Source organism: Gammaproteobacteria bacterium, from assembly GCA_013214945.1.
Taxonomy (GTDB): domain Bacteria; phylum Pseudomonadota; class Gammaproteobacteria; order Enterobacterales; family Psychrobiaceae; genus Psychrobium.
The window spans coordinates 1-57,671 of the sequence record JABSRT010000007.1; the positions used below are offsets into that span (position 1 = coordinate 1).

Below are 57,671 nucleotides of genomic sequence, written 5' to 3' on the forward strand. Positions count from 1 at the left end.
GTGAAATAGTTTGAGTCATATACGCTCCCTTTACATAAGCCGCATTAGATCACAAAATTAACGGAATTGGTATTAGAATAAAGCCTCAGTCGAAAGACTGGGGCTTTTTTCGTATGCGTAGAATAAAAATATAGCAAGTCGATGGACCGTCGTCGCTAGCGGGTACAAAAGATAAGATTAATCGTCGACGACGTAGTCGTTGCAAGATCTAGCTCGCAGCAACGAACGGAACGGTTTAGCGCTAGAATAGAGTCGAAGGCACGGAAAGAGCGACTTAGTCATTGCCAATCACCTATTGAGAATAACGCCCCAGCAGAAATGCTGGGGCTTTTTCGTCTGCGCATTAAAAAACAATATGCGAGTCCATAGCCGTCATAGGCAGGGATCCGGACAAGGAAGATATTCAGAGTATTTCACTCATTGTTTGTAAAGCCTAGAATCCTGTCTAAAATTTAATGACACCATGGGATTGCTAATATATGACAAAAAAAATGATAGTTCCGATCTTTGCCGGCGGGGGAACCCGATTACCAGCTCATCTTGGGATTTTAGCGGCGTTAAATGATCTAGATTTTTCATTCGACCATATTGTGGGAGTGTCGGGAGGAAGTATTATTTCAAGCCTCTATGCTAGTGGTATGTCGGTTGCTCAAGTTAAAAATATCGCGATGACTACAGATTTTAACCAGTTTAAGGGGTTTTCCCTTTATTCGCTGATCCGGCATGGTGGACTCTGTAACGGTAATAAATTTGAGGCTTGGCTTGATAACTTACTAGAGGGAGCCACATTTAGCGATATTAATAAGGATCTACATATTGTAGCTACCGACGTTAAACGTAGCATGCCAGTAATTTTCGACCGCTATAATACACCTAATCTTAAGATCTCAAGAGCAGTGCGCTTCTCGATGTCGATTCCTTTACTCTTTAGCTTTAAATCGTATGGCAACAGTTTGATGGTTGATGGCAGTATTTTATCTGAAGAGGCTTTGCATCGTGACTGGGCTGGCGATGGTACCCCCGTTTTGTGCTTTCGGCTACGCGGGGAATATGATACTGATGATATTGAGCCTGGGGGCATATTCCCGATCAAAGACTATGTGACCCTACTAATTCGCACTTTTTTAACCACGATATCACGAGAATTTATTAACGAAAACTATTGGCATAGTACTATTGTGATTAATACTGGGCACAGCTCGCCGGTTCAATTTGAATTAACGGACGAGCAAAAAGAGCAATTGTTTGAAACAGGCTATCAGACCACTGTTGAGGTGGTTCCGCTTAAATTTGGTCAACTTATAACAGACCAATAGCAGTTTACTTAACGCTCGCAAAGAACAAGATTAATAATTGATTGCTGCCTGTTCCTACTTCGCTCATTTTTAAACAGCGATGACTAGAACAGGAGCGTGCTTGGTATTATAGGCTTGTTGACTATTTAGCTAACAGTCGTGCAAATTGGTGTCGATAACTCGGCAATAATTTGGTGCCACTGCGGTGATTGAGTTTTTCCTTCAGTACGACGGCCGAAGAAGGTTAATACGGTTTCACCTTGTTGGTTGAAAAACTCGACTGAGCTTACCATTACACCACCTTGATCTGTCGGTTTATTTACAACATAAGCCTCTGCTAACCCTTGTGTTTTAACGTGCAGGTTAAAGTCAGGATCTAATACGTTGTACCAACCTTCGATTGCTTTAAGATTGTCGACTAACCCTGAGAATATTTGCACTATGCCGCGGTTGCCCACAAAAGCCATCACTTGAGTTTCTTTTTCTTTAGCAAGCTCTAGTAATCTGCTTAGGCAATCGACGTCAACCGACTTCGCCCATTGGTCATCAATTAATCGCAATGCTTGACGGCGCCCAACATGATACTTTTTCAATAACGCCGGGAATTGATGCACGTCTGTCATTTCACTCCAGCCTTGAGTTAGAGCTGCTATTTCGACAGCCGTATCATCAAGCTCGTCACTAACCAGTGTTGGTTGCGGTGACACAGATAATTGAGTGTTTTGTTCAACATGACGATATTGAGTAATTAAATCATCATAGTTCTGACGTTTACTTTCGTCTTTGAGGTAGACTTTTTGAATCGCAGCACCGTGGCGATCAAAAAATTGAATGCTCGATAATTTTCCGCTCGTTACTGCGTAAGTACTATGCCAGTGCTCGAAGAAGAAACGTAGGTCAATACCGCCAGGGTTAATGGCAATACCACTAAGCTTACCGTCTTCATTACTGATATAGATTTTTTCATAACAGCCACTAATTTCACTTACCACAAACTCATTGCGCATTAGGGCCATGACTCGGCCGAGTTTTTTAAGTGACTTTATAATGCCACCAAGATCATCGTTGAGACGTATTGCACCCAGTTCATTAGTTTGGCCAACATGGGCAGCAATTAGCTCGCCTTCGCTCACCTTAAGCTCGTTAGCGGCGTCAATCATCCTGATTTTTGGTTGGCTTAGGGTTAACGCTTGGTAGTCATCGAGTAATTGAGTCATTATGTGCTCCATTATTTAGCCGCGACATGCGCCGCGGCCAGTCATTTTAAAATTCGTAAGTCAGTTGAGTTTTAACATTTCGGCCAACACCGTAATTACCAATACCGCCGCCGGTGCCTGCTACTACTTGGTATTCTTTATCGAATATATTATCGACGCTTAGCTGTAGTTTCAATGCATCGTTTAGTTGCCAGCTGGTGTGCAGGTTCGTTAACTGATATCCATCATGTTGACCGGCACTGTATGTCCGTGTAGCGCTATCGTAAACTTGCACGGTTCGTGAGCTAACTTTGCTCCACTGCATACCGACATAGACTGTCTTGTCGATAAAATTACGGCCAATATCCAGAGTTAATTTATCGGCAGGCAGCTTCCATAGTGGGGTATTTGTTTCGTCTTTACCGTCTATATTGCTATAGCTCATAGCCACTTGAACGTCGTTAGTTGCATAGTTAACTTCAAACTCAATGCCGTCACGCGAATTACCACCGGTATTAATATATCGCGCCTGTGGTGCTGCGGTTGATGTTACTGAGATTATTTCATCGTCGACATCGATATCAAAATGCATTAAACGAGCCGTTAAAACATCATTGCTGGTGATAATATTACGGACATCATAGGTGGCACCAAATTCATTGCTGCTGCTGTGCTCTATTGCTAGATTAGGGTTCGGGTTTCGTCCCTGGTAAGTATCATAAAGTTCATCAAGCAATGGCGCGCGAAAACCCTGTTGATAGTTATAAAATACACTGATGTTATCGTTGATTGCATAATTGGCAGAAATAGCGCCGCCGACATCATCATGCTCAGCATCTAAATTATCAAAAGTAGAATTTAGGTTAGCAGTGGCTTGTGAGCTATATTCTTCATAACGTAGCCCACCAATTAACGTTAGTTTATTGAAACTGATTTCATCTTGAATGAATATACCCAAACGTTGTTGCTGGCCAGCGGGTTGCGACGAAACTTCCCCTGTCACATTATTTGTTGTTTCGATACCGACGCGTTCTTTATCGGTGTACTCAATGCCATAGGTTAGCTGGTGTTTGCCTAATCGTGAAGTATTACTGATATCTAAAGTGTTAATATTGTATTCGTATTTACCATTTTGCGCCAAACGGGCAGCGTATGGTCCGACAGGATCTTTTTCATTAACCTGTGATTGGGTACGTCCGTATTTTACAGTTAAATCAATTAATGGGTTATCGCTCGGTTGAAATTGATAGCTAAGATTCAAAGCATTTTGAACAACTTCACGATAGATAGTGGCCCACGAACCTTGGTCGGTGGTGTTATACTCGGAGCGTTTACTGTCATCGGTTTGACTCAATGACGCACTTAGCGATTGGGCATCATCGATAAAATAATTGCCTTTAACTAAGAAAGCATCAGATTCAATGCTTGAGTTCTCTAACGTATTGCCGTCTGACAACTCAAAGTCATTACTTTCTTTTTTACTAACAGCGACTAAAAAGTCACTGTTTTCGGTCGGGGCACCGTAAGCAAACACCGAGCCATTGTTTTGATCGTTATTGCTGTGATGGCCTAGTTTTACTTTCGCGCCATATTGCTCGCCAGGTTTTAAGAAGTCAGCGGCGTCTTTTAATTCGAACTGCACTAAACCGCCAAGGGCGCCACCACCATGTAATACCGTGCTAGGGCCACGTTTTACGCTAATTTGTCGATAAAGGTCGACATCGCTAAAGAAACTGCCCATGCGATACTTTTCAAACGTTTGCACCGCGCCATCAATAGTAACAAGCACATCTTCAGCTTGATCAAAACCACGAATACTAAATTTTTGACCATTAGGAACCGGTCCGCCAGAGGCAATGACATTCGGAATTGAAGAAATAGCATCAAACGCATTAGTTGCTTGTGTTCGTTCGATTTCGGCATTACTAATTACATTAATCGCTTGAGCCGAGTCGAGCACGGTTTTTTCAGTACGAGTTGCGGTCACAGTTACCGCTTGTAGTTGAGTGGTCGGTTGCAGGTCTAGCTCGGTTATTTGATTAGCCGTGGCATTAGCAGCAAGTAAACTGGACACACTTAAAGCCAGCATAGATAAACGCATGATACTTCTCCGATGGTATGATTGAATTTAGATCCGAATGTGACGGGCATTATATACAACCAAATACAAATGTAAATCATTCTCATTTCTTTATTGGTGTTTAATGAGGATGTTTGCCAATTCAATGTTTAACTGGGAGAGTTTTGCTAATAGCGCGATGGTGTGTTCGCTTGGTAATTTGGCATCGATAGCCAATACCAACGCTTTGGGTTTGCTGCTTTCGAGTTGATTTAACAGTGGGGCTAGCTCGCTAAATTGTTGCTGCGCCAAACCATATTGAAGTTGGCCGTCTTGGATTCGTACCGAGAGAACAACAGGCTCTCGTTTTACAGCCACTTGCGCAGCGTCTTCACCGACTTGTGGTAAGGTCACCTCAAGCATATCCAAACGCACAGCGACGCTTAGCAATAAAAAAACCAACATAATAAACAACACATCCAGTAGCGCAGTTAAATCTGGCATTGCCACTGATAGGGCTGAAGTTTGCTTAGGTTTTAACATGCTTAACCTCAGGATGATTTAAGCTAAAGTTCAACTCATTAATTCGCAAAATAAACGCATCGACCAGTTGTTGATTAAAGCCATTAAAACATTGGGCGATAAATAGGGCTGGAATAGCCACGAACAAACCAGCCATGGTCGAGTACATCGCTTCCCACAAACCATCGGCTAGCAGTGCCGGTGTCACGGCGGCTTGCGTTTGCGCAATTTTTTGAAACATCAAGATAAGCCCCCAAACTGTGCCTAATAAACCCATTAATGGCGCCAATGATGCGACAACAGACAGCAAAGCCAAACGTTGCTGCAGCTTGTTTTGCCAGCAATTGAGCCATAACATCGCGCCATCGTCTCGCAGTTGTGGCGTTGCTAGATGATGCGATTGCAACCAAGTGTAAAGCGGACCATTACTTTTCTTTAGCTGGAAGTATTGATAGCTGGCTAAGCTGAAAACCCAAATTCGGTCAAAAACCAAGGTTAAACCCAGCACTGATAAAACGAGTAGCGGCCATGACATAATGCCGACGCTTAAAAACCATTGAGGCATCTAATGCTCCTAACTATTGAGAGTAAAATTAATCGGCACCGCAAACCTAACGGTTGTTGCGCTGCCTTGTTGATTTATCGGGTGAAACTGCCATTGCTTTGCGTTGTTAATTGCGGCTTTATCGAGTACTGAATAACCTGAACTCTTGATAAGTTTAATGGCAAGGATTGCACCGTCTGGCCCCAGCTCTATGCTCAGTTGAACTTGGCCCTGATAACCTCGGCGCTTGGCCAGTCGAGGGTAAATTAAAGTTGGGCGCGGTGCTTTAAACAGAGGAAGACGTTGTAACTGGGTCACCTGTTGCGCGCTTGAAGTTTTGTTGCGCTGCACGGTCGTGCTTGCTTGTACTTGCGCTTTTTGTTGCTTGTTTTTCGGCTGCGTCGGTTTTATTTTAGGTGGCGGCCGCTTATTTTTTGGTTGGACTTTAACCTTAGGATCAGGCTTATCCATCTTTTTAACTACTTTTTTTATTGGCTTTATGCGCTTAGGTTTAGCGGCTTTGCTAACCGGTGATTTAATCAGAACAGGTTGTTTTTTTTCAATTGCGAGATGTTTTTTACCGCTAAAGTTGGTTTCTAATGCCCGCTCTGGCGGCAGCAAGGGCAGTGGCGGTGTAGTGACATCGTGGGCTAGCTGCGATTGCTGTTGCGCTTGCATCGCTCCTTGAATCATTTTCAAACTCACCCGCGGGGCAGGCGCACCTTGAGTAAAGTTAATGTTATGCTGCTCAGGACTCGCCGCTAGCGCCCAAGCAGCCAATACTGTGGCAAGCAATGCACAAAAAAATATTCTAACCATTAACTTTAATCATTTGCTAAATCTTAATGTAAATTGTTATCATTAAGTTTAACTTAATCTTGATCGAGAATAAAGTCATGGCAGGAACAATGAATAGACTTTGTGGTATTTTTTCGAGCAGCGTTTTATTAAGCGCTGCATTTATTAGTTTTTCTTGCGCCGCACTTGCGCAAAATAATCAGCAAAAAGCGCAGCGGATCGTGGTTGCAGGCGGCTCAATTACCGAAATAATTTATCGTTTGGGTCAGCAAGATAAAATTGTCGGTGTTGATTCAACCAGCACTTTTCCTGCTAAAGCGAATGATAAGCCGCAAATTGGCTACGTGCGTAACCTTTCTGCGGAAGGGGTGTTGTCGCTCAACCCTGACTTGTTATTAGCTGAAGCCGATGCTGGACCGCATAAAATTCTGAACCAACTCAAGCAAACAAAACTGGCAGTGACCACGCTAGATCAACACGATAACTTGGCTGGGATCGAACAAAAAATTATCACTATCGCTAAAATAGTCGACAGCGAACCCCAAGGGCAGCTTTTGTCGCAATCGTTAAAAATTGATCGCCAAGCCTTAAGTCATTTACTGGCTCAAGTTAAGCGCCAACCGCGAGTCCTATTTGTATTGAGTTTGCGTAATGGCCAACCGCTGGTCTCTGGCCGTGGCACCTCTGCCCACGAGGTATTGCTCGCGGCTGGTGCGAAAAATGCGACTGGCGAGCTCACTGGTTGGAAGCCACTGTCAACGGAGGCGGCTTTGGCGATTAATCCCGATGTCATCATTACCATGGGACGTCATGGCCAAGATCAGTTGGCTAAGGTTGAACAGCTGCCACACTTTAAATTTAGTAATGCAGTTAAAAACAAACAGATTTTTACCATTGATGGCACTTATTTATTAGGGATGGGGCCGCGGAGCCCGCAGGCGGTGGTTGAGCTCGCTACTTGGTTACACCCAGATGCCAAGCTGCCTGAAAATTATCAATTTCGCTATGCACGCACCAGTTCGGGAGGTTAATCGATGTTGGCACTTAGCGAAACGGCATTTAATCGGGCACGTAGTCGCCAATTAATCCTGCCTGTTTTACTCATTAGCGTGATATTACTGTTCTTTTTGAACATTGGCATTGGCGGCGTAGCAATTGATTTATCGACCATTGTCAATGTGCTACTCGGCAATAGCCAGCAAGAAATGCAAAACGCGATTATTTGGCAGATCCGCTTACCTCGCTTGATCTTAGCCTTTGTGGTTGGTGCCGGACTAAGCATTTGCGGGGCTGCTATGCAGGCTATTTTTCGAAATCCGTTGGCAGATCCCGGCCTTATCGGTGTATCAAGTGGCGCGGTTCTTGGCGCGATAATGGTGATAGTGCTCGGTAATAGTTTATTGGCGGGCTTTGTCGATAAATTTGGTCTTTATGCCTTGCCGTTAGGTGCCTTTATCGGCTGCTTATTAATCTGCGCATTTATTTATCGGCTCAGTAGTGGTCAAGGCCAGTTGAGTGTTATCAGTCTCTTGCTTGCAGGCATTGCGGTTAATGCCATGGTCGGCTCGGTCACCGGAGTATTAACCTATATTAGTGACGACCAAGCGCTGCGTGACATGACGTTCTGGAGCATGGGATCGCTGGCGGGCAATAGCTGGTCGCTGCTTATGCCCTCGTTATGCGCGATTATTGTCTCAATTGTCGCCTTGTTACGTTTAGCCAAACCGCTTAATTTGTATTTATTAGGTGAAGCACAAGCCAAGCACCTTGGTGTTGGAGTCGATCAGCTAAAAAAGCAGGTGTTCTTCTTTACCGCGCTGTGTGTTGGCGCCAGCGTCGCGATTTGCGGGATGATTGGTTTTGTCGGCTTTATCGTGCCGCATCTGCTGCGGATGATTATTGGCCCTGACCATAGATACTTGTTCCCTGCGAGTATCTTGTTTGGCGGCAGTTTATTGGCCTTAGCCGACTTAATTGCTCGCACCATTATTATTCCCTCGGAGGTGCCAATTGGCTTAATTACTAGCGCGATTGGCGGCCCATTTTTTATGGCTGTATTGCTTAAATCTTACAAGAAGCTCAATTAATTATGCTAAAACTAACCGATGTTAATATTGATTTTTCTGGTTATCTAGCCTTACAGCATTGTGATTTAACCCTAAAGCGTGGTGAGTTTGTGAGCTTGCTTGGGCCTAATGGGGCGGGAAAGTCGACTGCGCTTAAGGTGTTAAGTGGCGATATTAACCCTAGCCGCGGTCAAGTGACGTTAGACAATCAGCCCCTGCATGAGATTAGCGCGATAAAGCTTGCTCGCTCACGTGCGGTGATGAGCCAAAGCTACGAATTAATGTTCGACTTCGAGGTTGAAGAAGTGGTCGCCATGGCCGGTTATGTACATCAAGAGTCACTAAGCGCCAAGCAGTTACGAGACTATGCCAAGCAGGCAATGGCGATGGTCGATGTGCTTGCTCTGCGTCGTAAAAACATCACTACGCTTTCGGGTGGCCAGCAACAACGGGTGCAATTGGCGCGGGTGATCAATCAACTGCTGCCAACCCTTGATGATCCTAACCAAGCAAAACCATTTTTGTTGATTGATGAACCGACCTCGAGCCTTGATCTATTTCATCAATATCAAGTGATGAAAGTTGCTAAAGCCTTATGTCAGCGCGGGGTGGGGGTGTTAGCAGTGGTGCATGATTTAGCCTTGGCTGCGAGTTTTTCAGACCGTTGTTATCTATTGCAGCAGGGAACAATAATGGCTCAAGGTGATTGCAGTGAGGTGTTAAGTCAAACTCGGATTGAGCAGGTTTATGGCATTAATGCCTGTCTTAGCAACGCTGATGGTGTTTATCCGCACCTAGAAATTGCGCGGTAATTAGGGCTGTGCTGGGCGCTATTTTCAGGGACGAAAATAGCAGTACCAGCAAACCTATCCTAACCTAAAGGAATTAACCTTCTTCCTCTTCTATTTGAGCGTCAGGCTTTTTGGTGCGCACACCCGGCTTAACCATAATTTCTAAATAAAATGACTCTAACTGCTGCTGCTCAGCTTGATCGATTAATTTATTAAGGGTCGAAATGTGAACAACTTCAGCCGTTTCAGCGCTCTCGCCATATTTACAGTCAAAGTCCCAAAAATCGACAGACGCAGGCAGTTTTTTATTACGCTCACGTTTGATGTATTTTTTGACATCGTGTTTAATTGACTCTACCAGTCGAGCAAGATTAATTTTAGGGTGAGAAAGTGCAAATGTTTTTTTCATGGTATTCCTAGCGAGCAATGATTGATTAGCCAGTCGGTTGGGCTATTTGAGCGCATTATAACCAAGGAGTTATGGTGTGGCTATGATTAACCGTGTTGTTACTAAGAGATGCGATGAGTGACACGGATTTTTGACGTGATAAAAATAAAGGCGCTACGTTAGTGCAGCGCCTTTATTTTGTTGCATAGGGCTGTTAATCCATTAAATGCTCTAGCCCATAAACTAACTCATTATGTTTAACCACTTGCTTACAGGCTAATACTACGCCGGGCATAAACGATTCGCGGTGTTGCGAATTGTGTTCAATTTTTAGGGTTTCACTTAAACCACCAAAGAACACGGTTTGCTGGGCGATAACACCTGGCAAGCGAATAGAATGCAGCTTAACGCCACCAATGTCAGCGCCACGAGCGCCTTCAATTAGCTCTTTATCACTGGTTTTGATCGCAGCAGCGGCATTGCGCGCATCGTTAATCATTTCAGCGGTGCGAATGCCTGTACCAGATGGGCTTTCTTCTTTTTGTGGACTGTGAGCTTCAATGATTTCAACATCAGGCAGATACTTAGCGGCCTCGGCGGCAAACTTCATCATTAATACCGCGCCAACGGAGAAATTAGGCGCGATTAAGCCGCCTAAGCTTTTCTCTTTAGCCAGTTGCTGTAATTGCGCGACTTGATCTTCAACAAAACCACTAGTGCCAATCACCGGGCGGGCACCGGCGTTTAAGATAATTTGAGTATTGGCAAAACCGGCTGATGCAGCGGTAAAGTCGACTACAACATCGGGTTTAAATTCATTAATCTTTGCGGTTAAATCATCTTGATAATCAATTTCACCAACCAAGGTCAGCTCACTATCGTTGTTGATCGCTTTAACCGCTTCTTGTCCCATGCGCCCACGGGCGCCATTTACTAATACTTTTGTCATGTTAGATTCAATTCTTTTATTTTAAGGCCGATTTTAGTGCCGCTAAACATAATGCTACGTTTTCACTGCGGGCGGCATAACCCATTAAGCCAATGCGCCATGCTTTGCCAGCGAATACGCCAAGTCCGGCACCGATTTCGAGGTTAAATTCAGTTAACAGTCTTGTTCTTACCGCGGCATCATCAACACCCGCTGGAATAAGCACGGTATTAAGTTGCGGCAAACGATAAGCCTCATCGACAATAAATTCAATACCCAATTCACGCAAGCCGTCTTTTAATGCTAAATGTTGCTTGGCATGACGAGCCCAAGCATTTTCTAGCCCTTCTTGCTGCAACATTAGCAGTGATTCGTGCAAGGCATACAATGAGTTAACTGGAGCCGTATGGTGATAGCTACGCTTGCCTTTGCCGCTCCAATAACCCATTACTAAGGTTTGGTCGAGGAACCAGCTTTGAACCTTGCTTTGGCGCTGCTCTAGCTTAGCAACCGCGCGCGGGCTAAAACTAACCGGTGAAAGACCCGGTACACATGACAAACATTTTTGGCTGCCAGCATAAATCGCATCAATGCCCCAATCGTCAACGCGCAATTCAACGCCGCCTAGTGAGGTCACTGCATCAACAATCGACAATGCGTCATGATCGCGGGCAATTTGACACAAGGTTTTCGCATCAGATAAAGCGCCAGTTGACGTCTCGGCATGAACAAAAGCTAAAAACTTAGCGTCTGGGTTGGCTTTAAACGCCGCGATTACTTTGTCACAATCTACTGGTTTTCCCCAGTCATCGCTGACCACAACGGCTGTTGCGCCTAAGCGTTCAACGTTTTCAACCATCCGGCTGCCAAACACGCCATTAACACAAACAATTACTTTTTCGCCGGGCTCAACCAAGTTAACAAAACACGTTTCCATCCCGGCTGAACCAGGGGCTGAAACGGCAATGGTAAATTCATTTTCGGTTTGAAAGGCGTATTTAAGTAATGACTTTACTTCATCCATCATGCCGACAAATTCAGGATCTAAGTGGCCAATTGTTGGCCGGCTTAGTGCTTCTAAAACGCGTGGCGATACATCACTAGGGCCAGGGCCCATTAGGGTGCGTGGAGTAGGGTGAAATGAAGTAATGGTCATTATATTTCCTAAAAGTTAAAAAATTATTTGCGATTTATGACTTTAAAAAATTCTGATAAACAGGATTTTCAGTCTCGTCTTTGTATTGGTAGCCTAATTGCTCTAAATGACTAGTGAAGTCATTTAGCTGCTCGTCGGGTAGCTCAAACGCGGCTAAAACTCGGCCAAATGCTGCGCCGTGGTTACGGTAATGGAATAAGCTAATATTCCAATTTTCGCCCATCGTGGTTAAAAAGTTCATCAGTGCACCAGGGCACTCAGGAAATTCAAAACTAAATAAGCGTTCGGTCAGTGGCTGGCATGGACGGCCACCCACCATATAACGGACATGCAGTTTAGCTAATTCGTTATTCGACAAATCTTGCGCCGCATAACCTTGCTGGCTTAAGTTGTCGATCATTGAGTTGAGTTCTGTTTCGCCGTTGGCCAGTTTTAAGCCGACAAAAATATTGGCACTACTACTATTGGCATAGCGATAGTTAAACTCGGTAATGGCACGGCCACCTAAGATTTGGCAAAACTTGCGGAAGCTGCCTTTTTCCTCAGGGATAGTAACCGCCATGATCCCTTCTTTTTTCTCGCCTAATTCACAGCGCTCTGAAACATAACGCAGGCCGTGGAAATTGACATTGGCGCCTGACAATATTGCCACTAAGTGCTGATCTTCTAGCTGATGTTGCTGCTGATATTTCTTTAATCCGGCTAAGGCTAATGCGCCAGAGGGTTCGGCAATTGCGCGGGTGTCTTCGAAAATATCTTTAACCGCGGCGCAAATTTCATCGCTAGACACATTAACCATTTCATCGACATATTGCTGGGCCAATCGAAATGGTTCTTCACCAATGCGTTTAACCGCAACGCCATCGGCAAATAAACCAACGCGTTCTAAATCTACAGGTTCACCAGCGGCTAATGCCGCAGTTAAACAGGCTGAATCAGTTGGTTCAACCCCGACAATTTTAATGTCTGGGCGTAACATTTTTAGGTACACCGAAATCCCGGCAATTAAGCCGCCACCGCCAACGGGCACAAACACGGTATTGATTTGGCGATGTTGCTGCAACAACTCCATCGCGACCGTGCCTTGACCAGCAATGACATCGCAATCATCAAAAGGTGGAATTAAGATCATGCCTTGAGTTTCGGCGAGCATTTTTGCATGTTGATTGGCTTGATCGAAACTATCGCCATGCAGTACGACTTTACCGCCAAAACTTCTGACCGCATCTACTTTGATATCAGGCGTAGTACGAGGCATCACGATAGTCGCCTTGGTACCGCGTGTTTTCGCTGACAGTGCCACGCCTTGGGCGTGATTACCGGCTGAGGCCGCAACTACGCCACAGGCTAATTGCGCTGAATCTAGCTGAGCTATTCTGTTGTATGCACCGCGCAGTTTAAAGCTGTATACCGGTTGCTTGTCCTCACGTTTGAGCAAGACATTATTGCCCAAGCGCGTTGACAATTTCTTTAGCGAGTCAAGCGGTGTCACACAAGCGACATCGTAAACCTGAGCTTGGAGAATTTTCTTTAAATAATCGTGGCCGCTAAGTTGCTGGTCCGACATTGTTAATCTTCCTTATCAAACAAACTAAGATCACGGATTGCGCCGTGATCAGTATTAGTGCCGTGATTGTTGTTCGTTGCGCTGAGTTTAATCCAGCGCATATTTGAACAAACCAGACTAGATATTAATCTTCTGGCTCAAACAGGCTTGGATCGCGGATCGCGCCCATATCAGCGCTGGTGGCTAACATTGCGTAGGCTTGCAAGGCAATTGAGACCTTACGCTTACGATCAACTGGCTTCCACGCTTTGTTACCTCTAGCGTCCATCTCGCTGCGGCGACTGGCTAATTCTAGCGGGCTAATGCGAATGGCGATACTACGGTTAGGAATATCAATATCAATGATATCGTTTTCTTCAACTAAGCCGATGTCGCCACCTGATGCTGCTTCTGGAGAAACGTGACCAATCGACAAGCCAGAGGTGCCGCCAGAGAAGCGACCGTCGGTAATTAAGGCACATTTTTTGCCTAGTCCCATCGACTTTAGATAAGTGGTCGGGTAGAGCATTTCTTGCATGCCAGGGCCGCCACGTGGGCCTTCATAGCGAATAACAACGACGTCGCCAGCACCAACTTTACCGCTTAAAATTCCCTTAACTGCACTGTCTTGGCTTTCGAAAATTCGAGCCGGGCCAGAGAACGTTAAGTTATCGTCATCAACACCGGCCGTTTTCACGATACAGCCTTTGGTCGCCAAGTTACCCGCAAGCACCGCAAGGCCACCTTCTAAACTAAAAGCATGTTCAATGCTGCGGATACAACCATTGGCGCGATCGTCATCTAGGGTGTCCCAACGACAAGATTGGCTAAAAGCTTTCGTGGTACGAATGCCAGCAGGACCTGCGCGGTAAAAATCTTTAACCGCTTGATCGTCAGTGATGGTTATATCGTACTTCTCGATCACTTGGGCGAGTGACAAACCAAGCATGCTGCGAATTTCGGTATGTAATAAACCAGCACGGGCTAATTCACCTAAAATGGCGACAATGCCGCCGGCACGGTGAACATCTTCCATGTGATAATCGGGCGTTGATGGCGCAACTTTACATAGCTGTGGCACGACGCGAGATAAGCGGTCGATGTCGGCCATGGTGAAATCTATCTTGCCTTCTTGGGCTATCGCAATTAGATGCAAGACAGTATTGGTTGAACCACCCATCGCGATATCAAGGGTCATCGCATTTTCAAAAGCTTGTTTAGTCGCGATAGCACGTGGCAAGGCCAGCGGATCGTCATTTTTATAAAACGCTTCACATAGTTTCACGATGTGTTTACCGGCATTGATAAACAGCGCTTCACGATCGCTATGAGTTGCTAACATTGAACCGTTGCCGGGCTGGGCTAAACCTAGCGCTTCAGCTAAACAGTTCATTGAGTTGGCGGTGAACATGCCAGAACATGAACCACACGTAGGACAAGCAGAGCGTTCAACTTGATCGCTTTGCTCGTCACTAACATTTTTATCGGCACCCTGGATCATCGCATCAACTAAGTCGAGCTTGATGATTTGGTCTGAAAGCTTGGTTTTACCGGCTTCCATCGGGCCACCAGAAACAAAAATTACCGGAATGTTAAGGCGCATTGCTGCCATCATCATGCCCGGAGTAATTTTGTCACAGTTAGAGATACACACCATCGCATCGGCACAGTGGGCATTAACCATATATTCCACTGAGTCGGCAATCAGCTCACGCGAAGGCAGGCTGTACAACATACCCGCATGGCCCATTGCAATACCGTCATCAACGGCTATGGTATTAAACTCTTTGGCAACCGCGCCAGCGTCTTCAATCGCACGAGCGACGAGTTGGCCCATGTCTTTTAAGTGGACATGACCTGGGACAAATTGAGTGAAAGAGTTAACAACTGCAATGATTGGCTTACCAAAATCATTGTCTGTCATACCAGTTGCGCGCCAAAGGGCACGAGCGCCAGCCATATTACGGCCTTGAGTGGATGTTGCTGAGCGTAGTTTTGCCATGGGGATCTCTAGTTAGGGTTAGCTCGAAGGACTAACCCAAAGTTAAATTAAAAGTTAAATTAAAAGTATTATTCGATGTTTTCTAACCAACCATATTTGTCTTCGGTGGTGCCATTAAATAGGCCAAAGAATGCATCTTGCAGCTTGCGGGTGACGTCGCCCATTTTGCCTTCACCAACGGTAATGCCGTCAACTGAACGTACCGCGACGATTTCAGACGCCGTGCCACACATAAAGAACTCATCAGCTAAGTAAAGTGTCTCACGAGCAATCAGCTCTTCGCGTACTTCATAACCCATGTCTTTGGCTAAAATCATCACGGTATCGCGGGTTAAACCAGTAAGAATAGACGCACTTGCTGGTGGCGTGTAAATTACCCCTTTACGGACTAAAAATAAGTTTTGGCCTGCGCCTTCGCTGACGTAATTATTAATGTCTAGTGCGATGCCTTCGGTGTAACCGTGACGACGCGCTTCCATTGAAATAAGTTGCGATGACAGGTAGTTACCGCCCGCTTTAGCACCGGTAGGCATAGTATTTGGCGCTAAACGGTTCCATGAAGAAACGCCAACATCAACCCCTTGCTCACGCGCTTCATCGCCAAGGTAGGCACCCCAGAAGAATGCAGCAATCATTAGATCTGCTTCAGCATCTAGTGGTGGACGTAGGCCCATGCCGATATCGCCGTAAAAGGCTAGTGGGCGCAGGTAGGCATCTTCTAAGCCATTATTTTTAACCGCATCTTTACAGGCTTGAATCACTTCTTCCTTGGTATAAGGAATGGTCATTTGATAAATTTTTGCCGAGTTGAATAAACGATCGATATGTTCTTCAAGACGAAAAATGATGGTGCCTTTTGGCGTTTTATAAGCTCTGATCCCTTCAAAAACCGAAGAACCATAATGAAGCGCGTGACTCATGACGTGGACGGTAGCGTCTTTCCAAGGCATGAATTTACCGTTAAACCAAATCAGTTCCGGAGTATTCGCGTTCGACATATATATATTCCTTATTATTATTTATTGGCCAGCGTCGAGCATTAAAAATGCTAAACGCTAAGCACGTTTCTCTTGAGTAACTTCCGTCAGGTGGGTAACCTGAGTCACATCGATTAATTTCTCTAATTGATTTATCAGCAAATGAATCGGTCTGATACTCGACACCGAAAACTCCAAGGTCGCAGACTCACTTTGCCAATTGAGTAACTCTACCTTAAAGCCGCGATGACGTGCTACTCGCAAGACCCGTTCAAGCACCTCTGGACTGTTATTTAGGACAAGCTTTAAGGTGTTATTTTGTAAACTCATTTATACACTCTCCATCATATCAGCGTTAGAAGCGCCCGGTGGCACTAAGGGCCAAACATTGTCTGCTTCGTGAATACGTACGTGCAGCAAGTAAGCACCATCGCTATTAAGCATTTCATTCAGGGCTGACTGCACTTCACTTTGTTGGGTGATGCACTTGGCTTCAATATCGAAAGCTTTGGCTAAGGCAACAAAGTCTGGATTATCAGTTAATATTGTTTCACTGTAACGCTCTTCAAAAAATAGCTGCTGCCATTGACGCACCATACCTAAGCGTTGGTTGTCGATTAATACAATTTTGACATTAAGCTTCTCGCGTTTGATTGTGCCCAGTTCTTGAACATTCATCATAAACGAGCCATCGCCCGACACGACTACTACCGGATCATTCGGCCGCGCATGACGTGCGCCGATGCCAGCTGGCAAACCAAAACCCATCGTGCCTAAACCAGCACTCGACAAGTGGTTTTCAGGGCGAGTAAAGCGCATGTGCTGAGCCACCCACATTTGGTGCTGACCAACATCACAGGTAACAATGGCATTATTAGGCAGTTTGTCAGACAACTGGCGCAGTAATTGTGGCGCGTAAATGGTGACATAAGGAGCGTTATAACTGGTGCCAAATTCTTGCTTTAGATCCCAGCATTTACGCTGCCAGTCTTTTATTTCTAACGACACGGCCAATTGTGGCAATACTTTGACTAAGTCGGCGCAAATCGAAATATCACAGGCGCGAATTTTACCGATTTCAGCCGGATCGATATCTAAATGTAATACTTTAGCGCCTTGAGCGAAGGTCGCTACGTGACCCGTTACTCGGTCGTCAAAACGTGCACCAACTACCACCAATAAATCACAATCGTGAACCGACAAGTTAGCTGCTCGATTGCCGTGCATGCCCAACATGCCTAACGCGTAATGCGAAGTGGTTGGCACGGCGCCAATACCTTTAAGGGTTGTAACCGATGGTATGCCTGTTACTTCGATAAATTTTTGCAGTTGGTCCACCGCATTGGCCATGCCAACACCGCCACCAACATATAAAATGGGGCGCTGTGCTTGTTGCAGTAACTCAATTGCGGCGGTTAAATCAGCGGTTTCGGCAGGTTCAATCGCGTCAATTTGTGAAATTTCAAGCTCTGCTTCAATGTCAGCAAGTTGAATATCTTTAGGGATATCAATTAATACTGGGCCAGGGCGACCAGATTTCGCAATGGTGAAAGCTTGTTTTAGCACCCTGGCTAAATCTTCTTTGCGCGTTACCATAAAGCTGTGTTTAGTACATGACAGCGATAAACCTAAAACATCAATCTCTTGAAAAGCATCGGTACCAATAACCGCGGTGCTAACTTGGCCAGTAATCGCCACAATTGGCACCGAATCCATGTAGGCATCAGCCAGTGCGGTGACTAAATTGGTGGCGCCAGGGCCAGAGGTAGCAATACAGACACCAACTTTGTTGCTAGAGCGTGCGTAACCAACGGCTGAAAATGCAGCACCTTGCTCGTGTCGACATAAGACATGTTTAAGGCCTGCATCATAAAGGGCATCGTAAACCGGCATAATGGCACCGCCGGGGTATCCGAAAACCGTGTCGATACCTTCTAACTTTAAGTATTTTACTAGTAAATCTGCGCCGCGCATGGTTGTTACCTGTGGTTGTGTTAGTTGTGTTACTGCCATTTTAATAAACCCTGTGCTAACTAAATCCTAAAAAAAAACCCCCGGTATGTTGGCCGGGGGTTTTTTCTGCTTGCTGTTTGGTTAGTTAAGCAATAGTCCCCGACGCTGTGGTTTAATGACCACGACGTTAATAATGTTAATAATCAGGACTAGAGTCTGTGTAAACAGCGGCATGAATTCTTCTCAATACTTGTTGCTGACTTGTTATCAGCATTCTTAGCTCATGTTGTATCACGGTCAAATTTCAAAAACAATACTCAATGCTAAGTAATGGTAAAATAACTAAGCCATCAAACAACAGTAATTTTGATAAATTATATAAAACAATTAGATAAACTGTCAGTTAGACCTTTGGCTATTTTCGACGGGTAACGACTCACTAATACTAGTTTTAGATGCTGACTCAGTATGTTTGGCGGATGTTATTTTTTATAAATGAATCGGCTGTCCTAAAATTAATTTCGTGGTGATGCTTCCCCTATTTTAACCTGCGGCAAAATTTATTGGTTTTATCAAATTAAGATCTGGCTGTTTGAGCCACTGGTCGAAGTCTTGAGCTAGCAGCTCACTTAATTGTAATACTTGTTGCCAATAAGCAGTTCTGGCGCTGTTGCTCAAATTTTTGAAATCGTTGCGGTCGGGAATTTTTTGGTAAGGTAGCAGGTCAATAAAAGCCTGAGTTGGAGCCAGCATCACCACGTTATCATAGCTGGCTGCATGAGGCATGCGCTTGAGGCTTTTATCGAACCAGCCACTTTTGGGGGCGGAATTAAAGTGCGGATACAGCACCAAAGGTGGTTGCTTGCCTTTGGGCACAATAGCAAAGTCAAAATGATAATCAATAATGCCACCGTCGCGATAGGTACCCGCAGGCACGCCCGCGATATTTGTGACGCCACTCATTAATAGCGGAATAGCACCTGATGCATATAAAGCATCGCGCAAGTTGTGCTGAGACAGTTTAACCATCTGCGTTGGTATAGCAGTGGGATCATCAAGAGTAAAAGCGTTAAGGTCATTAGTAAAAATATAGCGATGATATTGCTGAGCTAAAAATCGACGATTAATTCTATTGGCTAAGTAACTGCGTGATAAACCTGCAAGTTGCACTATTTTGGATTCGCTAGCCACTAATCCTTTGGATTGGGCCACGATAAAATTCGCTTTAATCACCGGGTTATTGATAATTTCATCAACACCATTGGCTGCTAACAAGTTATCGAGCATCTGGTAGGTAGAATCTCGTATATCGGCAGTGCTGGCATTGGCGGCGTAATTGATGTTGGCGTAATAATTGGCAAAGCGTGCGATTGCTGCCACGGGATCTTGCTGTGCCAGTGCTGCAAACCGAAAAGCGCCAGCTGATGACCCGATTAAATGGAGTGGGGTTTGGCGGTGAGTAAAAAACTGGCCAAACATATAACGGTCAAGACCATATAAGCAAAACCATTTCGGGCCGCCACTAGCGCCCAAAAAATGGGTAAATAACTGTTGCTTAAAGCCATGCTGCTGCAGCTGAGATAATGCGGATTTCCCCGCCAAAATTTGTAAATGTTTCATTAAAACAGTCTACTACGTCGTAGTGGCAGTGGCTATTAATAGGTTCGATGATTGTTTAATCATTGACGAATGCGCGCAGGGTCAAATGTTCATCTATCCTTATAGATTCAGATTAAGGATTATTTATGTCATTGGCCATTGTTTATAGCCGGGCTAAGGTTGGAGTATCGGCCCCGTTAGTCACCGTTGAAGTGCATTTAAGTAATGGTCTGCCAGGTTTTGCTATTGTTGGCTTGCCCGAGGCTTCGGTTAAAGAATCACGCGAGCGGGTACGCAGTGCGATTATCAATTCTGGTTTTGAATTTCCGAGTAAAAAAATCATTGTTAATCTAGCGCCTGCTGATTTACCCAAAGAAGGTGGCCGTTTTGACTTGGCGATTGCGATTGGAATTTTGGCCGCATCAGAGCAGGTACCAGCTCAGCAGCTTAGCGATTACGAACTATATGGCGAACTGGCGTTATCAGGAGAGCTAAGAGGGGTAATTGGGGTACTGCCCGCCGTCATGGCCTGCTTGGCCGCAAAGCGATTAGCTATTGTCGCGCAGGCTAATCAAAACGAATTGGCGTTACTTAATAATGAAAATCATGGTGTGGCAGCCAAGTTATTAGACGTTTGTGCTTTTTTACATGGCCAAACAACCTTGGCTATTGCGCAACCTGCTAGCGAAAGTAGGGTTTTATTAGCCGTCACCGATATGCAAGATGTTATTGGTCAGTCTCATGCTAAAAGAGCATTAGAAATTGCCGCTGCAGGTGGTCATAACCTACTTTTTATGGGACCTCAGGGCACGGGAAAAACCATGCTTGCTAGCCGTTTATGTACTATTTTACCACCATTAACTGTTGAGCATGGGCTGGAAGTGGCAGCGGTTCATTCAACTTGCGGGCTCGAACTTTTATTAAAGGACTGGCTAACCCCACCATTTCGCAGCCCCCATCACTCCAGTTCGGCGGTGGCTTTGGTGGGTGGCGGCAGCAATCCGCGTCCTGGTGATATTTCATTAGCACATCGTGGCGTGTTGTTTCTTGATGAATTAACCGAGTTTGAGCGCCGGGTGCTTGATTCGTTACGAGAGCCGCTAGAGTCTGGCGAGATTGTTATTTCACGCGCGGCCGGCAAAGTTACCTTTCCGGCTAACTTTCAGCTGGTGGCAGCGCTGAACCCTAGTCCTTGTGGCGAAGTAGGGGAGCATAGTCGCAGCACCTCGGAACAAATCTTAAAATATCTCAATAAATTATCGGGACCCTTTCTTGATCGTTTTGATTTAACGATTGATGTGCCCAGATTACCCACGGGCAGTATGTCGCAATCGCCCTTGTTAGGTGAGCCAAGCGCTGTTATCGCTAAGCGAGTTGCAAACGCACGGCAGCTGATGCTACAACGCGATGGAAAAATGAGTTCTTTGTTAACGTCCAAAGAAGTTGCGGTTAGTTGTAAGTTGGCAGTCGAGGATTATCATTTTTTAGATCAGGCGATTGAGCAGCTTAATTTATCGATGCGCGCTTATCATCGTATTTTAAAAGTGGCTCGAACCTTGGCTGACTTACAAGGAGTTATAGATATAAACCGCTCGCATTTAGCTGAAGCTCTGGGTTATCGTGCGATGGACCGATTACTTAATTCTCTAAAACGAAAGTTTTAAACTGATGGGGCAGTACTACATCTAGGAGCTGTTATTACGGCTGGGTGATGGCTTGATACTTTTTCTCTTCCCCAACGACATACCATAATGATTTTCTCGCTAATATTGATTTTGATTGGACACTTAACAGTGGGTTTTTCAGCGTAATTAACGTGCGTTGTGACATTTTAGACAGTTGCAGTGCCTGCTTAATGCTTGGGTGATTATAAAGATGCAAATCAAAAGAACCATCCTCAATCGCTAACAGCAAACCTTGTTCTACTCGTTCTTTCAGTGCTTTATTGCTCGAATTAAAGAAAAAGTAGATTGGCGACGGATATTGCAGCAGCAAAGTTTGCTCAACCATTAAGTTGTCTGGCGCAATGGTCGCAACCTCTTGCCATGCTTCATTAATGCCACGGGGAAAATAATCGAAACGTCGCAGTGATAACATCCCAAACAGCCCTAAGTAAGATGAACCGCTATAAGAGGTTAAGTTATTGTGGCGTAATATCTTTAAATCAGGCCAATCATGTCCTTGTCCTGCCGATAACAAGCGTAGCTGGTCGATGTTTTTAATCGCGGCAAAACGCGCCTGATCTCGCTTATTGATAATGAAAATTCGATGGCTGAGCAAACCCTTTAGCAGCGGAATTCGGATCGGCGCCAGCATTTTTTCACGCTCAATTGAGGTGACGCTCCAAATTATATCAAGAGCCTGTTTCTGGAGTTCGACTATGGTTCGGCCTTGTTGCATTGACTGCTGATGTACCTGCAATTGATAGGGGCCATGGGTTGGTATGGTTTTATCGAGTGTTAAGCTTAATAAAGATAAAAAATATTGGGTGCGTAAATCTTGTGCTGATACTGGCGCTTTGTGGCGCACAATTAAGGTTTTGCCGAAAATAGGACCACTGCCCCCCAATAAGGTAATTATCATAATTACGCGAGTAAAAATTTTTATCATTAACTGAATATAGCAGGTAATTAAGGAGTGGGTGGTAATGTTACTCGATGATATTGGGTATTTATAGCTAGTTTTTTTCTCGGGCATTATCGCTCAGAAATGGCCTGATACGTTCTTTCTTCACCAATGACATACCATAATGATTTGTTGGCTAATATTGATTTTGATTGGGCACTTAACAGTGGGTTTGTCAGTGCAATTAATTTGCGTTGTGACATCTTCGATAGTTGCAATGCCTGCTTAATACTGGGGTGACTATAAAGGTGTTGATCAAAAGAACCGTCCTTAATCGCTAGCAGCAAACCTTGTTCTACTCGCTGTTTCAGTGCTGTATTACTCGGATTAAAGAAAAAGTAAATTGGTGACGGATATTGCAGCAGCAAAGTTTGTTCCACCATTAAGTTGTCTGACGCAATGGTAGCAACCTCTTGCCATGCTTCATTAATGCCACGGGGAAAATAATCGAAACGTCGCAGTGACAACATCCCAAACAGCCCCAAGTAAGATGAGCTACTAAAAGTGGGTAAGTTATTGTGGCGTAAGATCTTTAAATCAGGCCAATCATGTCCTTGTCCGGCCGATAACAAGCGTAACTGGTCGATGTTTTTAATCGCGGCAAAACGCGCCTGATCTTGCTTATTGATAATGAAAATTCGATGACTGAGCAAGCCCTTTAACAACGGGATTAGGATCGGCACGAGTTGCTTTTCACGTTCAATCGAGGTGACCGTCCACATAATGTCGAGCGCCTGCTTTTGCAGTTCGACTATGGTTCTGCCTTGTTGCATTGGCAGGTGATGTGCCAACAGCTGATAAGGGCCATGAGTCGCGATGGTTTTATCTAGTGCTAAGGTCAATATGGCTAAGTAATATCGGTTACGTACATCTTGCGCCGATTCTGGCGGAACGTGGCGCACGATTAATGTTTGCGCGGCAACAGGATTGGGGAAAAATAATTGTAAAACCATCGGTATTACGACAAAAATAAATTTTATCACTCATAGCACCTAGCTTGAAAATTCTTATTAAATATAGCAGTAAATAAATATATTAACTTAACGCCAAAGCCACGTTATCGGGATCTTGCGAGATAACTGCTGGAGCATATATCAAGTATCAATACCCTCGTCAGTCGTATAACAAAAGTTATATAAATAACTTTTGTTATAACAGCATCTAATGTTGGCTCAATGTTGCGCCATTGCGGTGTTTTTGTATTTTATTGTTGCGAGCGAGGGCTGTTGAGTCATTAATTATTACTAAAGTTATAACCTTAGATAATCTGCGGTAAGTCAATTAAATCTATTAAATTCAATTCGATAGGTCAGTTTGTTTCTTTGGTCTAATTTTTGCAGTTATAACGAGTCCGTTGTTGCTGCCGAGCCATTATCGCTGGTGGTTTCTTACAACGCGTTAGCACTTGCCAATTGGCTAGTTGATAAATTTTGTTTCATCCAAGTCCCTTAACAAGAACTGGATGAACCCATAACAATAAAAATAGAATTAAGGAAATAGATATGTCTAACTCCACTGCTCAAGCGGTTGTGGCTCCTAAAGGGATGCCGCTGTGGACAAAAATTTTTATCGGGATGATCCTTGGTATTTTGGCTGGCGGCCTACTGGGCGAACAGGCTGAATACATTAAGCCGATTGGCACGATGTTTATCAGCGCGATTAAAATGTTGATTGTGCCATTGGTTTTTTGTTCGCTGGTGGTTGGTGTTACATCAATGAAAGATGCTAACCAAATGGGACGTATTGGCATCAAGTCGATGGTTATTTATCTAACCACAACTGCTGTAGCCATTAGCATCGGTCTTGGCTTAGGCATTGTGTTTGAGCCTGGTGCGGCACTCGAAATGGTGGCGACTAAAGCGAACGAAGTAAAATCTGCGCCGAGTCTGATCGACACCATTGTGGCGCTAATTCCTAAAAACCCAATTGGCGCATTAGCCGCGGGTAACATTTTGCAAATTATTGTATTTGCGCTAGGGCTTGGCATTGCGCTTAATCTTGCTGGTGAAAAAGCCAAGCCGGTTATTGCTGTGTTTGAAGGTTTTGCCGAAGCGATGTACAAGTTAACTGAATTAGTGATGAAGTTTGCTCCGTATGGTGTGTTTGCCCTAATGGCATGGGTGGCAGGCAAATACGGAATGGACGTTTTATTACCGTTAATTAAGGTGATTGTTTTAGTTTATGTTGGCTGCATCATTCACGTATTATTCATTGGTGGCGGCCTTGTAGGTTTGGTTGCTAAGTTAAATCCACAGCGCTTCTTTAAAGGTATTCTTAACGCCCAAATTGTTGCGTTTACTACTACAAGCAGCGCCGGTACTTTACCCGTTAGCATGCGATGTGCGACTGAAAACCTTGGCATATCACGCAGTATTTCTAGCTTTGTTTTGCCAATGGGCGCAACCATTAACATGGACGGAACGGCGTTATACCAAGGGGTGTTGGCACTCTTTGTTGCCCAAGCCTTTGGCATTGATTTATCAATGACTGACTATTTGACAATAATAGCGACAGCAACACTCGCGTCAATTGGTACTGCAGGTGTGCCGGGTGCTGGACTCATTATGTTATCACTCGTATTAACAACGGTTGGTTTGCCACTAGAAGGCATTGCATTAGTTGCGGGCATTGACCGCATTTTAGATATGGCGCGTACCACAGTGAATGTTACTGGCGATTTAATGGTTAGCCTATTGATTGGCAAAAGTGAAGGTGAGTTAAACCAGCAGATTTATAATGGTGAGCAAGCGTATCAAGCACCAGAACAAGAAGTAGCGGCTAAAATCGTTTAACCATTTAGCTAATATTGGTCGTTAAACCAATGGCATTAAATTTATGTTGATATCGTGCGGCCGAAGTTTTCTTCGTGCCGCCGTTTTTTTATCCAGAACTCAGGCTAACTCAATAATACCTACCTTGCGACATTCACAGAAACTCACCTGAAAAGCTTGCAACCCTGCAATATCAAGTCGTTTGAGTATATAATGACAGCCAGTTAAAAATTTGTGAGTACTCAGTGAAAGGTCTAAATAGTTTGCTAGCATTGTGGTTGTTAATGCTAGGTATGAGTGTTCTCTCTAATGGTGCTTTTGCGGCCGGTGACGTTTACCAATCACAAGTAAACCAAGTCATTATCGTCGGTGGTGATTACAACTATCCCCCATTTGAATTTATTGATAAAAATGGAGAACCCGCTGGTTATAATGTCGACTTAACCAAAGCAATTGCTTCGGTGATGGGAGTCAGCATTGAAATCCGTTTAGGTTTATGGGGCGAAACACGCAGCAGTTTTGACCGCGGCGAAATTGATATTCTGCAGGGCATTATTACCACAGACCAGCGCCAGAAAAACTATAGCTTTGGCCCAGTACACTCTTCGATTTACCAATCCTTATTCGGGCGCGTTGACGGCCCTGAATTTGAGTCTTTTGAACGACTACGTGGCAGTGAAATTATCGTGCAGCGTGATGGTTTAATGCATGAGTTATTACGGCGATTAGATCTCGATTTACAGCTTATTTTAGTGGATACCCATGCCGATGCTTTGCGCTTGTTATCGTCGGGCAAGCATGACTTTGCTGCTGGTGCTAACTTGCCGGGACTTTATTTGACCAAAGAACTTGGCTTGTCAAATCTTGAAACGGTTCATAGCCGATTTGATCCACAGCCCTATGGTTATGCCGTGCTCAAGGGCAATGAGCTGCTGTTGGAACAATTTACCCAAGGCATGGCTATTTTAAAAAATACCGGCCGTCAGCAACAAATTTACCAGCAATGGTTTGGGGTGCCAGCGGCATTGCCATGGAAAAAAATTGGAGTGATCACTGCATCCATTTCGGTGCTGTTATTATTGATTAGCATTGGTGTGGTCGCTTGGAACAAAGCCCTGCGTAAAAAGGTCGACCAGCGTACGACTGAATTAGCGCAACAACAGTTACAATTATTGCATGCCGATAAAATGGCTTCGTTAGGTGTGTTGGCCTCAGGTGTTGCCCACGAAATTAATAACCCGTGTGGAATTTTGACGTTAAACTTTCCGTTATTGTATGAAGTGTTTGAGCAGTCTGATGAAATATTCGAGTTTTACCACGAACATCATGGTGACTTTAGGTTGGCGGGGCTTGATTACGATCGCCTTAAAACGGTATTGCCAGAAACTCTCACCGATATGCATAATGCCAGTCGGCGGATTAAAGCGATCGTTGACGATTTAACTCACTTTATTAGCAAAGAAGAGTCGAGCATTGAATTTTCCTCCCAGTTAGATCTTAACCAGCTGGTTCAGACTACCGTGCGTCTAATGAGCAAAACAATCGAAAAATCGACCCATCACTTTGATACTTATTATGATCCGATTTTGCCGACCTTTGAGGGCAATGGCCAACGGATTGAGCAAGTTATTGTTAATTTATTGCTTAATGCCTGCCAGGCATTAAGTCAGCCAAGTCAGTCAATTATGATCAAAACTCGCTTCGATCAAATTCAGCAAGCGATTATTTTTACGATCGAAGATACCGGAGTAGGTATTGAACCGGCTAATTTATCACGGGTAACGGATCCCTTTTATACCAGTAAACGTTCACAGGGCGGCACTGGGCTGGGTTTGTCGGTATCTGCCGGCATTGTCCGCGAACACCAAGGCAAGCTCGAATTTCAGTCGACGCTTGATCAAGGCACCCAAGTTTCACTTACCCTACCGCTTAAACAAGGCTAATTATGAGTAAAAGATTGTACCCCTCCTTCAGCATGCTGATTTGCGATGACGAAGCGAGTTTTTTACGGAGCCTGAGCCTGACCATTGAGCGACATTGTGGCGTTAACAATATCATTCAATGTCAGGATAGCCGTGAGGTGCTTGGGCTGTTGGCCACAAACAATGTTGGCATTGTGATCCTTGATCTCAATATGCCGTTTATCTCGGGTGAAGAGCTCTTGACGATAATTATTGAGCAATACCCGCACATTGCGGTCATTATCGTTAGTGGCATTAATCAGGTCACTTCGGCTGTTAATTGCATTAAGTCAGGCGCTTATGATTATTATGTTAAAACCGAAGAGCCAGAGCGCTTAGGCAGTAATATTACGCGGGTGATCCGCTTTCAAGAACTTAAACTCGAAAATCAGGCAATGCGCAATTGCTTGCTCGAGAGCAATAACGTTCAGCACGAGGCATTTGCTAGCATCATCAGCAATGACCATTTAATGCATTCTATTTTTCAATACATTGAATCGATTGCCCACAGTCAGCAACCAATTTTAATTACTGGCGAAAGTGGCGTTGGCAAGGAGCTAATTGCCCGGGCAATCCACATTACCAGTGGTTGCAGCGGCGAGTTGGTGTCGGTTAATGTCGCTGGGCTCGATGATAATCTGTTTGCAGATACCTTGTTTGGTCATAAACGTGGTGCATTTACTGGTGCCGATCGGGCGCGTTCAGGCATGATCGAGCGCGCGTCTGGTGGCACCTTGTTTCTTGATGAAATAGGCGATCTGAGCATGGCGTCGCAGGTGAAATTATTGCGCTTGCTGCAAGAGGGCGAGTACTACCCAGTAGGCAGCGACACGCCTAAACGGATCAATGCCCGAATTATTGCCGCGACCCATCAAAATTTACAACAGAAAAAAGACCGTGGTGAGTTTAGAAACGATCTTTATTATCGACTGAAAATCCATCATGTTGAAATTCCAGCGTTGCGTCAGCGCAAAGGCGATATCCGATTACTGCTCGAGCATTTTTTAGTGCAAGCGGCGCAAGAGTTTACAAAAAATAAGGTGAGCATTCCGCCAGAACTGGCACTATTGCTCGAAAACTACGATTTTCCGGGTAATATTAGGGAGCTGCGCGCAATGACTTTTGACGCGGTGAGTACCCATCAATCGGGGATATTGTCGATGAATGCGTTTAAGAAAGTTATTGACCAATGTCCACCGTTTGAGCAGCTTGCTAGTCAATTGGATCAATCGTTTACCGACTGTAAAGTGTTGCCAACCTTAAAGCAAGCCAGTGAGCTGTTGGTTGAAGAGGCGATGAGCAGGGCCAAGGGCAATCAGTCGCTAGCGGCGCGTTTGCTTGGTATTTCACAACCTGCGTTAAGCAAGCGGCTTAAAAATAGCCGGGCGATAAACAGTTAAGCCTAATTGTAGGCAGTAAAAAGGGGGCTAATGCCCCCGACGTATTAATTAGTAGCTAACAGCTTACTTAGCTTCTTTTAACCACTGGGCTACTTGCTTGGCAAAGTAGGTCAAAATGCCATCGGCGCCGGCGCGTTTAAAGCACAGTAACGACTCCATCACGACGGATTTTTCGTCGAGCCAGCCATTTTGAATCGCGGCTTGGTGCATTGAATATTCACCACTTACTTGATAAGCAAAGGTTGGCACACCAAACTCAGTTTTAACGCGGCGTACTATATCGAGATAAGGCATGCCCGGTTTAACCATAACCATGTCGGCGCCTTCTTCAATGTCGAGGGCAATCTCTTGCATCGCTTCATCGCTGTTGGCAGGATCCATTTGGTAGGTCTTCTTGTCGCCACCTTTGAGGTTGTTGGCCGAGCCAACAGCGTCACGGAATGGGCCGTAATAGCTAGAAGCATACTTGGCTGAATAGGCCATGATTTGGGTATGAATATAACCGTGCTCTTCTAACGCCGCGCGGATGGCGCCAATGCGGCCATCCATCATGTCAGATGGTGCAACCACGTCAGCGCCTGCTTTGGCGTGCGACAGTGCTTGCTTGATCAGAATCTCGGTTGTGACGTCATTGATAACATAACCGTTGGCGTCAATAATGCCATCTTGACCATGGACAGTGAATGGGTCTAATGCAACATCGGTAATCACACCTAACTCAGGAAATGACTGCTTTAACGCGCGCACGGCTTTTTGAGCCAGACCGTCATCGTTATAAGCTTCTTCGGCGTCTAGCGATTTTAAGCCACTTGGCGTGACTGGAAATAGCGCAATGGCCGGAATACCTAAGTCGACTAACTCTTGGGCTTCTTTTATCAGTAAATCGATAGACAAGCGCGCAACGCCAGGCATTGATTCGACTTCTTCGCGGCGATTTTTTCCTTCAACAATAAACATCGGGTAAATTAAATCGTTAACGGTGACATTATTTTCTGCCATTAAGCGTCGGCTAAAATCGTGTTTGCGCATACGGCGCATTCGGCGGCTAGGAAAAGCTCCGGCTAAGTTACTCAATGGTAAACTCCTTAATGTGTTAATTATTGTCGATAGACTCGGCAATAGCGACTTGATTTCGCCCCGCATTTTTTGCCTGATAAAGCGCCTTGTCGGCTGCGGCAAGTAGCGCATCAGGGTGTAATGTCGGGGCGACGATAGTGGTTGATACGCCAATGCTTACCGTGATCTCAAGTTGATTTGAGTCGGCGGCTATTGGCGTCGCGGCAATTTCTTGGCAAATGGCTTGGGCAACTTTTTCTGCGCCTAAGCTATCGGTATTTGGCAGCAGTACGGCAAACTCTTCGCCGCCATAACGGCAGACATTATCACTCGGGCGCTTAAGCACTCGGGTCGCCCGGAGGCAAATCTCAATCAATACTTGGTCACCAGCTATGTGGCCGTAATTATCATTTACGCGTTTAAAATGATCGGCGTCTAACAATAACAAGCTTAACGGGGTTTGCTGGCGCCTGCTTAGCAACTGTTCTGCAGCGTAACGCAGATTAAAAAACTTGCGGTTTTTGACCCCCGTTAAAGCATCTATAGTCGACTGCTCTTCAAGGCGTCTGTTGGTTTCTTGCAGCTCGCGCAAGGTCATATTGAGTTCGAATGTTCGCTCTGATACCACGGCTTCAAGGTCAAGTTGCAGCGCTTCACTTTGCTGCTGCTCCAAATTTAGTTGCTCAGCTTGAGTCGAGATCGTCGCTTGTGCCTGGCTTTTTGCTGTTAATAAACCTTGGTATTGCTGCGAAAAACGTCGATATGATATCAAGTACAGCGCCAGCAATTGGCCAACTAAGCCCAGTTGAATCATGCTGCTATTTGAAATGCCGGCCGTAACAATGCCATGGTAGTTAAGCAGTGCCATCACTAAGCAACTAAGCAGCCATAACATGCTAAACAGTAGCCCGCAGGCTGGTTTATTTTTGAGATAGGTTAGTTTAAGCAGAAAAGCACTAATAACCACGCCGCTTAGCAATGATATTGCGCCAACAACCAACCAAGCAATGTTGGTGGGTATCAGCAATAATGCCGCGGTTACTAGGAGTAAAGGCCAATTGAGCAAGGTACAAAATAGATAGTTTGGCACTACCGAATCAGACTTTAAGCTATAACGGCTGTGCTGAGCGTACAGATATAACATCAGCGCCGCGCTTGCTGGCAGCCACGTTTGTTGCCATGAGCCTTCAACAATTACTGCTGGTTGCAGCCAGTTAGCGGTCAGTAAAATAACAGCAAGACTGGTTAGGCTGTAGCCGCCAAGGTGGCGGTAACTTGGATCTTTAGTGATAAGAGAACAAAGCAGATAACACAAAGCTGCTAGGGTAATCGCGCCAGCAATTAAACCGCGAGTGAGATCGTGATAAGCAATAGAATCGTTAGTAACAAGCAGCGACTGTTTTATCTCAACGAAAGAGCTGCCCAAGGTATAAATACCTATTACTATCAGCAATACCCAAGGTATTGTTGATGCCCTGTTTACGATATAGCTAATCATCGAACACTCCTTGTTATCGATTAAGTTTAAAAAACTTTTGGGTGGTTGCTAAACAGTTAATGCTTAAGGTAGATAAAGGTTGCTGCCTTGCCTGTGCAATTTCTGCTGCAATATGCGGTAAGTATGCTGGTTCGTTATATTTTGGTTTTGGTTTTTTTTGGAGGTTTCTTGGTAATAAAAATGGCGCGTCAGTTTCAATCATTAAACGATTGTCAGGAATAAGCGCAACAATTTCTTTTAATTCGAGGCCACGGCGCTCATCACAAATCCAGCCGGTAATGCCAATGTGCAAATCTAACGCAATGCAATCAATTAGCTCGGCTTTGGTGCCAGTAAAGCAGTGCAATACCATGTCTTTTAGCAAATGACGATAGCGGCCAACAATCTCAATAAAATCGTCATGGGCATCGCGTTGGTGCATGACCACTGGCAGGTCTAACTCAACCGCTAGTTGCAGCTGGGCTTCAAAAGCCAGCCGTTGTTGTGGCCGTGGTGAAAAATCACGATTATAGTCTAAACCACACTCGCCAAGCGCTACTACTTCTGGCTGCTGGGCAAGTTGGCGTAAGTCTGCGATTGATTGGTCCGAAAAACTGCTGGCGTCATGAGGGTGAATGCCAGCTGTGGCGTACACAACGTTAGGAAAGCGTTGGGCTAATGCCAGCGCTTGTTCACTACCGTCTAGGCTGCAACCAAGTGCTACCATCGCACCAACATCTGCCGCTTGCGCTCTGGCAACTATCTCATCTTGCTTATCTTTAAACTTAGATGACGAGAGGTTGACGGCGATATCAATAAAATCGTTGCTCATTTGCTAGTTACTGCCATTGTTAATCATGAGTCGTTGAGGTTTCGTCATCTTCAGCGTCCAGCTTTGGCTTGCGTAAAGAGGCAACAATTAACCCACACTCAAACAATAACAACATTGGGATCGCCAACATTGATTGCGAGATAATATCGGGTGGGGTTAACAACATGCCAACGACAAAAGCTGCCACAACGATGTAAGGGCGTTTTTTTCGTAATTGAGCTGGCGTTGTCAGTCCAGCCCAACAAATTAACACGATCGCAATCGGAATTTCAAAGGCCAAACCAAAGGCAAAAAATAACTTAAGAATGAAATCTAAATAACTTTGAATGTCAGTTGCTATGGTAACGCCCTCAGGGGCGACACTGGTGAAAAACCCGAAAACGACCGGAAAAACCACATAATAAGCAAAGGCAATGCCGGCATAAAACAATAAGGTGCTCGACAGTAAAAATGGCGCGACTAAGCGTTTTTCATGTTTATACAGCGCCGGCGCGATAAATGACCATATTTGGTGTAATACCACCGGAATAGCGATAAAAAATGACAACATTAACGTCAATTTAAAGGGCGCAAAAAATGATGAGGTTACCCCAGTAGCAATCATTGTTGCACCGTCAGGCAGCTGCTCAAGCAGTGGTTTGGAAATGTAGTGATAAATGTCGTTAGCAAAGGCGACTAAGCAAATAAAAATCACAAAAATACTAAGAACGGACTTAAGCAGGCCGTTCCTTAATTCCATCAGATGGCTAATTAATGGTTGTTGTTGGGGCATAATTAATCTTTGTCTTGTGCGGTGTCAGAATTGACGACTTTGTTACTTGAGCGTTCGTAAGGTCGCGTGACGTCTTGTGCTGCTTGTTGCAATGACTTGATCGACTCGTGCAATTCATCTGGGATCAAATTGGTATTTAAGTCTTTACTGTAGCTTTCTGCTCGTTTCAAATCTGCATGGAGCTTATCAATTTCAAGTTCCTGGGCCAGCTCATCTTTGACATTGCTAGCCATTTTTTTTGCAGTGCGAATCCATTGCGAGACCGATCTTACAGCGACAGGCAGTCGTTCAGGACCAAGCACAATAAGGCCTAACACACCAATAACAATGAGTTCCCATAGTCCAATATCGAACATCTGGTTTTATACCTGCTCTTTGTCTTTGCTTTGTGCCGACTCTTTATTGGCAATAGTTTGAGCCTTTTCTTGCTCTTCTATTACTTTTTTCTCTTCTTCGGACGCCATGGCCTTTTTAAAGCCTTTAACCGACGAACCCAGATCGCTGCCTAGAGTACGAAGCTTTTTAGTGCCAAAAAGTAAGATGATGATGACGGCGACTATTAGAAGCTGCCAAATACCGATGTTGCCCATTACTACTCCAAAAATATCAATTTTAAACAAGTTTGCTGAGATTAAGCTAGTTCAGCTCAATCTGAATACTGGCTTTTATTCCGCCCGCTCAATAGCCACGAACCTACTCCAGCGCCAGCCAAAACCAGAGAGTGCCATGATACGCCATTTTTTAAATAGAAAAGGCTAGCACAGATCAATAATGTGCTACCTATTACCATCCAGCGACTACTTTTATGCTGCGACACCTGATTATTAATCATCAATCGTTGGCTCTGGTGCCATTGTTGCTGGTGGCGTTGGTGTAATTTTAGATTATCATAAATTAGGTCAGGTAGCTCAGGCAATTTTTCGGCCCAAAATGGTGCATTAGCTTTAACCGATTTATAAAAGGCTTTGGGGCCCATTTGCTCTTTCATCCAGCGTTCAAGGAAAGGTTTGGCCGTTTCCCATAAATCGAGCTGTGGATAGAGCTGACGCCCTAATCCTTCAACATAAAGCAGGGTTTTTTGCAGCAATACTAATTGCGGTTGAACTTCCATATTAAAGCGTCTGGCGGTGTTAAATAAGCTGACTAATACATGGCCAAAAGATATTTCAGCTAAGGGTTTAGCAAAAATAGGTTCAAGCACTGCGCGAATAGCGCTTTCAAAGGCGTCGGGATCAGTGTCTGGTGGAACCCAGCCGGAATCAATATGCAGGGTTGCTACCCGGCGGTAATCGCCATTGAAAAAAGCGAGGAAATTCTCAGCTAAATAACGTTGGTCTTCATTGTTAAGCGTGCCAACAATGCCACAATCGATCCCGATGTATTTAGGATTTTCGGGCGTTTCGTACGAGACAAAAACATTGCCGGGGTGCATGTCAGCATGAAAGAATTTATCACGAAAAACTTGGGTGAAAAACACTTCAACGCCACGTTCAGCCAGCAGTTTGAAATTGGTATTTTGAGCTTTTAGCGCCGGGATGTCAGCTACCGGAATACCATAAATACGCTCCATGACGAGCATGTTAGCGTAACTGTGTTCGTTATAAATAAATGGCACGTATAATGACGGTGAACCTTCAAAATTAGCCCGTAGTCGCTGAGTGTTTTGTGCTTCTCGGATCATGTCCAGTTCGTCAAAAATAGTGCGGGTATATTCTTTGACGACTTCAACTGGGCGTAGTCTTTTGCTTATTGGCGCTATTTTTTCAATAACGCGGGCAAAAGTTGCCATCAAATCGGTATCGCTTTTGATGGTTTTAGCAATGTTAGGACGAATCACTTTAATCACGACCGTCTGGCCATTTTGCTTGAGGGTCGCAGCGTGAACTTGGGCAATGGAGGCGCTGGCCATTGGTTGAGCCTCAAAATCATCGAACACCTGATCAATCGGGCAACCTAGGTTATCGCTAATTATTTTTGCCGCTTGTTCTGGGCAAAAAGGCGGAACCTCGTCTTGCAGTTTTCTCAGTTCACCCGCTATCTCGTCACTGAGCAAGTCGCGCCGTGTTGACAACATTTGGCCAAACTTAATGTAGACCGGACCCAAGGCTTCAAGCGCTAAGCGGATCCGCTGGGCTTGAGATTTATCTTGATGGCGATTTTGCAGCCAAAAGAAACAATGACGGCCAAATTTTATAAACCACGGCAGCATGTGCCAAGGAATGAGCTCGTCAAGACCATGCTGTAAAAAAACTTTATTAAGTTGGTAAAAGCGGCGAATGCGCGTGAATTTCATGGCGGTGTTATGACCTTAATGTCGAAATACGTGACTCAAGTTCAATCAAGTCTTGGTTTAAGCAGGCCACCTGATCGCTAAAGTGCACAAATTCAAGCTGGCTTGGTGCAAGTCTGAGTTCTTGAGTAAGATAGTCCGCTGCTTGCTCGTGCGCGGCCGATTTTAGCATTTTGAGCTTGGTGCCGATTTTGTTCAGGTTTTCAATGGTGTGGTACGCAATCACGTCACCGGTATAGTGCGACAGATGTTCGGCCCAATCAATATCGAGTTGAGTCAGTAACTCGGCGAATTGTTGCAATAACTTGATGTCGCCGCTAATAATTAATTGTTCTGACTTAATTAACTCGGTGATCGCGCCATTGTTTTGTAATTGCGCCAGCGCGCTTGCCGCTACCGTGAGTTCGACGTCTAACGGCCCTTCATATTGACTGAGGATTTCGACCCGTTGCTGGTTAAAGAAAAAATACAGCGGTTGGCGATATTCCTGCAACGTGAGCTTAAATGCCTTATTTCTAAGCGGTGCGATTCTGTGGTCGGCACTGGCATCGAGAGTCAGTAACTGATTGATCGTTGTTTCAATAACAGCACAGACTAAACTTGGAAAAGGCATCTTAGCTCCTTGGGCAATGACGGTGATTTAAAACTTATAACCACGGTGTAATGCAACTATACCGCCCGTTAAATTGTAATATTGGGTTTGCTCAAAGCCGGCCGTATCCATCATGGATAGCAGGGTATCTTGATCAGGGTGCATCCGAATTGATTCGGCCAAATATTGATAACTTTCGCTGTCATCAGCAATTAGTTTGCCGATTTTAGGCAGTAGATTGAAACTGTAGATATCATAGGCTTTAGTCAGCAATTGATTGCTTGGTTTAGAAAACTCCAAAATCAACAAGCGGCCGCCTGGCTTTAGTACGCGGTACATTGAGCGCAAAGCTTCGTCTTTATCGGTGACGTTACGTAGGCCAAAGGCAATGGTAATTAAATCGAAGGTGTTATCGGCAAATGGCAGCGCTTGGGCATTGGCTTGCACATATTGAACATTAGACACTACCCCAAGATCGCGTAATTTATCACGGCCTACTTTGAGCATTGAGTCATTAATATCGGCCAGAACTACCTGACCTGTGCTGCCGACAATACGTGAGAATTTGGCGGTTAAATCACCCGTGCCGCCGGCTAAATCTAATACTTTTTGGCCCGGACGCACACCTGAACAATCAATCGCAAAACGTTTCCATAAGCGATGCACACCAAACGACATCACGTCGTTCATGATGTCGTACTTAGCGGCAACCGAGTGAAAAACCTCAGCAACCTTTGATTGCTTTTCGCCGACGTTGACCTCTTTGTAGCCAAAGTGGGTGGTCTCATTTTGGTTATTGCTCATGGTTGAATTCTCATTACTTGAAATAAGCGCTAGTGTACTGCATGGCGCTGGTTAACTAAACACTATTGTCGACAATAGTGTTGTTAATAGTGCCAACGACAAACTGCATCAGCGGTCAAGGTGAATTCGTCGCTGGAATGGCTTTAGAGTTGAGCTCGTACTTTTTGTTGAGCAGGATATGAAGATAAAGTTCCGCGGTGCTGTTGATATAGTATCTAAAAATGGTTGTTGTGCGAGCTTGCTCTGATCAGTACCAGCAGCAATAATAGTAGCGATTACGCAATGAATATTTGACCATTTTAACAGGGCAGGGAACTGGAATGTTGTTATAACAATAGCGGTTACAACAACGTTCCATCATCAACCGCTGATTAAATCTGGCGGTTAAAAATACCAGTCTAACGACAGCTGAGCGTGGTCATCTTGACGAATGCTGTATATTTGATCTGTCGGTTGGTGGCTGCTAAATACTCTTAAATCGATGCTCGCTTTGAAGTTTTCGCCAATTCGACGGCTTGCTTCGAGCAATATTGAGCTGGCGTTATGGTCTAAATCACCGCTTAAGCCAAGCAAAATAGTACTGTCTTGTGCATCATTAAAGGCCAATCGACTGCCTAAAAAAATGTCATTTTGGTAAGCCGCTCCGGCCGTCACTAGGTCGCCTTCCCCTCGTGAGTCCCACGCATGTTCCAGTAGCAAGCCTAAATCAATACTGCTGTCGAAAATGCCGTAATAGCTATATTCAAAACCCGCTTGGCTGGCCCAGTAACTTTGTTGGTCGGTGTGACGATAAATGCTCTCAAACTTCCACAAGAAATCACCCGTGGTTGCCTGAACATCGACGCCTAATTGATCCATCTGTTGGTAATATTGGCGTAAAACTAAACCGTCGCTGCTCGACACCGCGATAAGTTCAGGTTGTCTATTGGTGCCTTTAAACCAATAGGCCCCTAAATCGAACTCGCCTAAGCTATGGGCCCAACGCACGGCGTAATCGACATGGCGCTCTTGATCTTTCGATTGATAAGTTATGTGGTCATTATCTATTGGCAGTGCAGCGCGCAGACGCGCGTTTTGTCCAACAAATTGACGCTCTCTAAAACCTGGCAGAATAAATAAATCGACAATGCCCCAGTCATTAACCAAAGAAAGGTTAATCATTTGTTGGCCGAGCTTGTCTTCGCCATCGATGTCTTCAACAGCATCGGTTTGGTTGATGACATCAACTAAATGTTGAAATTCGGTAACGCCCCAAAACTCTTTACGGATCCCAACTCTAAGCTCCCAGTCATTGCTAGCATGCACATAGGCTAACTCTCTAATATCAAAGTGACTGCGTCGATCATCTTGCGAGTCTAGTCGGTAAAATGGTTTAAAGATCACGCTGTCATCGCCACTGGCACTGCCCCAATAAAATTCGGGTTCGATAATGGCTGATGTTTGAGAGTGGCTCAGCTGAGCTGGGTATAAACCTGTGTGCTGAAAATAGCGTTGCTCGACGCCCACCTTACCCGAAAACTCTAAGTGGTTGGCACAGCTATTTGTTGTTAACAGCAAAGCCGCGGTGAACAACATTGTGGTGTTAGCCATTAACGGGCTCTTTTTAATGAGTTGCGGTTAAAGTCACTGTCGCTGAGTCCGGTTTTAAAGGCATAATTACTCCATTGTAATTCGGTGCTTTTACCGGTTTGATGATTAACCATTATCATGCTGTCAGCGCGCCAGTATTGGGCTAAATACTGCTGATAATTGACATAGTTTAGTGTTTTTAATAACGAGTTTTTTCGATCGTAAAAGTCTATTTTTAGGATCCGAAATTCAAGTTGATCAATCCACACGATGCGTTTGGTATAACCCGAGTTTTCATCTTGCGGGTATTGCTCAACTTTAAAGCTTGCGAGGCCGTTAAGCGATTCGTCGGCCAGATATTTGTAATGGTATTTTTCCACTTCAAATGAGCTAAGATCTTCAAATGAAAACTCTGACCCCATAAAAGGACCAGATTTATTGCGCGAAGAAATTCGTTTAACCCGTTTTAGCGCCGGTAAATACAACCACTGATCGTCGTTGGCTCGAGGGTGAGAAAAACTTAAAAAAGCGGTGCCTTTGACATCACGCGGTTTATTAAAAATCGTCAGGCTTTTATCGCCATCGTTAAGCTGCTCTAATGACTTTATCTTAATGTCACGGATGCTTTCTTGGCCATGTTTATTACGTAAAATCATTAACATGTCAGCGGTAGAGTCGGTCCAGCCCAAATCATTTTTCTTAACTTGTTGTGAAATGGCAAGGCCTTTTTCTTGTGCGGTCTGCGCGGCTGCTAGCGTACTTACTAACGTCAGTGCCGTGGTAATAACTAAGGCGCTAAGTGATTTTTTTAACATTGCAATTCTCCAGTGTTGGCTGGCCACCCAATAAGCGGGTGGCCAACTAAGTTAACTATTTAGCGGTTATTTGACTGCTATTGATGTCGTTATCGTCTGTCAATTGTGGCGAAACAGACGGGGCTGATTGCTTATTTTTTGCCTTGTCGACCAGCATTAACAGCGGTGGTAAGAATAAGAAATCAACCACCAGGGCAATGAAAATAGTGGTGGCGGTCAGTGTGCCCATATCGCCGTTGAGTTTAAACGATGACTGCGCTAGCACGGTGAAACCTGCAACTAACACAAAGGTGGTGATCCACAGGGCGCGGCCAACGTTATCAAACGCGTAATGAACCGCCTCAACCGTGGTGGCACTTTTTTCCCGTTTGGCGTGTAAGTATTTACTTAAAAAATGGACCGTATCGTCAACCACAATGCCTAATGTCATGCCAATGACGACCGATAAACCCAAGCCTACTTGACCGTCGTACAGTCCCCACAAGCCAAAGCCTATCGCAGCCGGCACTATATTAGGTAACAGGCTGAGCAAGCCATAGCGCCAACTTTTCAGCGCGAAACCTAACATCACTGAAATGAGAATTAAGGCCAGGCTTGTGCCAGCTAACATGCTGGTAATATTACGCTGACCAATATGGGCAAACATTAGGCTGGGGCTGGCAAGATCAATTTGATATTGCGGTGCGTGCTGCTCAAACCATCCAATAACCTGACTTTCAATCGCGATTAATTCAGTGCTGGTCATATTCTCAAAGGTTGCGACGATGCGGGTTGACGATTTATCGACATCGAGTTGGTTATTTAGATCTAGGCCATAGGGCAGTGACATCTCAAATAACAAGAGATACTGCGCCGACATCTCTTGGCTGTCGGGTAATTTATACCAACTTGGATCGTCACCGTGCATGTTTTTGTTGAGGCGTTTTAAGGTATCGGTAATCGTGCTGACATGGTCGGTTTGCGGCAGCTGGCGTAACCAGTCGCTAAATTGTGAAACCGCGACTAAGTATTGAGGATTATTAACGCCACTGGTTTGGCCGCTTTTAATTGAAATTTGTAGCTGCATCATGCCGGACAGGTTTTCCTGCATGTAATCGGTTGCGACGCGGTATGGCACTGTGTGATCAAAATATTTGACAAAGTCATCATTGAGTTCATTTTTTGGAATAAATAACGTGGCCGCGATAATGAAAACACTGGTTATCGGCAGCAATAACTTACGTTGCTTAATCACAAAGTCGGCGAGGCGCGCCATCACGTCTTTGCGCCCAGCAACCTGTGGTTTGACCTTAATCGGCAAGACAGTTAATAGCGCCGGAAACAAGGTAACTGAAAATACAAAGGCCAGCATTACGCCAATAGCGACTAAGTTACCGAGATCTTGAAACGGTGGCGAGTCCGAAAAGTTCATGCTTAAAAAACCAATGGCGGTGGTAATACTGGTTAAAAATATCGGTTGTAAGTTGAGCTTAATACTTCTTTCAATCGCCTGACGTTTGTCGGCACCTTGGCGCATTTCATAAAACATCGAGGTTAATATATGAATACAATCGGCGACAGCCAGCGTTAAGATCATGGTGGGTGCCGACGAAGATGGTCCGGTTAAATAAAAGCCTAACCAGCCCGCAAGTCCCATTGTGCCGACGATACTGCTAATGATCACCACCACAGTAGCCACTGTGCCAGTAATGGTCCTTAACAATAAACCTATGGTGATAATAACCACTAAAAACATCAATGGGATTAAGGTGGCGCTGTCGTTTATGGCAGCTTCACTAAAGGAAGTGTCCATCATGACCATGCCAGACAAATAGATTTCAGTACCAGGATTAGCGGTTAAAAACTCTTGTCGTAACGTTCGGACGTAGGCCGCAACCTGTGGCACTTCGACGGTCGGATCAAGACCGGGCAGTTGCACGGTGACATTGACCACTGAAAGGTGGCCAGTTTTAGAAATAATTTTGTTGACTAGGTTGGGCTCGCTGACCGCGATTTGTTTAATGCGTTGCAAGTCTTCAGCCGAGAGGTTTTTGGTCGACATCACCAAATCTTCAACGATCATGTCGTCTTCTTCGGCAAAACTGTATTGAAAATTAGTGACTGAGTCGACTCGACTAGAAAAAGGCACTTGCCAGCTTTTCTTAGTGAGCGTTTTAATCGCACTTAGGTGCTCGCGAGTAAAGACGTTGCCATCTTTAGGAACCACTACAAATGCGACGTTATCATTTTTGTTGTAAATCTTTTGCATTGACTCAAACGCCACTAATTGTGGGTTCTCGTCACTAAAAAACACCCGATAATCATTTTTGAATACGAGTTTTTGCGCGCCAGCACCTGCTAGCACTACCAAGCTTATGCATACCAGAATTACCCAAATTGGATATTTACCGACCAAGCCATATAATCTGCTTTTCATCATAGTTCCCATTGTGACGAATCGTCATCATTTGTATTAAAAAATACGGTGCAAGCACCGGATCAATTTTTTACTCATGTTGGTTTAAAAAGTAAACTCACGTCCATTGTTACGCATGAGCGCCAGCTCGTTACTAAATACCTGTTCTAAAGATTGCTTAAGCGCCGTTCGATAATCTTTATCTTCACTTAATGGCTGCCACTTAAGGCCATCAAAAAATAAATTGCTTTGATTAAACAGTTCACGCTCGACCACTAAATTGTTGCGGCCGCCGCATTGTTCCACTTGGCTTGATAACAAGGTAATGGTGCCAAATGACATTGACCATGCTGCAAAACACAATTGCTGAATATCCATGTAACTCGGCAAAGTTAGGTTACCCTTTGCTACTGCTTCTTCGATAACGTTATAAATAGTGCCCATTAATTGCTGCTCGAGCTGTTCTTGTTCAGCTAGGCGCTGCGCGCTACATTTTTCATAAACCGTGGGTGCCTTAGCGCACAATGCGGTTTGAAATAATGACGGCTGTAATATCGCAAAGATCAAATAGGCAAAATTGATTAATAACATCCGCTCACGAGTGCATACCTGATGGCTCGCAGCCTGTAAAAATAGCTCAGTTAAAATTAACATCGCATGATTACTAATTGCTAACAACAAATCTTCCTTGCCAACAAAGTGTTTATAGACTGTGCCTTTAGAAAAGGGCACCTTGGCCACCACTTTATCGATCGTTAAGTTTTCGATGCCATGGCGTTCAATGAGCGCAATGGCTGCCTCAATAATCTGTTGTTCGCGTGCTTGCAATGCTTGTTGATCTAAAACTCTTGGAGCCATGTTATATTTTTACCATATTTAAAGTGACGTTCCGTCAGTGACGAATAGTCAATGATAGGCTGAATTAATAAGTTGTCAATATTTAAGCCGATCTTTTAGTGGCTGAGGTTGCAGTGGTGGTGAAAATTATTTAAATTTATGCTTTGGGAGCAGCGCAAGGCAGAATCGAGTTTATGAGTGGTTTATTTAAAGATATTTATAACACATCGTTTTACGACAGTTTTAGTCAGGTATTAAGCCAGACGATCACAACGTTTGATCCGGCACAGTTTAAATCATTAATCTTTTGCGCTGAATTTGAGCACTATGAATTAAAAGCCCGGATGAACCATACGGCTAAGGTGCTGCATCATTTTTTACCCAAGGAGTTTGCGCCAGCAGTGGCCGTTATCAAACAGATTATTGATAACTTACGCCGCAATGATATTTATGAAGACAGTATCGAATTTATGTTTTTTCCCGAGTACGTCGCGATGTATGGCCTCGATGATTACGAAAATTCAGTCGCAGCGTTTGAATTTATTACTCAGTATACCAGTTGTGAATTTGCGGTTAGGCCGTTCATTGTAAAATACCAAGCCAAAATGTTACAACAAATGCTGCTATGGTCGAGCCATCATGATCGTCGAGTGAGGCGCTTGGCCAGTGAAGGGGCTAGACCAAGGTTACCTTGGGCGATGGCGTTGCCGAGTTTAAAACAAGATCCAACGCCACTGCTGGCAATTTTTGATCAGCTTAAACAAGATCCGTATGAAAGCGTCAGGCGCAGCGTGGCTAATAACCTTAATGACATCGCTAAAGACAATCCCGATGTGGTGATTGGATTGGCGAAATCTTGGTTAGGTCATGACAAAGAAACAGACTGGTTAGTAAAACACGGCTGCCGCACCTTATTAAAACAAGGCAATAGTGAAATACTGACGCTGTTTGGTTTTGATAGCCGTTATGTTGGGCTGAGCAACTTCGAGATTAAAACGCCAGAGGTCAAAATTGGTAGTCATTTGGAATTTTCATTTTCATTGACTAATACCGCCAATAAAAACCAAATGGTTCGGCTAGAATATGGGCTGTATTATCAGAAAAAAAATGGTGAGCTTAGCCGCAAGGTATTCAAAATTAGCGAGCGAGAGCTGGCCGCTAATCAAAATTATGACTTTGAGCGCAAGCAAAGTTTTAAGTTGATAACGACCCGAGTTTTTCATCCGGGGCTGCATCAACTGGCGCTGATTATTAATGGTAAAGAGCAGCACCTAAAGTCATTTCAATTGCTAAAATAGCGCTATTAAAGTGCTAACAATCTAGATTAATGGAGTTAACTAATGCATAAATTAAACGGTAGCTGTGGCTGCGGAGCGGTCACTTATTCGCTTGAATGTGAAGAAATTAAGGCAGTTTTTTGTTATTGCAAGCAATGCCAAATACATACTGGATCGGACAAGTGGTTTGGGTTGTGGGTCGATAAAGATAAATTAAGCCTCAACCAAACAAATGTCACAAGCTTTACCCGCGAGGGTGATTCGGGCCAAGATTTAAACCATTTGTTTTGCAGTAATTGTGGCACTACGGTTTGTGTCGATGTCACGGTTGGTAATTTCTATTCAGTGGCGGTGTCGACGATTAAAAGTGATCAAACATTCACGCCTAGCATGGCTATTTATACCGCGTCGGCTCCGACCTGGGCGACGTTTCCCCAGGGAGTACCTAAGTTTGATATCTTGCCACCGGGGCTTGGCGGTTAACCGATGCCAGAGTTAAAAATAATTGGCTTGTTTATGATCACGGCAGTAGCAGAGATCGTGGGTTGTTATTTGCCGTATTTGTGGCTCAAACAAGATAAAAGCATTTTACTGTTAATTCCTGCCGCGCTCAGCCTTGCGCTGTTTGCTTGGTTGTTGTCATTGCACCCGAGCGCGGCAGGTCGAGTTTATGCCGCTTATGGCGGGGTTTATATCTTTGTCGCCATTATATGGCTATGGCTGGTTGACGGTATAACCCCGACCATTTGGGATATCGTTGGCAGCTTGGTTGCGCTTAGTGGCATGGCGATTATTATGTTTGGGCCCGGCCATGAGGCATAATCTCAATGGCCCCTCAAAACCGACGACTATACTTCTGCTGCACTAATGACAGCTGTTTCAGCCGTTGCCTGTTTGAGCCACGTTTGATAAGCCTCGAGCGCTAACATCTTGCTGAAATATTGCTTAACGCGTGGCCCGACCGCTGTTTGGTAGCTGCTAAAACGACAAACAATCGGCATATAAAATGCGTCGGCTATCGAAAACTCGCCAAACAAAAAGCTATCTGATTCAGTATTGGTTGCTAGGCATTGCTCAAAAATTTCAATGACCCGTTGTACCTCGTGCTGAGCTTGCTTGGATATTTCAATTTCGCTTGGTGCTCGGCGACAATTCATTGGCATTTGAGCTCTAATAGCGAAGAATCCAGCGTGCATTTCAGCGCAAATTGAACGAGCCATTGCTCGCTGTGCCGTATCTTGCGGCCAAGCTTTACCGGCCAAATACTGCTCGTTAATGTATTCACAAATAGCCAACGAATCCCATATTGTTATTTGGTTGTCTTGCAGCACTGGCACTTTTAAATTCGGTGCGTGTTGCTGCATTTGTGCCGCCATTTCGTCACTAAACAGCCAAATTTGTTGTTCGCTAAATTCGACTGAAAAATATTGCATTAATAACCAAGGTCGCAGTGACCACGATGAATAGTTTTTGTTACCAATAATTAATTGCATCTTGTTTCCTTGTTATACCAATTAGAGTTATACAGATTAAAGTTATGCCAATTAGTGTCATATCAATTAGTGTTAAATATCTAGAGCTGCTGCCAGCATATGATTAATGCGGGTGACCGTCTAACCAATAATCCTGATGGCAGTCATCAATTTATTTGGTAAAAAAAATTTAACTTTACTCGGCTTAAGCTGTTATGTTGCGATTAAGCTAAAGCCGCTGATTATGAAAAACATGGATATAGAATTACTCAGAACCTTTGTTGCTGTTGTTGATAATGGCAGTTTTACCCGCACTGCCGGGCAAATATATCGCAGCCAATCTGCCATTAGCATGCAGATTAAGCGCTTGGAAGCACAACTTGAGCGAAAATTATTTCACCGCAATGCCCGAACATTAACCTTAAGTTTAGATGGCAAGGCGCTGGTTCCGTATGCGAGAAAATTACTGACATTGCATGACGAAGCAATGGACAACATCCTTAATCGATCGCAAGCTCGCCATATTAGTATTGGCTGTCCTGATGATTTTTCGCATAGTTTATTGCCTGATTTAATCGAGGTATTACGCCGAAAAATTCCCGGCGTCCACATCAGCTCTATTTGCGCCAACTCGCAGGTATTACGCCAGCACTTAGACCAAGGTGAGCTCGACATCACTATTTTGACGCGACCAGAAGGCAGCACCGAAGGTGTGCTTTTACGGCAAGAGCAAGGAGTGTGGTTATCTAATGATCCGGCGTTATTCTCGCAGCGGCCGTTGCCATTGGCCTTATTAGAGCCCGGCTGTAAATTTCATCGTTCGGTGATTGATGGTTTAGAAAAGTCAGGGATCAGCTACGACTTAATTTGTGACGCGAGCAACTGCGGTTTATTGATTGAATTAGTCCGCCGAAATTGTGCAATTAGTGTAATGGCTGCGCATGCCGCGCCAGCTGACTTGGTTAATCCGGTGCCGGTTGAGGGGTTGCCAGCTTTACCTGTGGCTGAAATAGTTATTTGCCTTAAAGGCGGAAATCAACTGATTGAGGGAATTTCGATGACCAGCATTGCCAGTGAAATGGCATTAATGTCAGCAGGGGAGCGTGTTAACACCCAACAGCAGAGCAAGGGCTAAATCAAGAGTTACCGAGTTCGGTAACCCTTGATTTACGGTTAAACTAGCGCTGTGCTTTCGCGGCGCGAGCTTGGTGTAGCTTGGTATAACTTTCAATTAACCGCAAGTGCTTGTCTAGCCCTTCTAACTTCATGCTGGTTTTGGTCAGGCCGGGGAATTTAACGTCGCCAGTTACCGTGCCAACTACTTCGGCCATGGTGTCGTTGCCAAACATCCGACTGAAGTTCTTGATGTAATCAGCCAGTTCTAGTTCGTCGTCTAAGGTGATTTCTAGCACCGCGTGCAACGCTTGATAAAACAGACCGCGCTCAACCGTATTATCATTGTATTGCAGGAATGACTCAACCAGTTCAATCGCCTCGTCTAATTCGCCTAGCGCTAAATAGATTAAGATCTTAAGCTCAATAATGGTGAGCTGTCCCCACACGGTATTTTCGTCAAATACAATGCCAATTAGGGTCGGGATATCGGTTTGGTTATCTAACTGACTTTCTTCTAAACGCTCAACCAAGCTCACTAGTGCATCATCACTTAACGAGTGAAGATTCAAAATGTCTTCACGGTAATCAAGTGCCTTATTGGTATTATCAAAGATAAGATCATCAACCGGATACACTTCTGAATAATCAGGGACCAAGATACGACAAGCGCTGCCAATGTCAGAAAACTCTGCCACGTAAACCTCTTTGCCTAAGGTTTCTAGCAGCCCAAATAAGGTCGCGCTTTCTTGAGCGTTAGTGCCCGAGAAATCCCATTCACAGAAATCATAATCGTGGTTGGCACCAAAGAAGCGCCACGAAATAATGCCAGTTGAATCAATAAAGTGTTCAACGAAGTTTTCTGGCTCAGACACTGCCATGCTATTAAACGTTGGCGGTGGCACATCATTTAAGCCTTCAAAGCTACGTCCTTGCAATAACTCAGTTAGGCTTCGTTCTAGCGCCGCTTCAAAACTTGGGTGAGCACCAAACGACGCAAACACACCGCCAGTTTTAGGGTTCATTAAGGTCACGCACATTACTGGGAATTGACCGCCCAATGATGCATCTTTAACGACAATAGGGAAACCTTGGGCTTCAAGGGCGTTGATGCCCGCGACAATGCTAGGGTACTGGTCAATAACAGATTGAGGCACATCAGGCAGGATAATTTCTTGCTCAATGATTTGGCGCTTAACCGCACGTTCGAAAATTTCAGATAAACACTGAACCTTCGCTTCTTCAATATTGTTACCAGCACTCATGCCGTTACTTAAGAATAAGTTTTCGATTAAGTTCGACGGGAAATAAACCGTTTCACCATCAGACTGGCGCACGTAAGGAATTGAACAAATGCCACGCTCACGATTGCCTGAGTTAGTGTCAATCAGGTGTGAGCCACGTAGCTCGCCTTCGGCGTCGTAAATTTCGCGACAATATGGGTCTAAAATCCCAACAGGCAGGCTGTCGTCTTGCTCTAGCTTAAACCACTTTTCATTGGGGTAGTGCACAAACTCACTGTTGGCAATCTCAAGACCAAGAAATTGGTCGTTATAAAAGAAGTTACAGTTTAAACGCTCAATAAACTCACCCAAAGCTGAACATAATGCACTTTCTTTGGTTGCGCCTTTGCCGTTGGTAAAACACATTTGTGACGCTGAATCGCGAATGTGTAATGACCAAACGTTTGGCACAATGTTACGCCACGATGAAATCTCAATTTTCATGCCCAGCTCGGCTAAAATCTCGGTCATGTTGGCAATGGTTTGTTCAAGCGGTAAATCTTTACCTAAAATAAACGACTCGCCAGCATCCGTTACCGGGCCCATTAACATTGCTTGGGCGTCGGCATCAAGATTTTCGACCGTTTCAATTTTGAACTCAGGCTGTGTTTGCACCACTTTTTTAACCGTACAACGGTCGATAGAACGTAAAATGCCCTGACGATCGCGATCAGAAATAGTGTCTGGCAGCTCGACTTGAATTTGGAATATTTGGTTGTAACGATCTTCAGGATCTACAATATTATTTTGCGATAGTCGAATACCCTCGGTCGGGATATCACGAGAGACACAGTAAACCTTCATAAAATAGGCCGCACATAGCGCCGATGACGCTAAAAAATAGTCGAACGGGCTAGGCGCTGAGCCGTCGCCTTTGTAGCGAATAGGCTGATCGGCAATAACCGAAAAATCGTCAAACTTGGCTTCAAGTCTAAGGTTGTCGAGAAAATCTACTTTAATTTCCATTGCATGGGTTCCACAGTGATCACATCAATAAAATCGAAATGCTTGAGCATTACCCGTCATAAAACAGACAAATATAAGCTCGCACGATTTTAAAACTGGCGAATTGAATAATTGGGGCAATTATCGGCTTTTTAAGCGCGATAGTCTTTAGTTAATTAGCGCATTTGAGTAATTAGTCGCAATTTGTGACCGCGATAAAAGGCAGATATATTTGTACGGGTCAGTTTAATTTTTCGGCTTATTGTTATGTGCGCCAGCTTGTAGTAAAAGTGACGGGTGCGGGGTAGTGTCGGCACTCTGTAAACGAAATTAAATACTATAAAAAGGCCAAGATTAAAAAGCATAAAAATTGGCATTTGAGACGGAGACAAATATGAATTGCATCGCCTTTAGGCACCGGCTACACCAGCACCCTGAACTTGCGAACGTTGAGGTTGATACCGCTGCACGTTTAGTGGAATATTTATCACCGTTGTCACCAGACAACGTAGTGACTGGCATTGGCGGCACTGGGGTCGCGGTTTGTTTTGGTGATGCGTCGACGGGGCGCACTGTGATGTTAAGGTGTGAGCTAGACGCGTTACCGATTAGTGAAACCAATGCCTTTGATTATCGCTCGGTGGTCGCTGGGGTTTCTCACAAATGTGGTCACGATGGCCATATGGCGATATTGGCGGCAGTCGCGCAACATTATGCCAGTAACCGACCAAAGACTGGCCAAGTTGTTTTAATGTTTCAACCCGCAGAAGAAACTGGCGCTGGTGCCAAGGCAATGCTAGCAGACCAACTATCGCAGCAGTTTAAGCCCGACTTTGTGTTCGCCTTGCATAATGTGCCAAAATTCCCACTGGGTGAAGTTATTGTCAAACAAGGCACTATGTGTTGTGCCTCACGTGGCGTGATTATCCGTTTAACCGGAAAAACCGCCCACGCCGCGCAACCAGAAACCGGCATTAGCCCGCTTAAGGCCGTACATCAGTTACTGCCGTTATTTGAGCAATTGCCGCAGTTAATCGACAGCAAGAGCGCGTTTACCTTTGCGACGGTAGTCGGGGTTAAACTCGGCGAAAAAGCCTTTGGCACCGCGCCGGCCGACGGTGAAATTTATGTTACCTTGCGCAGTGAGTCGAATGATGAAATGGAGCGTTTAGTCGAACTTGTCAGTAACGAAGTGGCAGTAGTCGCCACAGCGCATCAGCTAAGCTATGCGATTGAATATGAAGATGTGTTTGACGCCACTGTTAATGATGAGCAGGCGGTGAATATTATTAGCGCTGCGCTAAAAGATGAGCCAGTGCGGATTGCGCCAGAACCGTTTCGCTGGTCAGAAGATTTTGGTCAGTTCACCCGTTTATACCGCGGCGCGTTATTTGGTTTAGGCGCTGGTGAGAATACCCCAGCATTACATAATCCTGACTATGACTTTCCCGATCAGTTAATTGAAATCGGCAGTGGCTATTTTATTAAAATCATTGAGCATTGCTTTAACCAGCCGAAAGTGGCCGTATATTCAAATTCGGAGTATTGATGAAAATTGAAGCGAAAGTAATAGATTACTTAAATGAGCAACAGGCGCATGAGCTTAGTTATTTGTTAAATAATTATGCACAAGACCCAATGGGAGGTGGCGCTGCGTTATCGGATTATACCCAACAAAACTTAGCCAAAGAGCTAGCAAAAGTGCCGCATGCATTTAGCGTGATTTGTTATGTTGATGGTAAACCTGCTGGCTTAGTTAATTGTTTTGAGGCGTTCTCAACCTTTAAATGTCAGCCATTGGTTAACATTCACGATCTCGTGGTAGTCAGTGAGTTTAGGGGACTCGGTATTAGCCAGTTAATGTTGGATAAAGTTGAAGAGCAGGCGCAAGCTAAAGGTTGCTGTAAAATTACCCTAGAAGTTTTATCTGGCAATGAAATCGCGCAGCAATCGTACCTGAAATTTGGGTTTGATGGCTATGAGTTAAGTCCTGAAATGGGAAAAGCGTTATTTTGGCAAAAAATGCTTTAACCGCCTAACTAGAAACAGCGGCAACACAACCTTCATTGGTTTGCTCTGGTTGCTAATGTGTCACCGGAGCGGCATTCGCCCCGGCTATTCGAGTGGTAATTATTGAGTGTAGTGCCCTGGTGATAACAAACCTTGCGGGTCGACGCCTTTTTTTATACTGCGGTGCAGCTTTGTTAGCGCATCGCTAAAATTTAGCCCGTCGTTACTCATCGCACGTATCGAAGAGCGATAGGTTGAAAAGCCCATTTTATTGAAGGCCGCTAATAATTCATCATGGCATTGCAGCGCTTTTAGATTATCGGCCTCAACCTCTCGGTCAAATACTATTGAAATAACACAGTCGACCGCACGTTCGTTGAGTAAGGTTATTGATATAGCAGGCTCAAAATCATATTTCTTAAACGTTTCTTTGGTAATCGCGTTAAAGTATTGCACCGTTTCTTTGGTCATAGGGCCGATTGGCGCTAGCCAGATTAAGCCAACACGATCTTTGTCTGGGTGTTTTAACGATTGATTTAATTGTTTTTTACGCCAATAGACACTTTTAATGAAAAAGTCTGTTGGTTTACCTTTTTTAAGATCAATCAAAGCACTGAATATATTTAGCTGCGGTAATAACTTTCGTTGTAACTGCGGAAATATAAAACCGATTGCATCACTGGCAATGGTTTTTTTGACGACAGCAGCGGCTCTGTCTGACAGAATTATTTTTTTACACTCAATGCCGGTTAATGCTTTTCGTAATGCTCGGCGAGAAGCAACTGTGTCTAGCCATGAATTACCATAAATGGCCCCTGAAATAGTCCAATGGCTAATATCGTTTTGTTTAATGATCTTAGCGGCAATATTTTCAGGTAATGGCGTCACGCCATCCGTTTCTTTATAGGGATAACGCATCACCGCTTGAATACCCTTATGGGCATTAGCGCAATGTATTTGACTGTTTAAGGTACCATTTAACTTTAATGGCCTAAGTTGTTCAATAGCTTGGCTAAAATCCTGATCGCTTTTTAACTTAATAAAAAAGTTATAAAGATATTTTTTTGCTGGCATTACCCGCAAATAAATCGCGGTGACTATGCCCATATTAGACTGGCTAAAAATACCATCTAAATATGGTCCCAAGCCATGTTTATGCACGCCAATATTCGCAGAATTGTTGCAACCAGCATGACCAGTTTTTACTAGAGAACCATCGGCCAGCACCACGACCATGCCACTTATATGATCAAAATGGTCACCATAACTGGTGTGGCCAAAGCCTCTTTCAATACTATTTGCCAATACACTGCAGCTAGGGGATGAACCCGTTGCATCCATCCAAAAATCGCCACCCTCGGCTTGTAAAAAATCATAAAGTTGCTGCTGAGTTACACCGGCATCAATTTTTAGAATACCTAACTTTTTACCGTAAGGGATCGTAGTATCTAAAGAGTTAGTTAACCATTGAGGCGCGGCATTGAAGTGTTTTAAACAAAGTAAAATGGCTTGTTCACAAGTCGGGGTCGCCGAGCCGTAGCCCCAGTTTTGACCAGACGATACTGTGTATACCTTAAATGTAGCGCCATCACTATTTAGTTGGTTAATGGTGCTGATAAACCATTGTAAATCTTCTACTGACTTTGGAAATACGACCAGCGCCGACGTATGGTGCTGCGCAAAAGTGCAGGTGTTAAATTCTGCTAATATGGCTGGGTTATAATTGCTACTGGCATAATCGAATTTTTTATTACAAAGTTCATTTTCAAGCTGAGTTGTTATTACCTGATCCACATTACATCCTACTGCGTTCAATATCATTTAAGACATTGATTCAAAATGTTAGTTTATAGTTTTTAGACATTTACTCGCTGCACGGCATACCGCAGATTGCACAAAATTGGCGATAGCTTAATCAATGAGATTGGTATTAATACCATGATGTCACACTCGATTGTAGAAATTTATGAGACAACCCGTGTTTTTACGCTGAATTGTGTAGTATTTGTACGTAACTTGGGGTTCTCGTCGATTTATTTAGCCTAAAATCTTAAGTGTGATCTTTATTTTTTAAGATTAAATTTATGTACTAACAATAGCTTGTGAGATTTGTTTGATTATTAATGGAAGTTTTCGATATTGGTCGGATTATTAATAACGTTAGTGACCCAGTCTCACCCACATGTGCCGAGCTTTATGGTTGTATTTACAGTCTTGTTGTTACTGCTATTGCTGTTTCAATTAGGTATATTTATCGGATGTTAATCAAATAATCATCTCAATGATTTAATTTTTTGTTCAGTAATAACAAGCCACTCACAGGTTGAAATTGGCCGATTAATCACGAGTACATTGGAGTGTGATTTGATTGTTTACGCCTTTTTCACTCCAAACTTATCTCGTTATTATTGTTTAATATTAGATGGTTATTAATAATATTAAAACGAATAAGATCTTCTGCTGACCAAATTTTTTTAATTAGTATAAGATATGTTTTTATTTTTTGAGCAGGTACAAAAAGGTGTTAGAGAAAAGCTATAAGCAAGGACTGATGTTTGCCATTGCTGCATATATAATGTGGGGCGTGGCACCAGTCTATTTCAAGTGGGTCGCACAGGTTTCAGCGCTTGAAATATTGACTCACCGCGTGATTTGGTCATTTGCATTTCTGTTTGGGATTATTACACTAACAGCCGGCTGGCATCGCGTTCAGCACGTGTTTAGGCAGCGAAAAAAGGTCCCTGTGTTGCTGCTTTCATCAGTGATAATTGCCGTTAACTGGCTTATATTTATTTGGGCGATCACCAATGATCGCTTAATGGATGCCTCGCTCGGTTATTACATTAATCCGCTGTTTAATGTCGTATTAGGCACCGTGTTTTTTAGTGAAAAACTTCGTCGAGCGCAATGGTTCGCCGTGGCGCTAGCGCTAGCTGGTGTTTTAGTGGAATTAATAGCGTTTGGTGCCATACCTTGGGTCTCTGTCGCGTTGGCCAGTACCTTTAGTTGTTACGGGGTCTTGCGTAAAAAAGTGAATGTCGATGCCATTAGTGGTTTGTTTGTTGAAACGATGTTCTTACTGCCGGTGGCGCTGTTTTATGTCTTGTTGGTCGACTTGCCGTCATTCGATTTTATCAATGCTGATTTATCGTTAAGTTTACTGCTATTGGCTGCGGGTGTGGTCACAACTTTACCATTGCTGGCTTTTTCTGCCGCGGCGATTAGAATTCCGCTGTCGACCTTAGGGTTTATTCAGTACATTGGCCCAACTTTAATGTTGTCGATGGCGGTGTTTGTTTATGGAGAATCTTTCGAGCCAGAAAAAGGGCTGACCTTTGGCTTTATTTGGTTAGCATTGGTTGTTTATAGTGTCGATGGTTATCGTAACCGCTTTAAGAAAAAATAAGCCGTTGTGGCTGGCTGCTACTGTTTCTCTTGTTCTGTCAGCCACTGATTAAACTCGAGTGGGTAGTCGGTAAAAATGCCATCGATGCCCATGTGTAACAATTGTTGAAATTTCGAGGGTTTATTGACGGTATAAACCAACACTTTGAGCCCACGCTGGTGGGCGTCATCAATAATCGCTTGATTGAGAGATTCAACATTAAGGTTAATTGACCACGCGTCGAGCTGTTGGGCGAATTTTGCATAATCTAGCCCAACACTAGCGCTTAATGCTGCAATTTTTAGCGCCGGAAACTGGCCTTTTAGCCACTGTAAATCGTGATGGAAGAAACTAGAAACCACAAAATCGTCACAGTGCCAGCCCTTGCTTAGGTGTTGTTTGATTAAGGCTAAAACTAGCGCGGCACTGGCACTGTCTTTCAGTTCAATGTTAACGATCGCGCGGCGGTTAACTAAGGCCAGTACCTCAGATAACAAGGGGATCTTCTGACCGTCACCGGCGTCGAGTTGGCGTAGCTGTGTTAGAGAATACTGAGTTAGCGCGCCGTGGCCATTAGTTGTTCGGTCTAACTCGTTGTCATGAATAACCAGTAGCTCGCCCTCGTGCGCACGCACATCAATTTCGATCCACTGAGCGCCTTGTTCAATGCCAATAGCAATAGCGGCGAGGGTATTTTCAGGGGCGTGGCCTCTGGCCCCGCGATGACCGATGCAAATCATAATAACTCCTCACTAGTTGCGCCAAAGCTTACAACCGGACTGTCTGGTTGCCACTGCTTAAACTTGGTCATGGTGGTCATGAAGTGTTGACTGGTTAATAAACTGCTAAGCCAACGTTTAAGCTGGGGATAGTCGACTTGTTCAAACCACGCTAGGTCGACATGGGCAAACTGTCTGACAAAGGGGAAAATAGCGATATCACTATAACTAATTTCGTCACCATATAAATACAATTGACCGCTAAGCTGTTGCTCAAGTTGAGATAAAAAAACAAGCCCCTGGTCACGGTAATATTGTTGGTTATGTTCAGGGAAGCGATCGTAGTATTTGTAACGGTCAAGCGCGCTTTTAAATTCATTATCATTAGTGGCAATTAATTGTGCCTCTATTGACGACGGTGGTTTGAGAGGTGTGTCGTTAGTTGCTACAGCCCAGTCGATTATTTCAAGGCTTTGCTCAATAACTTGGCCGTTAGGAAGTACTAGCACCGGCACTGTGCCTTTGGGCGAATAACTCAGTAGCGACTCGGGTTTATCCTTTAAAACCACTTCACGTAATTCAACTTGGCGTTGCATTAGTAATAGCCCCATTCTGGCGCGCATCGCATAAGGGCAGCGTCGAAAGCTGTATAGAATGGGCAGCGGCTTAACAGATGCAGATGTCATGATTTGGGCATTACCTTATTGGGGCGGCTGCTGTCAGCGCGCTAGTCGTTATTATGACAGCATAACCGAAATAGTTCGAAAGTTTAACTGGTATTGCCAGTTGAGGATGAGGCTATTTTTGTGGCTAAAGCTCGGTTATTTACTTTTGGTGTATTGAGAATTGTTATCGTTTGGTGGTAGCATGCGTAATACTTTTATATTAGACAGCTGCGATAATAGCGCTGTGTTAATGCTTTATTATTAGGATGGTTTTCGTGAGTCAACATTGTCACAATGTCTCGCCTCAGTTATTGTTGTTTTTAATTCAAAATCAGCGCTATGGTGTTGAGTATCAGCCGATAGTGGCGGTCGATAATTTAGCTATTTTTGGTTATGAAGCGCTTTCTCGCTTTTATGATCATAATGACCAACTGATAGCGCCTGATCTCGTCTACAGCGCTTTGCACCATCATCCGTTGTCGTTATTTGAAGTTGAACTAGCACAAAAAAAACTGCAATTAGAACATGCGCCGATCGGCGCTAAATTATTCGTTAATTTAGATCAAGATTCATTTTTTGCGGTTGAGAGTCCTGACGCATTAAATCATGCTGATGCCGCGGTTAATCCGTTTCTTGAGTTGTTTTTACAGCATAAAAATAATGATCTGGTGATTGAGCTAATTGAAAACTCAGAAGTCAATGATGCGATCATGAGCATGAAAATGATTCAATTAATGGCGTCTAATAACATTAAAACAGCACTCGATGATATTTTTAATCAGCACTCGATGATTTCAACCTCGGTGTTGCAGGAGGTCAACTTTATGAAATTCGATCGTTATGTCGTATTGAATAAGCAGGATCCTGAGTTTTTGTTATTGATTAAAATGATGGTTGGTTACGCTCAAGCTTCGGGCAAAAAAATCATTTTAGAAGGCATTGAAACTCAGGCCGATCTCGATTTCGCCAAATCGATCAATGTTGACTATGTACAGGGTTTTCTGTTTAAGCCACAGTTTCTTCGGGCAAGTTTATCGCAATGCCAAAAGGTTAGTCGGGTAGCTCAAATACTCGGCTAAATACTTCGGTCAGCAATTTTACTTTATTTACTTCGCGCGGCGATTTCTTGGTCACTAATGATAAGTCAAACTGGTAGGTAAGCTCGCCGGGTCGAATAATGCGGATCTCGCCGTGATTTAGTTCTTGCTGAATCACACTCTGCGGCAAAAAACCAATATAACGGCCTGACATTATCATCGCTTTGCGGGTATCAAATTGATAGGACTTAGCGCAAAGATTAAGTTTGTTGAGCTGTACTCGGCCTTGAGTATCAATATCTAACCCTGGATGAATCGCAGGGATCACCGCCAGATCATTAGCGGTAATCAAGGTATCAACTTTATTAAATAGTGGATGTTGCTTGCCGCAGCACAAATAAATTGAGTCGGTGTAAAGCGGGGTATAGTTTAAGCCTTCTATTTGTTGATATTGTGGCGAAATACCCGCATGGACCTTGCCCTTGAGCAAGGACTTTTCAATGGTAGAAATTGGTGCGCCGTCTAATACAATGTGTAAGTTTGGTGAGCTATCGTGGATCTGCGCAATAACCTCAGATAGCTTCTTTTGCCGGGTACTATCGAGCTGGTCGGCGCACAAAATCACCAGTTCACCACTAAGTTCCTTGCCCAAAGTCCCGACTAATAGCGAAAAATCATTAAGGGAATCAAATAATTCAAGTACCGCGCGATAAACAGCTTGGCCATCTTCGGTTAATGAAAACCCGCCGCGACCCCGCAAGCATAATTTTAAATTCATCCGCGCTTCTAAGCTCGACATATGCACACTAATAGTCGAGCGAGTAATGCCTAACGCATTCTCGGCCGCTGAAAATCCACCGTGCTCAACCACTGATAAAAATATTCGCAATAGCCGTAAATCGTATTCGGTAACAGGTTTAGGAATGATTGAATCTTTCATTAAGTTTTACCGCGCTCAAACTAAAGGTTTAATGTTTAGTATTTAAACGTAGTTGATTTTAATATTCAATAGCTAAAGCAATTAACTTCGGAGATAAATATGCACGGTTTACAAGACAGTCAGTTAATTAAAAATTTTTCATATATCAACGGTAGCTGGCACAGTAGTGAATCGACTATCGAGGTATTAAATCCAGCCAATGGTGAGCTAGTCGCGACAGTGAGCGATGCCGGAGTCGAAGAGACTGAGCTAGCGGTTGCAGCAGCCAGTGCTGCGCTAAAACCTTGGTCGGCTAAATCGGCCAATGAACGTGCTGGTTTATTACGTAATTGGTTCAACTTAATGATGCAGCACCAAGATGATCTTGGTCGTATATTAACCTTAGAACAGGGTAAACCATTGGCTGAAGCCAAAGGTGAAATCGCATACGGCGCGGCATTTATCGAATGGTTTGCTGAAGAAGGCAAGCGAGTTTATGGTGACATCGTGCCAGGACCTTCTGGCGACAAGCGTATTGTTGTTATTAAACAGCCGGTCGGTGTAGTTGCTTCAATTACGCCATGGAATTTCCCTAATGCGATGATCGCCCGTAAAGCGGCCGCCGCATTAGCCGCGGGTTGTACTTTTGTGGTTCGTCCAGCAACACAAACACCACTTTCTGCACTTGCGATGGCTGAACTCGCTGAACGCGCTGGCATTCCTGCCGGCGTATTCAACGTTGTTGTTGGTCAAAATGCCCGTGCGATGGGTGAAGTCTTAACTCAGCACCCTGCAGTTGCTAAGTTTACCTTTACTGGCTCAACGCCAGT

Annotated in this window: 52 protein-coding genes (1 of these 52 running past the window's edge); 17 read left to right on the plus strand and 35 right to left on the minus strand. The window is 44.3% G+C overall.

What is annotated here, in order from left to right; all coding sequences use genetic code 11:
• Window positions 1–479: 479 nt before the first annotated feature.
• On the plus strand, window positions 480–1,316 hold the full coding sequence (locus HRU23_06515; protein ID NRA53781.1) for a patatin-like phospholipase family protein: 837 nt from the start codon (window positions 480–482) through the stop codon (window positions 1,314–1,316).
• Window positions 1,317–1,441: 125 nt separating this feature from the next.
• On the opposite strand, the gene HRU23_06520 is transcribed toward HRU23_06515, so the two are convergent.
• The 5 genes from HRU23_06520 to HRU23_06540 form a co-directional block, all read right to left on the minus strand.
• On the minus strand, window positions 1,442–2,512 hold the full coding sequence (locus HRU23_06520) for a hemin-degrading factor (GenBank protein ID NRA53782.1): 1,071 nt from the start codon (window positions 2,510–2,512) through the stop codon (window positions 1,442–1,444).
• 46 nt (window positions 2,513–2,558) lie between these two features.
• Window positions 2,559–4,592 (minus strand): TonB-dependent receptor, encoded by a 2,034-nt coding sequence (locus tag HRU23_06525; protein NRA53783.1) that lies wholly within the window; start codon window positions 4,590–4,592, stop codon window positions 2,559–2,561.
• Between the two features lie 90 nt (window positions 4,593–4,682).
• Window positions 4,683–5,093, minus strand: coding sequence for a biopolymer transporter ExbD (locus HRU23_06530; protein NRA53784.1), 411 nt, complete (start codon window positions 5,091–5,093; stop codon window positions 4,683–4,685).
• Window positions 5,080–5,637: a MotA/TolQ/ExbB proton channel family protein gene (locus HRU23_06535; protein ID NRA53785.1), complete on the minus strand. Its 558-nt coding sequence runs from the start codon at window positions 5,635–5,637 to the stop codon at window positions 5,080–5,082. Before HRU23_06535 ends, HRU23_06530 begins: the two co-directional genes overlap by 14 nt.
• A 9-nt stretch (window positions 5,638–5,646) precedes the next feature.
• Complete coding sequence (locus HRU23_06540) at window positions 5,647–6,435, minus strand: energy transducer TonB (GenBank protein ID NRA53786.1); 789 nt, start codon at window positions 6,433–6,435, stop codon at window positions 5,647–5,649.
• Between the two features lie 89 nt (window positions 6,436–6,524).
• Between HRU23_06540 and HRU23_06545 the strand changes: the two genes are divergently transcribed.
• From HRU23_06545 to HRU23_06555, 3 genes are read left to right on the plus strand one after another with little or no spacing between them, the layout of a single operon-like run.
• Window positions 6,525–7,445 carry an ABC transporter substrate-binding protein gene (locus tag HRU23_06545; protein NRA53787.1) on the plus strand — a complete coding sequence of 307 codons (921 nt, stop codon included), beginning with the start codon at window positions 6,525–6,527 and terminating at the stop codon, window positions 7,443–7,445.
• 3 nt (window positions 7,446–7,448) lie between these two features.
• Window positions 7,449–8,501, plus strand: coding sequence for an iron ABC transporter permease (locus tag HRU23_06550; protein ID NRA53788.1), 1,053 nt, complete (start codon window positions 7,449–7,451; stop codon window positions 8,499–8,501).
• A 2-nt stretch (window positions 8,502–8,503) separates the two neighbouring features.
• Window positions 8,504–9,292, plus strand: coding sequence for a heme ABC transporter ATP-binding protein (locus HRU23_06555; protein NRA53789.1), 789 nt, complete (start codon window positions 8,504–8,506; stop codon window positions 9,290–9,292).
• A gap of 73 nt (window positions 9,293–9,365) precedes the next feature.
• Here HRU23_06555 and HRU23_06560 read toward each other — a convergent pair whose 3' ends face one another.
• The 9 genes from HRU23_06560 to HRU23_06600 all read right to left on the minus strand — a co-directional run bounded on the left by HRU23_06560 (window position 9,366) and on the right by HRU23_06600 (window position 19,841).
• The gene (locus tag HRU23_06560) at window positions 9,366–9,680 is read right to left on the minus strand and encodes a hypothetical protein (GenBank protein NRA53790.1); all 315 of its coding nucleotides are present in this window, start codon (window positions 9,678–9,680) and stop codon (window positions 9,366–9,368) included.
• 193 nt (window positions 9,681–9,873) lie between these two features.
• Window positions 9,874–10,608: a 4-hydroxy-tetrahydrodipicolinate reductase gene (locus tag HRU23_06565; protein ID NRA53791.1), complete on the minus strand. Its 735-nt coding sequence runs from the start codon at window positions 10,606–10,608 to the stop codon at window positions 9,874–9,876.
• 16 nt (window positions 10,609–10,624) lie between these two features.
• Window positions 10,625–11,743 (minus strand): alanine--glyoxylate aminotransferase family protein, encoded by a 1,119-nt coding sequence (locus HRU23_06570; protein NRA53792.1) that lies wholly within the window; start codon window positions 11,741–11,743, stop codon window positions 10,625–10,627.
• Between the two features lie 34 nt (window positions 11,744–11,777).
• On the minus strand, window positions 11,778–13,310 hold the full coding sequence (gene ilvA, locus HRU23_06575; protein NRA53793.1) for a threonine ammonia-lyase, biosynthetic: 1,533 nt from the start codon (window positions 13,308–13,310) through the stop codon (window positions 11,778–11,780).
• A gap of 124 nt (window positions 13,311–13,434) precedes the next feature.
• Complete coding sequence (ilvD, locus tag HRU23_06580; GenBank protein ID NRA53794.1) at window positions 13,435–15,291, minus strand: dihydroxy-acid dehydratase; 1,857 nt, start codon at window positions 15,289–15,291, stop codon at window positions 13,435–13,437.
• Between the two features lie 68 nt (window positions 15,292–15,359).
• Entirely contained in the window at window positions 15,360–16,289 is a 930-nt protein-coding gene (locus HRU23_06585) for a branched-chain amino acid transaminase (protein ID NRA53795.1), read from the minus strand.
• A gap of 57 nt (window positions 16,290–16,346) precedes the next feature.
• Window positions 16,347–16,598, minus strand: a complete 252-nt coding sequence (gene ilvM / locus HRU23_06590) for an acetolactate synthase 2 small subunit (protein ID NRA53796.1) — start codon at window positions 16,596–16,598, stop codon at window positions 16,347–16,349.
• On the minus strand, window positions 16,599–18,242 hold the full coding sequence (locus tag HRU23_06595) for an acetolactate synthase 2 catalytic subunit (protein NRA53797.1): 1,644 nt from the start codon (window positions 18,240–18,242) through the stop codon (window positions 16,599–16,601).
• 522 nt (window positions 18,243–18,764) lie between these two features.
• The gene (locus tag HRU23_06600; protein ID NRA53798.1) at window positions 18,765–19,841 is read right to left on the minus strand and encodes a patatin-like phospholipase family protein; all 1,077 of its coding nucleotides are present in this window, start codon (window positions 19,839–19,841) and stop codon (window positions 18,765–18,767) included.
• A gap of 125 nt (window positions 19,842–19,966) precedes the next feature.
• Here HRU23_06600 and HRU23_06605 point away from each other — a divergent pair, with 125 nt between their 5' ends.
• The gene (locus tag HRU23_06605) at window positions 19,967–21,484 is read left to right on the plus strand and encodes a YifB family Mg chelatase-like AAA ATPase (GenBank protein ID NRA53799.1); all 1,518 of its coding nucleotides are present in this window, start codon (window positions 19,967–19,969) and stop codon (window positions 21,482–21,484) included.
• 34 nt (window positions 21,485–21,518) lie between these two features.
• On the opposite strand, the gene HRU23_06610 is transcribed toward HRU23_06605, so the two are convergent.
• Together HRU23_06610 and HRU23_06615 are read right to left on the minus strand one after the other, a co-directional pair.
• On the minus strand, window positions 21,519–22,403 hold the full coding sequence (locus HRU23_06610) for a hypothetical protein (GenBank protein ID NRA53800.1): 885 nt from the start codon (window positions 22,401–22,403) through the stop codon (window positions 21,519–21,521).
• Between the two features lie 113 nt (window positions 22,404–22,516).
• Window positions 22,517–23,428, minus strand: coding sequence for a hypothetical protein (locus HRU23_06615; protein ID NRA53801.1), 912 nt, complete (start codon window positions 23,426–23,428; stop codon window positions 22,517–22,519).
• A gap of 519 nt (window positions 23,429–23,947) precedes the next feature.
• Here HRU23_06615 and HRU23_06620 point away from each other — a divergent pair.
• The 3 genes from HRU23_06620 to HRU23_06630 all read left to right on the plus strand — a co-directional run bounded on the left by HRU23_06620 (window position 23,948) and on the right by HRU23_06630 (window position 28,577).
• Window positions 23,948–25,237 (plus strand): dicarboxylate/amino acid:cation symporter, encoded by a 1,290-nt coding sequence (locus tag HRU23_06620; GenBank protein ID NRA53802.1) that lies wholly within the window; start codon window positions 23,948–23,950, stop codon window positions 25,235–25,237.
• Window positions 25,238–25,494: 257 nt separating this feature from the next.
• The gene (locus HRU23_06625; protein ID NRA53803.1) at window positions 25,495–27,159 is read left to right on the plus strand and encodes a transporter substrate-binding domain-containing protein; all 1,665 of its coding nucleotides are present in this window, start codon (window positions 25,495–25,497) and stop codon (window positions 27,157–27,159) included.
• 2 nt (window positions 27,160–27,161) lie between these two features.
• Window positions 27,162–28,577 carry a sigma-54-dependent Fis family transcriptional regulator gene (locus HRU23_06630; GenBank protein ID NRA53804.1) on the plus strand — a complete coding sequence of 472 codons (1,416 nt, stop codon included), beginning with the start codon at window positions 27,162–27,164 and terminating at the stop codon, window positions 28,575–28,577.
• Between the two features lie 63 nt (window positions 28,578–28,640).
• Here HRU23_06630 and hemB read toward each other — a convergent pair whose 3' ends face one another.
• The 13 genes from hemB to HRU23_06695 form a co-directional block, all read right to left on the minus strand.
• Window positions 28,641–29,720: a porphobilinogen synthase gene (gene hemB / locus HRU23_06635; GenBank protein NRA53805.1), complete on the minus strand. Its 1,080-nt coding sequence runs from the start codon at window positions 29,718–29,720 to the stop codon at window positions 28,641–28,643.
• Window positions 29,671–31,131: a diguanylate cyclase gene (locus HRU23_06640; GenBank protein ID NRA53806.1), complete on the minus strand. Its 1,461-nt coding sequence runs from the start codon at window positions 31,129–31,131 to the stop codon at window positions 29,671–29,673. Before HRU23_06640 ends, hemB begins: the two co-directional genes overlap by 50 nt.
• A gap of 13 nt (window positions 31,132–31,144) precedes the next feature.
• Window positions 31,145–31,942: a TatD family hydrolase gene (locus HRU23_06645; protein ID NRA53807.1), complete on the minus strand. Its 798-nt coding sequence runs from the start codon at window positions 31,940–31,942 to the stop codon at window positions 31,145–31,147.
• Between the two features lie 19 nt (window positions 31,943–31,961).
• Entirely contained in the window at window positions 31,962–32,714 is a 753-nt protein-coding gene (gene tatC / locus HRU23_06650) for a twin-arginine translocase subunit TatC (protein ID NRA53808.1), read from the minus strand.
• A 2-nt stretch (window positions 32,715–32,716) separates the two neighbouring features.
• Complete coding sequence (gene tatB / locus HRU23_06655; GenBank protein ID NRA53809.1) at window positions 32,717–33,070, minus strand: Sec-independent protein translocase subunit TatB; 354 nt, start codon at window positions 33,068–33,070, stop codon at window positions 32,717–32,719.
• Between the two features lie 6 nt (window positions 33,071–33,076).
• Window positions 33,077–33,304 carry a twin-arginine translocase TatA/TatE family subunit gene (gene tatA, locus HRU23_06660; GenBank protein ID NRA53810.1) on the minus strand — a complete coding sequence of 76 codons (228 nt, stop codon included), beginning with the start codon at window positions 33,302–33,304 and terminating at the stop codon, window positions 33,077–33,079.
• A 56-nt stretch (window positions 33,305–33,360) separates the two neighbouring features.
• Window positions 33,361–35,007: a ubiquinone biosynthesis regulatory protein kinase UbiB gene (gene ubiB / locus HRU23_06665; GenBank protein ID NRA53811.1), complete on the minus strand. Its 1,647-nt coding sequence runs from the start codon at window positions 35,005–35,007 to the stop codon at window positions 33,361–33,363.
• Between the two features lie 7 nt (window positions 35,008–35,014).
• On the minus strand, window positions 35,015–35,617 hold the full coding sequence (locus HRU23_06670; GenBank protein ID NRA53812.1) for an SCP2 sterol-binding domain-containing protein: 603 nt from the start codon (window positions 35,615–35,617) through the stop codon (window positions 35,015–35,017).
• A 27-nt stretch (window positions 35,618–35,644) separates the two neighbouring features.
• A complete protein-coding gene (gene ubiE, locus HRU23_06675) occupies window positions 35,645–36,400 on the minus strand; it encodes a bifunctional demethylmenaquinone methyltransferase/2-methoxy-6-polyprenyl-1,4-benzoquinol methylase UbiE (GenBank protein NRA53813.1) in 756 nt (251 codons plus the stop codon).
• A gap of 384 nt (window positions 36,401–36,784) precedes the next feature.
• Window positions 36,785–37,990, minus strand: coding sequence for a hypothetical protein (locus tag HRU23_06680; protein ID NRA53814.1), 1,206 nt, complete (start codon window positions 37,988–37,990; stop codon window positions 36,785–36,787).
• Window positions 37,990–38,784 (minus strand): outer membrane lipoprotein-sorting protein, encoded by a 795-nt coding sequence (locus tag HRU23_06685; protein ID NRA53815.1) that lies wholly within the window; start codon window positions 38,782–38,784, stop codon window positions 37,990–37,992. Before HRU23_06685 ends, HRU23_06680 begins: the two co-directional genes overlap by 1 nt.
• Window positions 38,785–38,839: 55 nt before the next feature.
• Complete coding sequence (locus HRU23_06690; GenBank protein ID NRA53816.1) at window positions 38,840–41,200, minus strand: MMPL family transporter; 2,361 nt, start codon at window positions 41,198–41,200, stop codon at window positions 38,840–38,842.
• Window positions 41,201–41,284: 84 nt separating this feature from the next.
• Window positions 41,285–42,037 (minus strand): TetR/AcrR family transcriptional regulator, encoded by a 753-nt coding sequence (locus HRU23_06695; GenBank protein NRA53817.1) that lies wholly within the window; start codon window positions 42,035–42,037, stop codon window positions 41,285–41,287.
• Between the two features lie 173 nt (window positions 42,038–42,210).
• Between HRU23_06695 and HRU23_06700 the strand changes: the two genes are divergently transcribed.
• From HRU23_06700 to HRU23_06710, 3 genes are read left to right on the plus strand one after another with little or no spacing between them, the layout of a single operon-like run.
• Entirely contained in the window at window positions 42,211–43,314 is a 1,104-nt protein-coding gene (locus tag HRU23_06700; GenBank protein NRA53818.1) for a DNA alkylation repair protein, read from the plus strand.
• 42 nt (window positions 43,315–43,356) lie between these two features.
• Window positions 43,357–43,776 (plus strand): GFA family protein, encoded by a 420-nt coding sequence (locus tag HRU23_06705; protein ID NRA53819.1) that lies wholly within the window; start codon window positions 43,357–43,359, stop codon window positions 43,774–43,776.
• 3 nt (window positions 43,777–43,779) lie between these two features.
• Window positions 43,780–44,115, plus strand: a complete 336-nt coding sequence (locus HRU23_06710; protein NRA53820.1) for a YnfA family protein — start codon at window positions 43,780–43,782, stop codon at window positions 44,113–44,115.
• A gap of 26 nt (window positions 44,116–44,141) precedes the next feature.
• On the opposite strand, the gene HRU23_06715 is transcribed toward HRU23_06710, so the two are convergent.
• Window positions 44,142–44,786: a glutathione S-transferase family protein gene (locus HRU23_06715; GenBank protein NRA53821.1), complete on the minus strand. Its 645-nt coding sequence runs from the start codon at window positions 44,784–44,786 to the stop codon at window positions 44,142–44,144.
• 232 nt (window positions 44,787–45,018) lie between these two features.
• Here HRU23_06715 and HRU23_06720 point away from each other — a divergent pair, with 232 nt between their 5' ends.
• Window positions 45,019–45,900 carry a LysR family transcriptional regulator gene (locus tag HRU23_06720; protein ID NRA53822.1) on the plus strand — a complete coding sequence of 294 codons (882 nt, stop codon included), beginning with the start codon at window positions 45,019–45,021 and terminating at the stop codon, window positions 45,898–45,900.
• Between the two features lie 43 nt (window positions 45,901–45,943).
• Here HRU23_06720 and HRU23_06725 read toward each other — a convergent pair whose 3' ends face one another.
• Window positions 45,944–48,127 (minus strand): OsmC domain/YcaO domain-containing protein, encoded by a 2,184-nt coding sequence (locus tag HRU23_06725; GenBank protein ID NRA53823.1) that lies wholly within the window; start codon window positions 48,125–48,127, stop codon window positions 45,944–45,946.
• 373 nt (window positions 48,128–48,500) lie between these two features.
• Between HRU23_06725 and HRU23_06730 the strand changes: the two genes are divergently transcribed.
• A complete protein-coding gene (locus tag HRU23_06730; GenBank protein ID NRA53824.1) occupies window positions 48,501–49,655 on the plus strand; it encodes an amidohydrolase in 1,155 nt (384 codons plus the stop codon).
• Window positions 49,655–50,137, plus strand: coding sequence for a GNAT family N-acetyltransferase (locus tag HRU23_06735; GenBank protein NRA53825.1), 483 nt, complete (start codon window positions 49,655–49,657; stop codon window positions 50,135–50,137). The genes HRU23_06730 and HRU23_06735 overlap by 1 nt, the downstream gene beginning before the upstream one ends.
• A 99-nt stretch (window positions 50,138–50,236) precedes the next feature.
• Here HRU23_06735 and HRU23_06740 read toward each other — a convergent pair whose 3' ends face one another.
• Window positions 50,237–51,910 carry an FAD-binding protein gene (locus HRU23_06740; protein NRA53826.1) on the minus strand — a complete coding sequence of 558 codons (1,674 nt, stop codon included), beginning with the start codon at window positions 51,908–51,910 and terminating at the stop codon, window positions 50,237–50,239.
• 727 nt (window positions 51,911–52,637) lie between these two features.
• Between HRU23_06740 and rarD the strand changes: the two genes are divergently transcribed.
• Window positions 52,638–53,522, plus strand: coding sequence for an EamA family transporter RarD (rarD, locus tag HRU23_06745; protein ID NRA53827.1), 885 nt, complete (start codon window positions 52,638–52,640; stop codon window positions 53,520–53,522).
• A gap of 17 nt (window positions 53,523–53,539) precedes the next feature.
• Here the strand turns inward: rarD and HRU23_06750 are convergent, their stop codons facing one another.
• On the minus strand, window positions 53,540–54,241 hold the full coding sequence (locus HRU23_06750; protein NRA53828.1) for a glycerophosphodiester phosphodiesterase: 702 nt from the start codon (window positions 54,239–54,241) through the stop codon (window positions 53,540–53,542).
• Window positions 54,238–54,906: a glutathione S-transferase gene (locus HRU23_06755; GenBank protein NRA53829.1), complete on the minus strand. Its 669-nt coding sequence runs from the start codon at window positions 54,904–54,906 to the stop codon at window positions 54,238–54,240. Before HRU23_06755 ends, HRU23_06750 begins: the two co-directional genes overlap by 4 nt.
• A 245-nt stretch (window positions 54,907–55,151) precedes the next feature.
• Between HRU23_06755 and HRU23_06760 the strand changes: the two genes are divergently transcribed.
• Window positions 55,152–55,964, plus strand: coding sequence for an EAL domain-containing protein (locus tag HRU23_06760; GenBank protein NRA53830.1), 813 nt, complete (start codon window positions 55,152–55,154; stop codon window positions 55,962–55,964).
• On the opposite strand, the gene HRU23_06765 is transcribed toward HRU23_06760, so the two are convergent.
• Window positions 55,936–56,862 (minus strand): LysR family transcriptional regulator, encoded by a 927-nt coding sequence (locus tag HRU23_06765; protein NRA53831.1) that lies wholly within the window; start codon window positions 56,860–56,862, stop codon window positions 55,936–55,938. The genes HRU23_06760 and HRU23_06765 overlap by 29 nt on opposite strands.
• 99 nt (window positions 56,863–56,961) lie before the next feature.
• Here HRU23_06765 and HRU23_06770 point away from each other — a divergent pair, with 99 nt between their 5' ends.
• Window positions 56,962–57,671: the 5' portion of an NAD-dependent succinate-semialdehyde dehydrogenase gene (locus HRU23_06770; protein ID NRA53832.1), read on the plus strand. 748 nt of this gene lie beyond the right edge of the window; 710 of the gene's 1,458 nt are visible here — the first part of the coding sequence; its start codon is at window positions 56,962–56,964; its stop codon lies beyond the right edge, outside the window.

What these genes read in the sequence shown, in the direction of transcription:
- HRU23_06515 (NRA53781.1), top strand. Translation starts at nt 480, where the DNA reads ATGACAAAAAAAATGATAGTTCCGATCTTTGCCGGCGGGGGAACCCGA.
- HRU23_06520 (NRA53782.1), bottom strand. Translation starts at nt 2,512, where the DNA reads ATGACTCAATTACTCGATGACTACCAAGCGTTAACCCTAAGCCAACCA.
- HRU23_06525 (NRA53783.1), bottom strand. Translation starts at nt 4,592, where the DNA reads ATGCGTTTATCTATGCTGGCTTTAAGTGTGTCCAGTTTACTTGCTGCT.
- HRU23_06530 (NRA53784.1), bottom strand. Translation starts at nt 5,093, where the DNA reads ATGTTAAAACCTAAGCAAACTTCAGCCCTATCAGTGGCAATGCCAGAT.
- HRU23_06535 (NRA53785.1), bottom strand. Translation starts at nt 5,637, where the DNA reads ATGCCTCAATGGTTTTTAAGCGTCGGCATTATGTCATGGCCGCTACTC.
- HRU23_06540 (NRA53786.1), bottom strand. Translation starts at nt 6,435, where the DNA reads ATGGTTAGAATATTTTTTTGTGCATTGCTTGCCACAGTATTGGCTGCT.
- HRU23_06545 (NRA53787.1), top strand. Translation starts at nt 6,525, where the DNA reads ATGAATAGACTTTGTGGTATTTTTTCGAGCAGCGTTTTATTAAGCGCT.
- HRU23_06550 (NRA53788.1), top strand. Translation starts at nt 7,449, where the DNA reads ATGTTGGCACTTAGCGAAACGGCATTTAATCGGGCACGTAGTCGCCAA.
- HRU23_06555 (NRA53789.1), top strand. Translation starts at nt 8,504, where the DNA reads ATGCTAAAACTAACCGATGTTAATATTGATTTTTCTGGTTATCTAGCC.
- HRU23_06560 (NRA53790.1), bottom strand. Translation starts at nt 9,680, where the DNA reads ATGAAAAAAACATTTGCACTTTCTCACCCTAAAATTAATCTTGCTCGA.
- HRU23_06565 (NRA53791.1), bottom strand. Translation starts at nt 10,608, where the DNA reads ATGACAAAAGTATTAGTAAATGGCGCCCGTGGGCGCATGGGACAAGAA.
- HRU23_06570 (NRA53792.1), bottom strand. Translation starts at nt 11,743, where the DNA reads ATGACCATTACTTCATTTCACCCTACTCCACGCACCCTAATGGGCCCT.
- ilvA (NRA53793.1), bottom strand. Translation starts at nt 13,310, where the DNA reads ATGTCGGACCAGCAACTTAGCGGCCACGATTATTTAAAGAAAATTCTC.
- ilvD (NRA53794.1), bottom strand. Translation starts at nt 15,291, where the DNA reads ATGGCAAAACTACGCTCAGCAACATCCACTCAAGGCCGTAATATGGCT.
- HRU23_06585 (NRA53795.1), bottom strand. Translation starts at nt 16,289, where the DNA reads ATGTCGAACGCGAATACTCCGGAACTGATTTGGTTTAACGGTAAATTC.
- ilvM (NRA53796.1), bottom strand. Translation starts at nt 16,598, where the DNA reads ATGAGTTTACAAAATAACACCTTAAAGCTTGTCCTAAATAACAGTCCA.
- HRU23_06595 (NRA53797.1), bottom strand. Translation starts at nt 18,242, where the DNA reads ATGCGCGGCGCAGATTTACTAGTAAAATACTTAAAGTTAGAAGGTATC.
- HRU23_06600 (NRA53798.1), bottom strand. Translation starts at nt 19,841, where the DNA reads ATGAAACATTTACAAATTTTGGCGGGGAAATCCGCATTATCTCAGCTG.
- HRU23_06605 (NRA53799.1), top strand. Translation starts at nt 19,967, where the DNA reads ATGTCATTGGCCATTGTTTATAGCCGGGCTAAGGTTGGAGTATCGGCC.
- HRU23_06610 (NRA53800.1), bottom strand. Translation starts at nt 22,403, where the DNA reads ATGATAATTACCTTATTGGGGGGCAGTGGTCCTATTTTCGGCAAAACC.
- HRU23_06620 (NRA53802.1), top strand. Translation starts at nt 23,948, where the DNA reads ATGTCTAACTCCACTGCTCAAGCGGTTGTGGCTCCTAAAGGGATGCCG.
- HRU23_06630 (NRA53804.1), top strand. Translation starts at nt 27,162, where the DNA reads ATGAGTAAAAGATTGTACCCCTCCTTCAGCATGCTGATTTGCGATGAC.
- hemB (NRA53805.1), bottom strand. Translation starts at nt 29,720, where the DNA reads ATGCGGGGCGAAATCAAGTCGCTATTGCCGAGTCTATCGACAATAATT.
- HRU23_06640 (NRA53806.1), bottom strand. Translation starts at nt 31,131, where the DNA reads ATGATTAGCTATATCGTAAACAGGGCATCAACAATACCTTGGGTATTG.
- HRU23_06645 (NRA53807.1), bottom strand. Translation starts at nt 31,942, where the DNA reads ATGAGCAACGATTTTATTGATATCGCCGTCAACCTCTCGTCATCTAAG.
- tatC (NRA53808.1), bottom strand. Translation starts at nt 32,714, where the DNA reads ATGCCCCAACAACAACCATTAATTAGCCATCTGATGGAATTAAGGAAC.
- tatB (NRA53809.1), bottom strand. Translation starts at nt 33,070, where the DNA reads ATGTTCGATATTGGACTATGGGAACTCATTGTTATTGGTGTGTTAGGC.
- tatA (NRA53810.1), bottom strand. Translation starts at nt 33,304, where the DNA reads ATGGGCAACATCGGTATTTGGCAGCTTCTAATAGTCGCCGTCATCATC.
- ubiB (NRA53811.1), bottom strand. Translation starts at nt 35,007, where the DNA reads ATGAAATTCACGCGCATTCGCCGCTTTTACCAACTTAATAAAGTTTTT.
- HRU23_06670 (NRA53812.1), bottom strand. Translation starts at nt 35,617, where the DNA reads ATGCCTTTTCCAAGTTTAGTCTGTGCTGTTATTGAAACAACGATCAAT.
- ubiE (NRA53813.1), bottom strand. Translation starts at nt 36,400, where the DNA reads ATGAGCAATAACCAAAATGAGACCACCCACTTTGGCTACAAAGAGGTC.
- HRU23_06680 (NRA53814.1), bottom strand. Translation starts at nt 37,990, where the DNA reads ATGGCTAACACCACAATGTTGTTCACCGCGGCTTTGCTGTTAACAACA.
- HRU23_06685 (NRA53815.1), bottom strand. Translation starts at nt 38,784, where the DNA reads ATGTTAAAAAAATCACTTAGCGCCTTAGTTATTACCACGGCACTGACG.
- HRU23_06690 (NRA53816.1), bottom strand. Translation starts at nt 41,200, where the DNA reads ATGAAAAGCAGATTATATGGCTTGGTCGGTAAATATCCAATTTGGGTA.
- HRU23_06695 (NRA53817.1), bottom strand. Translation starts at nt 42,037, where the DNA reads ATGGCTCCAAGAGTTTTAGATCAACAAGCATTGCAAGCACGCGAACAA.
- HRU23_06700 (NRA53818.1), top strand. Translation starts at nt 42,211, where the DNA reads ATGAGTGGTTTATTTAAAGATATTTATAACACATCGTTTTACGACAGT.
- HRU23_06705 (NRA53819.1), top strand. Translation starts at nt 43,357, where the DNA reads ATGCATAAATTAAACGGTAGCTGTGGCTGCGGAGCGGTCACTTATTCG.
- HRU23_06710 (NRA53820.1), top strand. Translation starts at nt 43,780, where the DNA reads ATGCCAGAGTTAAAAATAATTGGCTTGTTTATGATCACGGCAGTAGCA.
- HRU23_06715 (NRA53821.1), bottom strand. Translation starts at nt 44,786, where the DNA reads ATGCAATTAATTATTGGTAACAAAAACTATTCATCGTGGTCACTGCGA.
- HRU23_06720 (NRA53822.1), top strand. Translation starts at nt 45,019, where the DNA reads ATGGATATAGAATTACTCAGAACCTTTGTTGCTGTTGTTGATAATGGC.
- HRU23_06725 (NRA53823.1), bottom strand. Translation starts at nt 48,127, where the DNA reads ATGGAAATTAAAGTAGATTTTCTCGACAACCTTAGACTTGAAGCCAAG.
- HRU23_06730 (NRA53824.1), top strand. Translation starts at nt 48,501, where the DNA reads ATGAATTGCATCGCCTTTAGGCACCGGCTACACCAGCACCCTGAACTT.
- HRU23_06735 (NRA53825.1), top strand. Translation starts at nt 49,655, where the DNA reads ATGAAAATTGAAGCGAAAGTAATAGATTACTTAAATGAGCAACAGGCG.
- HRU23_06750 (NRA53828.1), bottom strand. Translation starts at nt 54,241, where the DNA reads ATGATTTGCATCGGTCATCGCGGGGCCAGAGGCCACGCCCCTGAAAAT.
- HRU23_06755 (NRA53829.1), bottom strand. Translation starts at nt 54,906, where the DNA reads ATGACATCTGCATCTGTTAAGCCGCTGCCCATTCTATACAGCTTTCGA.
- HRU23_06760 (NRA53830.1), top strand. Translation starts at nt 55,152, where the DNA reads ATGGTTTTCGTGAGTCAACATTGTCACAATGTCTCGCCTCAGTTATTG.
- HRU23_06765 (NRA53831.1), bottom strand. Translation starts at nt 56,862, where the DNA reads ATGAAAGATTCAATCATTCCTAAACCTGTTACCGAATACGATTTACGG.